The 57,671-nt window shown below is 50.4% G+C and carries 52 protein-coding genes (2 of these 52 cut by a window edge); 37 read left to right on the forward strand and 15 right to left on the reverse strand.

The window, feature by feature from the left end; all coding sequences use genetic code 11:
* The 9 genes from hemB to ACINK7_RS03110 all read left to right on the forward strand — a co-directional run.
* Positions 1-484: the 3' portion of a porphobilinogen synthase gene (gene hemB, locus ACINK7_RS03070; RefSeq protein WP_404359836.1), read on the forward strand. It extends 521 nt beyond the left edge of the window; the window shows 484 of its 1,005 coding nt (coding positions 522-1,005); the start codon falls outside the window, past its left edge; its stop codon occupies positions 482-484.
* Positions 485-729: 245 nt separating this feature from the next.
* Positions 730-1,260 carry a hypothetical protein gene (locus ACINK7_RS03075; protein ID WP_404359837.1) on the forward strand — a complete coding sequence of 177 codons (531 nt, stop codon included), beginning with the start codon at positions 730-732 and terminating at the stop codon, positions 1,258-1,260.
* The gene (gene aroE, locus ACINK7_RS03080) at positions 1,260-2,087 is read left to right on the forward strand and encodes a shikimate dehydrogenase (RefSeq protein ID WP_404359838.1); all 828 of its coding nucleotides are present in this window, start codon (positions 1,260-1,262) and stop codon (positions 2,085-2,087) included. Before ACINK7_RS03075 ends, aroE begins: the two co-directional genes overlap by 1 nt.
* Positions 2,088-2,420: 333 nt before the next feature.
* Positions 2,421-3,050, forward strand: a complete 630-nt coding sequence (gene lolA, locus ACINK7_RS03085; RefSeq protein ID WP_404359839.1) for an outer membrane lipoprotein chaperone LolA — start codon at positions 2,421-2,423, stop codon at positions 3,048-3,050.
* A 41-nt stretch (positions 3,051-3,091) separates the two neighbouring features.
* Positions 3,092-4,390, forward strand: coding sequence for a replication-associated recombination protein A (locus ACINK7_RS03090; protein ID WP_404361407.1), 1,299 nt, complete (start codon positions 3,092-3,094; stop codon positions 4,388-4,390).
* A 232-nt stretch (positions 4,391-4,622) separates the two neighbouring features.
* Positions 4,623-5,591 carry an acetyl-CoA carboxylase carboxyl transferase subunit alpha gene (accA, locus tag ACINK7_RS03095; RefSeq protein ID WP_404359840.1) on the forward strand — a complete coding sequence of 323 codons (969 nt, stop codon included), beginning with the start codon at positions 4,623-4,625 and terminating at the stop codon, positions 5,589-5,591.
* A 297-nt stretch (positions 5,592-5,888) separates the two neighbouring features.
* Entirely contained in the window at positions 5,889-7,199 is a 1,311-nt protein-coding gene (rimO, locus tag ACINK7_RS03100) for a 30S ribosomal protein S12 methylthiotransferase RimO (RefSeq protein WP_404359841.1), read from the forward strand.
* 337 nt (positions 7,200-7,536) lie between these two features.
* Positions 7,537-7,740 (forward strand): hypothetical protein, encoded by a 204-nt coding sequence (locus tag ACINK7_RS03105; protein WP_404359842.1) that lies wholly within the window; start codon positions 7,537-7,539, stop codon positions 7,738-7,740.
* 1,253 nt (positions 7,741-8,993) lie between these two features.
* Positions 8,994-11,336 carry a LuxR C-terminal-related transcriptional regulator gene (locus ACINK7_RS03110; RefSeq protein WP_404359843.1) on the forward strand — a complete coding sequence of 781 codons (2,343 nt, stop codon included), beginning with the start codon at positions 8,994-8,996 and terminating at the stop codon, positions 11,334-11,336.
* Positions 11,337-11,551: 215 nt separating this feature from the next.
* Here the strand turns inward: ACINK7_RS03110 and tnpC are convergent, their stop codons facing one another.
* The 3 genes from tnpC to tnpA form a co-directional block, all read right to left on the reverse strand.
* Complete coding sequence (gene tnpC / locus ACINK7_RS03115; RefSeq protein WP_404355494.1) at positions 11,552-13,165, reverse strand: IS66 family transposase; 1,614 nt, start codon at positions 13,163-13,165, stop codon at positions 11,552-11,554.
* A gap of 85 nt (positions 13,166-13,250) precedes the next feature.
* Complete coding sequence (gene tnpB, locus ACINK7_RS03120) at positions 13,251-13,601, reverse strand: IS66 family insertion sequence element accessory protein TnpB (RefSeq protein ID WP_404355496.1); 351 nt, start codon at positions 13,599-13,601, stop codon at positions 13,251-13,253.
* The gene (tnpA, locus tag ACINK7_RS03125; RefSeq protein ID WP_404355498.1) at positions 13,589-13,882 is read right to left on the reverse strand and encodes an IS66 family insertion sequence element accessory protein TnpA; all 294 of its coding nucleotides are present in this window, start codon (positions 13,880-13,882) and stop codon (positions 13,589-13,591) included. Before tnpA ends, tnpB begins: the two co-directional genes overlap by 13 nt.
* 229 nt (positions 13,883-14,111) lie before the next feature.
* On the opposite strand from tnpA, the gene ACINK7_RS03130 reads away from it, so the two are divergent.
* The 4 genes from ACINK7_RS03130 to ACINK7_RS03145 all read left to right on the forward strand — a co-directional run bounded on the left by ACINK7_RS03130 (position 14,112) and on the right by ACINK7_RS03145 (position 19,439).
* Positions 14,112-14,804 (forward strand): hypothetical protein, encoded by a 693-nt coding sequence (locus ACINK7_RS03130; protein WP_404359844.1) that lies wholly within the window; start codon positions 14,112-14,114, stop codon positions 14,802-14,804.
* A gap of 139 nt (positions 14,805-14,943) precedes the next feature.
* Positions 14,944-16,194: an ISL3 family transposase gene (locus ACINK7_RS03135; protein WP_404359845.1), complete on the forward strand. Its 1,251-nt coding sequence runs from the start codon at positions 14,944-14,946 to the stop codon at positions 16,192-16,194.
* Positions 16,195-17,479: 1,285 nt separating this feature from the next.
* Entirely contained in the window at positions 17,480-18,385 is a 906-nt protein-coding gene (gene rimK / locus ACINK7_RS03140) for a 30S ribosomal protein S6--L-glutamate ligase (protein WP_404359846.1), read from the forward strand.
* A gap of 1 nt (position 18,386) precedes the next feature.
* The gene (locus tag ACINK7_RS03145) at positions 18,387-19,439 is read left to right on the forward strand and encodes a succinylglutamate desuccinylase/aspartoacylase family protein (protein ID WP_404359847.1); all 1,053 of its coding nucleotides are present in this window, start codon (positions 18,387-18,389) and stop codon (positions 19,437-19,439) included.
* Positions 19,440-19,545: 106 nt separating this feature from the next.
* Here ACINK7_RS03145 and corA read toward each other — a convergent pair whose 3' ends face one another.
* From corA to ACINK7_RS03160, 3 genes are all read right to left on the reverse strand, one after another.
* On the reverse strand, positions 19,546-20,616 hold the full coding sequence (corA, locus tag ACINK7_RS03150) for a magnesium/cobalt transporter CorA (RefSeq protein WP_404359848.1): 1,071 nt from the start codon (positions 20,614-20,616) through the stop codon (positions 19,546-19,548).
* A 35-nt stretch (positions 20,617-20,651) separates the two neighbouring features.
* Positions 20,652-22,055, reverse strand: a complete 1,404-nt coding sequence (locus ACINK7_RS03155; RefSeq protein WP_404359849.1) for an MBL fold metallo-hydrolase RNA specificity domain-containing protein — start codon at positions 22,053-22,055, stop codon at positions 20,652-20,654.
* 88 nt (positions 22,056-22,143) lie between these two features.
* The gene (locus ACINK7_RS03160; RefSeq protein WP_404359850.1) at positions 22,144-22,410 is read right to left on the reverse strand and encodes a hypothetical protein; all 267 of its coding nucleotides are present in this window, start codon (positions 22,408-22,410) and stop codon (positions 22,144-22,146) included.
* A gap of 392 nt (positions 22,411-22,802) precedes the next feature.
* Here ACINK7_RS03160 and ACINK7_RS03165 point away from each other — a divergent pair, with 392 nt between their 5' ends.
* The gene (locus tag ACINK7_RS03165) at positions 22,803-23,333 is read left to right on the forward strand and encodes an SRPBCC family protein (protein WP_404359851.1); all 531 of its coding nucleotides are present in this window, start codon (positions 22,803-22,805) and stop codon (positions 23,331-23,333) included.
* Positions 23,334-23,744: 411 nt separating this feature from the next.
* Here the strand turns inward: ACINK7_RS03165 and ACINK7_RS03170 are convergent, their stop codons facing one another.
* Positions 23,745-25,133 carry a sigma-54-dependent transcriptional regulator gene (locus ACINK7_RS03170; protein WP_404359852.1) on the reverse strand — a complete coding sequence of 463 codons (1,389 nt, stop codon included), beginning with the start codon at positions 25,131-25,133 and terminating at the stop codon, positions 23,745-23,747.
* 3 nt (positions 25,134-25,136) lie between these two features.
* The gene (locus ACINK7_RS03175) at positions 25,137-26,558 is read right to left on the reverse strand and encodes a sensor histidine kinase (protein WP_404359853.1); all 1,422 of its coding nucleotides are present in this window, start codon (positions 26,556-26,558) and stop codon (positions 25,137-25,139) included.
* 493 nt (positions 26,559-27,051) lie between these two features.
* On the opposite strand from ACINK7_RS03175, the gene ACINK7_RS03180 reads away from it, so the two are divergent.
* The 11 genes from ACINK7_RS03180 (at position 27,052) to ACINK7_RS03230 (ending at position 39,452) form a co-directional block, all read left to right on the forward strand.
* On the forward strand, positions 27,052-28,695 hold the full coding sequence (locus ACINK7_RS03180) for a SulP family inorganic anion transporter (protein ID WP_404359854.1): 1,644 nt from the start codon (positions 27,052-27,054) through the stop codon (positions 28,693-28,695).
* Positions 28,696-28,997: 302 nt separating this feature from the next.
* Positions 28,998-31,115 carry a hydrogenase 4 subunit B gene (gene hyfB / locus ACINK7_RS03185; RefSeq protein ID WP_404359855.1) on the forward strand — a complete coding sequence of 706 codons (2,118 nt, stop codon included), beginning with the start codon at positions 28,998-29,000 and terminating at the stop codon, positions 31,113-31,115.
* Between the two features lies 1 nt (position 31,116).
* Positions 31,117-32,064 (forward strand): respiratory chain complex I subunit 1 family protein, encoded by a 948-nt coding sequence (locus ACINK7_RS03190; RefSeq protein WP_404359856.1) that lies wholly within the window; start codon positions 31,117-31,119, stop codon positions 32,062-32,064.
* Positions 32,057-32,731: a formate hydrogenlyase gene (locus ACINK7_RS03195; protein WP_404359857.1), complete on the forward strand. Its 675-nt coding sequence runs from the start codon at positions 32,057-32,059 to the stop codon at positions 32,729-32,731. Before ACINK7_RS03190 ends, ACINK7_RS03195 begins: the two co-directional genes overlap by 8 nt.
* Positions 32,728-34,197: a hydrogenase 4 subunit F gene (locus tag ACINK7_RS03200; protein WP_404359858.1), complete on the forward strand. Its 1,470-nt coding sequence runs from the start codon at positions 32,728-32,730 to the stop codon at positions 34,195-34,197. Before ACINK7_RS03195 ends, ACINK7_RS03200 begins: the two co-directional genes overlap by 4 nt.
* Positions 34,194-35,789, forward strand: a complete 1,596-nt coding sequence (locus tag ACINK7_RS03205; RefSeq protein WP_404359859.1) for an NADH-quinone oxidoreductase subunit C — start codon at positions 34,194-34,196, stop codon at positions 35,787-35,789. The genes ACINK7_RS03200 and ACINK7_RS03205 overlap by 4 nt, the downstream gene beginning before the upstream one ends.
* A gap of 9 nt (positions 35,790-35,798) precedes the next feature.
* Positions 35,799-36,314 (forward strand): NADH-quinone oxidoreductase subunit B family protein, encoded by a 516-nt coding sequence (locus ACINK7_RS03210; RefSeq protein WP_404359860.1) that lies wholly within the window; start codon positions 35,799-35,801, stop codon positions 36,312-36,314.
* Between the two features lie 79 nt (positions 36,315-36,393).
* Entirely contained in the window at positions 36,394-37,134 is a 741-nt protein-coding gene (locus ACINK7_RS03215; protein WP_404359861.1) for a glycosyltransferase family 2 protein, read from the forward strand.
* Entirely contained in the window at positions 37,124-37,396 is a 273-nt protein-coding gene (locus ACINK7_RS03220; RefSeq protein WP_404359862.1) for a lipid-A-disaccharide synthase N-terminal domain-containing protein, read from the forward strand. Before ACINK7_RS03215 ends, ACINK7_RS03220 begins: the two co-directional genes overlap by 11 nt.
* 14 nt (positions 37,397-37,410) lie before the next feature.
* Positions 37,411-37,722, forward strand: a complete 312-nt coding sequence (locus ACINK7_RS03225) for a hypothetical protein (protein WP_404359863.1) — start codon at positions 37,411-37,413, stop codon at positions 37,720-37,722.
* Between the two features lie 122 nt (positions 37,723-37,844).
* The gene (locus ACINK7_RS03230; RefSeq protein WP_404359864.1) at positions 37,845-39,452 is read left to right on the forward strand and encodes an ArnT family glycosyltransferase; all 1,608 of its coding nucleotides are present in this window, start codon (positions 37,845-37,847) and stop codon (positions 39,450-39,452) included.
* A 177-nt stretch (positions 39,453-39,629) separates the two neighbouring features.
* Here ACINK7_RS03230 and ACINK7_RS03235 read toward each other — a convergent pair whose 3' ends face one another.
* Together ACINK7_RS03235 and ACINK7_RS03240 are read right to left on the reverse strand one after the other, a co-directional pair.
* Positions 39,630-40,394 (reverse strand): CAP domain-containing protein, encoded by a 765-nt coding sequence (locus tag ACINK7_RS03235; protein WP_404359865.1) that lies wholly within the window; start codon positions 40,392-40,394, stop codon positions 39,630-39,632.
* 282 nt (positions 40,395-40,676) lie between these two features.
* A complete protein-coding gene (locus ACINK7_RS03240; RefSeq protein WP_404359866.1) occupies positions 40,677-41,333 on the reverse strand; it encodes a response regulator in 657 nt (218 codons plus the stop codon).
* A gap of 307 nt (positions 41,334-41,640) precedes the next feature.
* Here ACINK7_RS03240 and ACINK7_RS03245 point away from each other — a divergent pair, with 307 nt between their 5' ends.
* The 11 genes from ACINK7_RS03245 to ACINK7_RS03295 all read left to right on the forward strand — a co-directional run bounded on the left by ACINK7_RS03245 (position 41,641) and on the right by ACINK7_RS03295 (position 52,239).
* The gene (locus ACINK7_RS03245; RefSeq protein ID WP_404359867.1) at positions 41,641-43,449 is read left to right on the forward strand and encodes a methanol/ethanol family PQQ-dependent dehydrogenase; all 1,809 of its coding nucleotides are present in this window, start codon (positions 41,641-41,643) and stop codon (positions 43,447-43,449) included.
* An 81-nt stretch (positions 43,450-43,530) separates the two neighbouring features.
* Positions 43,531-44,376, forward strand: a complete 846-nt coding sequence (gene moxJ / locus ACINK7_RS03250) for a methanol oxidation system protein MoxJ (RefSeq protein ID WP_404359868.1) — start codon at positions 43,531-43,533, stop codon at positions 44,374-44,376.
* A 16-nt stretch (positions 44,377-44,392) separates the two neighbouring features.
* Positions 44,393-44,866, forward strand: coding sequence for a cytochrome c(L), periplasmic (gene moxG / locus ACINK7_RS03255; protein WP_404359869.1), 474 nt, complete (start codon positions 44,393-44,395; stop codon positions 44,864-44,866).
* 17 nt (positions 44,867-44,883) lie between these two features.
* Complete coding sequence (locus tag ACINK7_RS03260) at positions 44,884-45,168, forward strand: methanol dehydrogenase [cytochrome c] subunit (RefSeq protein ID WP_014149864.1); 285 nt, start codon at positions 44,884-44,886, stop codon at positions 45,166-45,168.
* A 189-nt stretch (positions 45,169-45,357) separates the two neighbouring features.
* Positions 45,358-46,374: an AAA family ATPase gene (locus tag ACINK7_RS03265; RefSeq protein WP_404359870.1), complete on the forward strand. Its 1,017-nt coding sequence runs from the start codon at positions 45,358-45,360 to the stop codon at positions 46,372-46,374.
* A gap of 602 nt (positions 46,375-46,976) precedes the next feature.
* Complete coding sequence (locus tag ACINK7_RS03270) at positions 46,977-47,603, forward strand: MxaP protein (RefSeq protein WP_404359871.1); 627 nt, start codon at positions 46,977-46,979, stop codon at positions 47,601-47,603.
* A gap of 1 nt (position 47,604) precedes the next feature.
* A complete protein-coding gene (locus tag ACINK7_RS03275; protein WP_404359872.1) occupies positions 47,605-48,459 on the forward strand; it encodes a DUF58 domain-containing protein in 855 nt (284 codons plus the stop codon).
* Positions 48,460-48,612: 153 nt separating this feature from the next.
* Complete coding sequence (locus ACINK7_RS03280; protein WP_404359873.1) at positions 48,613-49,536, forward strand: nonribosomal peptide synthetase MxaA; 924 nt, start codon at positions 48,613-48,615, stop codon at positions 49,534-49,536.
* Complete coding sequence (locus ACINK7_RS03285; RefSeq protein ID WP_404359874.1) at positions 49,533-50,516, forward strand: VWA domain-containing protein; 984 nt, start codon at positions 49,533-49,535, stop codon at positions 50,514-50,516. The genes ACINK7_RS03280 and ACINK7_RS03285 overlap by 4 nt, the downstream gene beginning before the upstream one ends.
* On the forward strand, positions 50,513-51,073 hold the full coding sequence (locus ACINK7_RS03290) for an MxaK protein (protein ID WP_404359875.1): 561 nt from the start codon (positions 50,513-50,515) through the stop codon (positions 51,071-51,073). Before ACINK7_RS03285 ends, ACINK7_RS03290 begins: the two co-directional genes overlap by 4 nt.
* Positions 51,074-51,309: 236 nt before the next feature.
* Positions 51,310-52,239: a vWA domain-containing protein gene (locus ACINK7_RS03295; RefSeq protein WP_404359876.1), complete on the forward strand. Its 930-nt coding sequence runs from the start codon at positions 51,310-51,312 to the stop codon at positions 52,237-52,239.
* A gap of 445 nt (positions 52,240-52,684) precedes the next feature.
* Here ACINK7_RS03295 and ACINK7_RS03300 read toward each other — a convergent pair whose 3' ends face one another.
* Both ACINK7_RS03300 and rpiA read right to left on the reverse strand, forming a co-directional pair.
* A complete protein-coding gene (locus ACINK7_RS03300) occupies positions 52,685-53,110 on the reverse strand; it encodes a hypothetical protein (protein ID WP_404359877.1) in 426 nt (141 codons plus the stop codon).
* A gap of 454 nt (positions 53,111-53,564) precedes the next feature.
* Positions 53,565-54,218 (reverse strand): ribose-5-phosphate isomerase RpiA, encoded by a 654-nt coding sequence (rpiA, locus tag ACINK7_RS03305; protein WP_404359878.1) that lies wholly within the window; start codon positions 54,216-54,218, stop codon positions 53,565-53,567.
* A gap of 82 nt (positions 54,219-54,300) precedes the next feature.
* Between rpiA and ilvA the strand changes: the two genes are divergently transcribed.
* The gene (gene ilvA, locus ACINK7_RS03310; RefSeq protein ID WP_404359879.1) at positions 54,301-55,839 is read left to right on the forward strand and encodes a threonine ammonia-lyase, biosynthetic; all 1,539 of its coding nucleotides are present in this window, start codon (positions 54,301-54,303) and stop codon (positions 55,837-55,839) included.
* Positions 55,840-56,092: 253 nt separating this feature from the next.
* On the opposite strand, the gene rpsI is transcribed toward ilvA, so the two are convergent.
* The 3 genes from rpsI to ACINK7_RS03325 all read right to left on the reverse strand — a co-directional run.
* On the reverse strand, positions 56,093-56,485 hold the full coding sequence (gene rpsI, locus ACINK7_RS03315) for a 30S ribosomal protein S9 (RefSeq protein WP_404359880.1): 393 nt from the start codon (positions 56,483-56,485) through the stop codon (positions 56,093-56,095).
* A gap of 11 nt (positions 56,486-56,496) precedes the next feature.
* Positions 56,497-56,925, reverse strand: coding sequence for a 50S ribosomal protein L13 (gene rplM, locus ACINK7_RS03320; RefSeq protein WP_404359881.1), 429 nt, complete (start codon positions 56,923-56,925; stop codon positions 56,497-56,499).
* A 119-nt stretch (positions 56,926-57,044) separates the two neighbouring features.
* Positions 57,045-57,671: the 3' portion of a sigma-54-dependent transcriptional regulator gene (locus ACINK7_RS03325; protein ID WP_404359882.1), read on the reverse strand. Its footprint extends 735 nt past the window's final position; only the last 627 of its 1,362 coding nucleotides appear in the window; its start codon lies beyond the right edge, outside the window — the gene reads right to left on this strand; it ends in the stop codon at positions 57,045-57,047.

The following is a 57,671-nucleotide window of genomic DNA, read 5'->3' on the forward strand; positions in this document are numbered from 1 at the left end:
TATGATGGACGGACGGATTGGTGCAATTAGGCAAGGCTTGGAACAACACGCTTACCGTAATACGCGTATTTTAGCGTATTCGGCGAAATATGCCTCGGCATTCTACGGCCCCTTTAGAGATGCCGTGGGCTCGGGCGCCAACCTCGGCAAAGGCAATAAATACAGTTATCAAATGGACCCGGCCAATACCGATGAGGCGTTGCGCGAAATCGAGTTGGACTTACAGGAAGGGGCGGACATGATTATGGTCAAGCCCGGCATGCCTTATCTGGATATTGTACGCCGCGCGAAAGACCGCTTTGGCGTGCCGACTTTCGCCTATCAGGTTAGCGGCGAATACGCGATGTTGAAGGCGGCGTCATTAAATGGCTGGTTGGATGAGCGTCAAGTCGTGCTCGAATCGTTATTGAGCTTCAAGCGCGCCGGTTGCGATGCGGTGCTGACTTATTTTGCCAAGCAAGCCGCTATTTGGCTGCAAGAATAAATCAGAGCAAAAACATTTTTTACCTTGACCATTCGCAATGAAGAGCGCAATAGCAGTATTTTCGTGATCTTCAGTTTTTCATGGTAGTCGCTTTTTTATACCCATCGTCGCAGATCAAAATTCGGCACCCCGGCGCCTCCTAAGGCACTGCCGAAATTGAAGTGCGAAAGTTATAAAATCCAATTGCCTGCGTGTTTCTTAACAGACGGGTCTGTATTCTTAACTAAGCCAAGCGGAGTGATCTCATGTCCGAAGATACGCTGTTTACAGAAAAACGAAAATTTCAGATCGAAGAAGGCATTCTGGTTTTGTTGCTGGCGCTTTCGATGATCGGTATTGGTATTACCGATTACTCGCCGGCCGACGGCTATGTCTATTGGTTGATCATGATCATCATTTTTGCGATCTCGGCAATGATTATCGCTTGGCTGCAATCGAAGCATAAAGCCAGCGACATCAAACATATCTTAAGAGAGCAAACGCTGCATTGGGGGGTGTCGATGCTGATTGTCGCGGCAGCGTTTTCCATTCAGCAAACCGATGTTTTCGATGAAAAAAGCGCCGGCATCGTCATTTTATTGATTTTGTCGCTGTCGACAATATTGGACGGTATCAGAATCGGTTGGCGCTTCAGTTTGGTCGGGATTTTTCTCGGCGTGTCCGCGGTCGTGACATCGTTTATGCAGCAAGCAATTTGGATAGAGCTGTTGATGGCAATCGGCATCGTGGCTATGACCATACTCTGGGAAGTTTGGCAATATAAAAGACAATTATAATGACACAAATCGATCAATACGCCGTATTCGGTAGTCCCATAAAGCACAGTAAATCACCAACTATTCATCGAATTTTCGCCGAGCAAACAGGTCAGGAATTGGTTTATACCGCCCAAGAAGTAACGGCCGATCGTTTCGAATCGGCCGTTACGGAGTTCTTCCGCTTGGGCGGTCTGGGGCTTAATTGTACCGTGCCGCTAAAGGAACTGGCATGGCGATTCGCCGATCGAAAAACCGAACGTGCGGAGTCGGCAAAAGCGGTCAATACACTGGCACTTCAGACGGATGGTTCGATATTAGGTGATAACACGGACGGTATTGGTTTGGTGACCGATTTGATCGTCAATCATGAGGTTACGCTGAATGGGAAAAAGCTATTGATTCTTGGTGCCGGAGGTGCATCGCGCGGAATTCTTTCTCCGCTATTCGAGCAACAGCCGGCATGCATCGTGATTGCCAATCGGACGGCTTCTAAGGCCGTTAACTTGGCCGCTGAATTTGCCAATCGAGGCGATATTAACGGTTGCGGTTTTGACGAATTAGCCGGTTTATCATTCGATGTGATCCTGAATGCGACCTCAGCCAGTTTGTCCAACGACCTTCCGCCGTTGCCGGAAGGTCTTTTGGCTCCGAATGGCATTTGTTACGATCTCGCTTACGGTAACGAGCCGACCGCGTTTGTTCGCTGGGGGGGCGGTCATCATGCCGCTAAAAGCTTGGATGGTCTGGGTATGCTGGTCGAACAGGCTGCCGAAGCGTTTTTCATTTGGCGAGGCGTCAGGCCGGAAACGGCTTCGGTTATTGAGTTGTTGAATTCGGAAAGGTGAAAGGTGAAAGGTGAAAGGTGAAGCCTTCGTTTGAAATAGCCTCAATGCATTAATTCAGCTCAAGTTTATCTTCCCTCCTCACAATGTTTACCAGCCTTCGGGAAAAACGATTATTTCGGTAGCTCCAGCTCCGGTCCCGATAACGAATTTTTGGCTACCCACTTAAGCCGGGACAGTTTGAGCCTTGTTCGCTGAGCGGAGTTGAAGCTAACAAGGTGATTGGCTTCGACTCCGCTCAGCCAGCAGCTCGATTAATCTGCTTAACGAAAAGTCAATCTGCCCCCGTTTAAAATGAGAAACCGAATTTTTCAACAAATTAATGAGATAAACGAAATGGAAAGAATCAAGTATGGATTCATGTCGTTGCTGATCGCTATTGCCGTGATGCAAGGTGCTCATGCCGACGATAAGCCAATTGAACAATTGCGAACTTTTTTAAAGACTTCGCATTCATTGACAGCAGATTTCAGGCAAGTTGCGATTGATGAGAGCGGGCGCGCCCGGAAAGCCAGTGAAGGCGCGTTTTATTTGCGCAGGCCCGGTAAGTTTCGTTGGAATTATCTGAAACCTTTCACGCAAGAGATTATTTCCAATGCCGGTAAAGTTTGGTTTTACGATGAAGACCTGGAACAAGTGACGATCAAAAAGATGGATCAATCGCTGGGTTCTACGCCGGCTTTATTGTTGAGCGGTGATATCGATTTAGAGGATAACTTTATTTTAGAAGGACAAGGCTCCGACGAGGACATGACCTGGATTAAATTGTTGCCTAAAAATGAGGACAGCGGTTTCAAATATATACTAATCGGACTGGATAAGGGTAAGCTTGGCGGTATGGAGCTCAGTGACAATTTTGGACAATTAACGCGCATTTATTTTTCGAATCTTAAAATCAATACGCCGATCGATGACGGCGTATTCGATTTTATTCCTCCCGCCGGAGCCGATGTCTTTGAGGAATAAGAAGCGTGTCGCAACAAGCCCTAAGACCTTTGGCTGAAAGAATGCGTCCAATGCGGTTGGACGACTATATCGGTCAGCAGCATATTATCAAGCCCGGTAAACCACTTTATGAAGCGGTTGCATCGGGCCGTTTGCATTCAATGATTTTCTGGGGGCCGCCCGGTACCGGAAAGACCACGTTGGCACGAATAATATCGGTGCATTCCGATGCGCATTTTATCTCGATATCGGCGGTGCTGGCCGGTGTCAAGGATATCCGTGACGCCGTTGCCGAAGCAAAAAAAATCCGTGAAAGCGAAAATCGCCGCACGATCTTGTTTGTCGACGAAGTGCATCGTTTCAACAAATCTCAGCAAGATGCTTTCTTGCCGCATGTCGAAGACGGCACGGTATATTTTATTGGCGCGACCACCGAAAACCCGTCTTTCGCATTGAATAATGCGTTATTATCGCGCGCACGCGTTTATGTTTTAAATGCCTTGCAAGAAGTTGACTTGGCGACGGTTTTGGAAAAAGCGTTGACCGATCAGGAGCGAGGTTTAGGAGAGCTAGCCATCGAAATGACCGACGATATCAAGCGACAGTTTGTTAATGCTGCCGACGGGGATGCGCGTAGGCTTTTGAATTTATTAGAAATCTCGGCTGAGTTGGCTTCGGCGCACGGTAGCAGGAAAATCGACGAGATTGTTGCCGGCGAAGTGCTGAGCGGCGGCGTGCGTCGTTTCGATAAGCAAGGTGAAGAATTTTACAATCAGATTTCGGCCTTGCATAAGTCGGTGCGAGGCAGTTCCCCCGATGCTTCGTTGTATTGGTTGTGCCGCATGATCGACGGCGGTTGCGACCTGGCTTATTTGGCTCGGCGCATCGTGAGGATTGCATCCGAAGATATCGGCAATGCCGACCCGAGAGCCTTGCCGGTTGCGATTAGTGCTTGGGAAGCGCAAGAAAGGCTCGGCAGTCCCGAAGGCGAATTGGCGTTGGCTCATGCAGTGGTCTATTTGGCCTGCGCGCCGAAAAGCAATGCCGTTTATATGGCATACAATGCAGCGATGCGCGATGCTCGAAATAGCGGAAGTCTCGGCGTGCCGGTGCATTTACGCAATGCGCCGACGGCATTGATGAAGTCGTTAGATTACGGAAAAGAGTATCGATATGCGCATGATGAGCCCGATGCTTATGCCGCCGGCGAAAATTATTTTCCGGACGAAATGATCGGAACTCGTTATTACGAGCCGGTTAATCGAGGGCTTGAAATTAAAATCGCAGAAAAATTAAAACATTTACGAAATTTAGATAAAATGGCCGTTTCAGGAAGGAATCAATCGGCTAGTCGCGGATGACGTTTTTATAATTTGAAAAATAAAACAGATACGACTGATAAACACGGAAAAACAGTTCGTTTTTAGCAAAGAAGCTTTGCTGGCGCGTACGAAATATTTTAGTCGCTATGGAGTTGCGATATGCAAATGCAAACAATAGAGCCCCGCGTCAATCCGTCTAATCGGCGTCATTCGTATTCCATTCATTAAGCTTGCTTTTGTAGAGCAGTAACAATAATTCATATATACCATCATGGATCTAAAATTTCTTGACTTCGAACAACCCATCGCCGAATTAGAAGCGAAGATTAGAGAGCTTCGTCGTGTCGAGTTTGATAACGATATTAATATTTCCGACGCGCTCGAGCAGCTCGAAAACAAAAGTAAATTATTGACCGAATCTATTTTTGCCGAATTGAGCGATTGGCAGATTTCGCAACTCTCGAGGCATCCCGGGCGTCCTTATACGCTCGATTATATCGATTTGATATTTACCGATTTTCATGAGCTGCACGGTGATCGGACTTATGCCGACGATCCTGCGATCGTGTGCGGTTTGGCTCGGCTGGAAGGGCAGCCGGTCATGATAATCGGTCATCAAAAAGGTCGTGACACGAAAGAAAAGATTTATCGTAATTTCGGTATGCCAAGGCCGGAAGGTTACCGCAAGGCGTTAAGAGTCATGAAGATGGCCGAGCGTTTTGGTTTGCCGATTATTTGTTTGATCGATACGCCGGGCGCTTATCCGGGAATTGGGGCTGAGGAACGTGGACAAAGCGAGGCGATTGCTCGAAATTTGTTTGAAATGGCGCGGTTAAATACCCCGATTATTTGCACTGTTATCGGTGAAGGCGGGTCCGGCGGAGCACTGGCGATCGGTGTCGGCGACCGTTTGTTGATGTTGGAGTACAGCACTTATTCTGTGATTTCGCCGGAAGGTTGTGCATCGATTCTGTGGAAAAGTGCGGACAAGTCGCAATTGGCGGCCGAAGCGATGGGTATTACTTCCGACCGTATCCGCGAACAAGGCTTTCTCGATGAAATGGTGCGAGAGCCCGTGGGCGGTGCGCATCGAGACTTTCAAACGACGGCAATGCATTTGCGAGAGGCGTTGTTACGCCATTTGGAGCAGTTACGGACTGAGCCGACCGAGCAATTACTTGCACAACGCTACCAACGCATTATGAATTTCGGTGCTTATATTGAAGAACCGGGTAAGTAACATTTTTGTTTTGCGAGCTCTGAGATATCGTTGGCAAATATACCTTTCGTACTTCAAATTTCGGTAGTGCCCGAGGAGGCGCCGAGGTGTCCGATCCCTCTCCTAGCGCTAGGTGAGGGACCAGCATGGAGCAGGCATAAGAGCCTACATGGACGTACTTACGGCGTCCTTTGATGCCCCTCCGGGCCGAATTTTTTTCTAAGATGGGTATATATCGCGATCATTTCCCCGGTTTGTTGAGTAAGGGAATCAGATTGCAGCAACGCGTTTCCGAATATAATTTTATTGAGATTGTTAATGAGTGCTCCGCATATAGGATTTATTAGTTTGGGTTGCCCTAAAGCCTTGGTCGACAGCGAACGGATATTAACCAAGCTTCGATCCGAAGGCTATGAAGTGTCCCCGAGCTACAAGGAAGCCGATTTGGTAGTCGTCAATACCTGCGGCTTTATCGACGCAGCCGTCGAAGAATCGTTGGATAGCATTGGTGAAGCATTGGCCGAAAATGGACGAGTCATTGTAACCGGTTGTCTTGGGGCCAGAGAGGACGAGATTAGAGCCAGGCACCCGCAGGTATTGAAAATTACCGGAGCGCATGCGTTGGAAGAAGTCGTTGCGGCAGTCCATGAGCATTTGCCGCCGATACATGATCCGTTTACCAGTCTTGTACCGCCGCAAGGGATTAAATTGACGCCCAAGCACTACGCCTATTTGAAAATTTCCGAAGGCTGCAATCACCGTTGTACCTTTTGCATCATTCCGTCGATGCGGGGCGATTTGGTCAGCCGTCCTATCAACGAAGTCATGTTCGAGGCCGAACGGCTGGCAAATGCCGGGGTTAAGGAATTACTCATCGTCTCACAGGATACCAGTGCTTACGGGCTCGATCTGAAATACCAGACAGGACAATGGCGAGGCAGGGAGATTCGGACTCGTTTTTATGAATTATCGGAAGCCTTGGGAGGCTTAGGTGTCTGGGTCAGAATGCATTATGTGTATCCCTATCCGCATGTCGACGAAGTTATCCCGTTGATGGCTGACGGTAAAATCCTGCCTTATCTAGATATTCCGTTTCAGCACGCCGATAGTCGCATACTGAAGTTAATGAAGCGACCGGCGGCTGCCGAAAACAATTTAGAACGTATTAATGCCTGGCGGAAAATTTGCCCGGAGATTACGATTCGCAGTACCTTCATAGTCGGTTTCCCCGGCGAAACCGAGCAAGAATTCGAGCAATTATTACAGTTTTTAACTGACGCGCAGTTAGATCGGGTGGGTTGTTTCGCGTATTCGCCGGTTAAAGGTGCGGTGGCCAACGACTTATCGGGTCAGCTTCCTGATGCGATTAAACAAGATAGATTAGCCCGGTTCATGGAGCATCAGGCGCAAATTAGTGCTGCGAAATTGCGTAGGCGGATAGGGCGCGTCGAGACCGTTATTATCGATGAAGTCGTCGAAGAAGGCGCGGTTGCGCGAAGCAAAGCGGATGCGCCGGAAATCGACGGGCAAGTTTTTATCGACGGCGCGGTCCATCTAAAAGTCGGTGATTTTGCAGCGGTGGAAATGGAGGAATCGGACGAGCATGATTTTTGGGCGCGCTTAATTTGATTGGGTGAGCCGACTTCGACTATTTATACCTATCGGAGATCAAAATTCGGCACCGGGGTGCCCGTCAAAGGACGCCGTGAATACGTCCATGTAGGCTCTATGCCAGCTCCATGCTGGCAAAGCCTTTGCCGAGCACCCCGGCGCCTCCTAAGACACTGCCGAAATTTGAAGTGCGAAAGGTATATACGGTGTTTTTATCGAAAAGTTGATTAGTGTCACATCGTTTTTTTTAACAGTATCAAATTATTGGCTTTTTAGTACTGATGTACAATGGTTTTTGTTTTCAAAACGCATACAATAGACCTCGGCTGAAATAACAATAATGGACGGAGGTGTTATGCAATATAAAACCAGCAGATGTAAAGTATTGTTAACTGCAATGGGTGTAATCCTGCTTTCTTTTGCAGGGTTGGGAGTTGCGTCGGCGAGTGAGGCGGTAATTATTACTCAAGCTAACGGACAGTGGTCCTTGGCGGGGTGGTATGGATTCAGTGTGATTTTGGCATTGATTGGCTTTATTGCCGCTAAATCGAAAAATTGATTTCCCCTTCGCAGGCGTTCTGTTGAGCGCCTGCACTTTCTATACTTATCGCACATCAAATTTCGGTGCTTCACTACCTTTTCTCTCCGGTAGAAGGCTAGAGTGAGGAGACAAAAAAACGAAATTTGATGTGCGAACACTATATGTATCACGATGAGTGCTCTGCATGGGAATGCCGCTTTAGACGCTCTGCGCTTGTTGCGGCGGGCAATCGGATTAAGAAACTGTAGAGAATGTATCGTTGCTCTTGTCCGGATTCTCGACGTCTGGTGATGCAGAGCGTCCCGGGATGCATTCCCACGCAAAGCGTCACTGCCATTAAGTTAAGGGAAGCCCGTCATTCCGCCATGGACTGGCGGAATCCAGTGCCATGGATGGCAAGCTTTTGAGGCACATTAGAGCCTGAAGCAAGCATTACTTATCTCTGTGACGGCCTAACTTAATGGCAGTGACGCAAAGCGTAGGAACGATAAAAAAATCAATATATCTATCAATTTTCAGGCATAGCAAGTTGTTTTATTTGACTATTTCGTGGGAATGCCCCAGCGCCTGACCTCAATTTTTGTCAACAAATAGCGGATTTTTTTGAGCTACGTTTTACAACCGTCGTTAAAATTACTACCTTTTGATCGAAAAACCGACTAAGAATAAAAAGGTAAGGGATATGTCTATCGAGGACCGCCGTGAACCCCTCCATGGGGGCTTGACGGCAGCGTTCGAGCGCCAGGGATGGCGTGAATGCAGATTTTGCAGGAGCAAAAATCTGCCCTGCTGCCGACATCCTCGCTAGCCACACCCCATACCTTAATAAAGTTAACCATTTTTTGAGTATAAAGGGAGTAGCAGGGCAGTTGAATTCGCGAAGCTATGAATGTTGACCTGCCCCTTATTTCGAAACCCAATGCTACAGACAGGGGGGAGGTATGTTAACATCTTTGAATTCCGCTGCCGTGACGAAATTTTGCGCCCCAAAATTACGATCGAACATCGCACCGCGTACTACCTTGTTAGGTAGGCTAAATTCACTTATCCAAAATCGCCGTATCACCCTTGTACAAGCACCTGCAGGCTTTGGAAAAAGCACATTATTAGCCCAATACTCCGCTCAAATAAGCACCCCTCCCACGGAAACGACTTGGTTATCATTAGACGAAGATGACAATGACCCTAACAGGCTGTTTGTTTCCCTAGTTTTGGCGATACGCAATATTCCGCTAGCTTGGTCGGAAGAACCTCACGTACTGGCTTCCCGCATGGATAATGCCCACGGAATTAGAATCGCTGTCAATGGGCTTGTGAATGCGGTATCTACCTACCAAGGACAACACTTGGTACTGATCATGGACGACTTACACCGTGTTAATGACAGGGGGGCCTTGACTCTACTGGACAACCTAATCAATCAATTACCGATTCATTGCGCATTCATTATTGGTTCAAGAACCCCGCCGAATTTATCTTTGCCCCGTTGGCGAGCAAATGGAGAACTGGGGGAAATACTGACAGCCGACCTGCAATTTAATGAACACGATGCGATGGCTTTCGGAGCTTCACTATTTGGAAAACCTATACCGGAAGGGTTGGTTCGTCAGGCATTAAAGCACACTAAAGGCTGGGCCGCCGGCCTTAATTTAGTGTTCTCTACAGCCAATAACCAAACCAAAGCGGATTTCTCGGTGAACAGGGCAGACCGACATCTGTTCGACTACTTTGCAGCGGAAGTACTGGCGGATTTACCGACAGAACTGCGAGAATTTTTACTACATTGCTCAATTCTGCCCGAACTCGACCCGCACCGATGTAAGGCAGTCACCGGCCTCAACGAAACTCACCTTATACTGGACGAATTGTATCGGCGTAATTTGTTTTTGACTGCCTTGGATGACAGGGCGCTCGTCCTGAAGCTTCACGATCTTTTTCGTGATTACCTCAAATGCGAACTGGAGTTACGTTACCCAGGGCTGAAGGAAGAGCTGCATGCCAAAGCCGCAGTAGCCGAGCCGGTTTTGCCCCTCGCCATCATGCACTGGCTTAAGGCAAAGCGATGGGATGAAGCCGTCACCTTGATTCAGAGCTGCTCTACATCGTTGATGGCTGAAGGCGGTTATGCGTTACTGGAACGCTGGCTCAATCAGCTACCCGAACACATACAGCATGACAGGCCGGAAGTGGCGCAATTAAAAGGAATATGCAAGTGGGCGCGCTATGACTTTTTAGGTATGCGCGTGCCCTTGGAGCTGGCCTGTGCGGGTTATCGCCGCCAAGGCGATACGGCCAGTTTAGCGTACACATTATTTATGCTAAGCCGCAGCCTGCATTCTATCGGTGATCTAAAAAGTTGTAGTAAGGTGTTGCAAGAGGCCAATAAGCTCAAAACCGAATTCGGCCTGCAAATGTCCGCCGCCTTCCATTCGGTAGGCGCCTTGCAGGCTTTGGCGATCGGTTGGCCGACGCACGTGGCGCCGCACCTCGAAGCCATGGTAGCCGCCGCCGAACAAGACCTTGCCAACTTGTTTCCGGCCATCAGCGATGCCTTCAATAGTTTTTATTATGGCATGCCCAACACGCTAAAGCCCTTACGCCATTTACGGATGTTATGCTCCGCCTGGTGCGAATGGCAAAACGTGCATTGGATGGTAGAAGCCATGGCCAATACCGCATGGCCGGAATTCTGGTACGGTGACCACGCGACAACGGTGCAGGCCATGGAAAGACAATCTCGCTTCCAGCAACGGATGGCGGCAGTTCCGGCCCTCTGGTTGGATTTCCATCAGCTCAACAGTCGGGTATTAGCCGCAAAAGGCGATTTCGAACAGGCGGTAGCGGCAGAACACAGCAACCTGCAGATCGTGGGCTCCGACGAATTTGGCGCGACGGCACGGGCATGGCGGAGACCCATCTTATTCAATTTGGCCTGTGTCTATTGGATGGCGCAAAACCAACAAGGGTTGGCCGAATTGATGCCGCATATGCAGCTTAAACGGCAACCGGAAGAATGGCCTTTCGTGGCCACCGGTCTGGCATTGGTAAAAGGCCGGCATGCCTTATTGTCAGGAAATTTAGCTGAAGCCGAAATAGAACTGGTGCGCGCACAAAAGCTTTACCGGCATTGGCGTTATCCGGTCTTCATCGGCAATCCGTCTATCACTCTGGCCTATTTGCGGATGGTCCAAGGTCAACTGGAAACCGCCTGGGCCGAATTCAAGCCAGTGCTTGAGGAAGCCATCAATGAAGATAGCATTGGCCCGTTGTTAATGGAGCCGCAATCATTATTAGCCGATCTGTTCGCGCTTATCCCGTCAGACGAACAGTATCGTTACCTTGATATACAGCATAGACTCAAGGGCTGGCAGCAGACATCGCCGTTATCCAGCACCAACCTGAACAAAAAAACACCGCACAACTTATCTGATCGGGAACTGGAAGTGCTCGGACGCATAGCCGCCGGCGACTGCAACAAGCAAATTGCCAAAATTTTCAATTTAAGCCCCCACACCGTGAAGCGCCACGTTTCCAATATCCTCAACAAACTAGACCTTTCAACCCGCGGGCAGGCTGCCGCCTGGTGGCGGCAGCATATCGGTCGCACTGAGTAATTCAGCACAACTTCTTCCCCGTCAACAGCACTAAATCGGGTCTAATGGCCCATTTTTTTTTGGGTGTATGGCTCTTTTGGGCCATGTCTTGGCTGAGTTTCAAGCTTAGACTCAACACAGCGTTGATTGTGATGTTCGAAAAACTAATTCACCACATCACGGTTTAATTGTAAGCGTCCAGCCGAGCCACCTATTCGTACTCAACTGAGCATGATTTAATCCAGATGGTCGAAAGGCAACAGCTCGTCGATCCGGCTATTGGGCCAGGTAGGGAGTTTTTCCAGGGTTTCATTTAACCAAGCGGCGGGATCGAGGCCATTGAGTTTGGCAGTGCCGAGCAGGGTTTGGATGACGGCGGCCCGTTGACCGGCACGCTCGGATCCGGCGAACAGCCAGTTTTTTTTGCCCAGGGCAATGGGCCGGATGGCGTTTTCTACCGGGTTGTTGTCTATGGGTAAATCGCCAGTTTCGGCATATCGTGTCAGGGCTGGCCAGCGTTTTAACGCGTGATCGATGGCTTTGGCGGTCGCGGTATTCGGTGCGGTGCGCAACCGGGTTTGGTGCAGCCAGTCGTGTAAGTCCGTGAGTGCCGGCAGGCTTTTTTCGGCCCGAAGGGTTTGGCGCTCTCGGGATGTCAGTTCCCGCGCGTCGGCTTCTACCACATATAAGACCGCGATACGATTTAACGCCTCCTGCGCGATCGGGCTCTGATTGGCCTGATACAGATCGAAGAATTTTCGGCGCACATGCGCCCAGCACGCCAATTCGACACACGGTTCGAGTAGGCAAGATGATTCGGGATGCGCACGCGCCGTCGCAAACAGGGCTTTGTAGCCACTGTAGTCATCGACCAGCAGGTGACCGTGCCAGCCTTGTAGAAATTGCTGCGCATGCCGGCCACTCCGGCCGGCTTGGTAGTCGAAGACGAGGATCTTGGGGCCGGGTTGCAAATCGTTGCTGCGATAAGCCCATAAATAGGCTTTCTTGGTTTTGCCGTTGCCGGGATCCAGTTGCGAAACCGGGGTTTCGTCGGCATGCAAGCTATCGCGATGCAATAAGTGCCAGGTTAAACGATCGGCCAAGGGCTCCAGGGCGACGCCGAGGCGTCCGACCCAATCGGCCAGTGTCGAGCGGGACAAGATCACACCGCTACGGGCGGCGATCTGTTCCAATCGGTACAACGGCAAGTGATCGAGGAATTTGCCGATCAGCACCCAGGTCAGCAAGCCGACTGCCGCCATACCGCCGTCGATCACGGCTGGAGGAATCGGCGCCGCCGTGACGGTTTCACAGGCTCGGCAGGCATATTGCGGGCGGATATGACGATGGACAAAGAATTTAGCCGGCTCGACGTCCAGTTGTTCGGTGACGTCTTCGCCGATCTTGACCAAGTCCTTGCCGCACTGACCGCAAGTGCAGGATTCGGGGTCGTGACGGTGCTCGATGCGGGGCAAATGATCCGGTAAGGGCTGGCGGCCGGCGCGCGGACGTTTGGGGCGAACCACAGTATCACACGCCGGGCCGTCTTGAAGCTGCTCGACCTCGGCTTCGATAGCGGCAATGTCGGCATCGAGAGTTTCCTCGAACACGTCGCGTTGCAGTGGTGCCAGCGCTTCGCTCTTGGTGCTGAAGCGGATACGCTTGTAGTAGGCCAATTCGTAGGTCAGGGCGCCGATTTTGAGGTCTTTAGCCTGGATGTCAGCTTCTTTAGCCTCAATGGTTTTGGCGTCCTGAGCAGCTTGATCAAGAAGCGCCTGCAGCAACGCCGCGACATGGTTTTTCGCGGCGGGCTCCAGGTTCAATTGATCGAGTTCGGCCAGTGGATTCATGGGGCTTATTATACCCTATCAAGCCCTCTGAAGCACTTGATTCAACTGGGTTTCTACGAATTTTTACGTGTTTTTTTCAGGCCTTTTAGACTTGCCAATCGGCTGACGATGACGCCGATAAGCGCTGCCAATCGACCCCGGCAATCAACCATTGCCACTGCGCCTGACTCAGGGCAAATACGGTTTCGGAGGCCTTGGGCCAGGTAAACGAGCCTCGATGCAGACGGCGTTGACACAACCAAACGCCATTGCCGTCCCACAGCAACACTTTCAAACGATTACCGGCGCGATTGCGAAAAATAAACGCTGCCCCGGCGCATGGCGCATGTCCTAAGCGCTGTTGGACAATCGCCGACAAGCCATCGATGCCCCGCCTCATATCGACCGGCTCGACCGCCAGCCAGATTTGCGCCGGACTCTCAATCAAACCAGACATTGCAGCAACTCCCCGAGCCAATGCGGCGATACACTGACCGGCAGCTCTAAAACGTGGCCTTGCGGCCAACGTAACGACAACGAACCCGAGACCGCCGGCTCCGGTTGCAGCCGGACCGGTATCAATGTCGGCGCATCGGCGTCAACCGCTTGCCGAGCCAATCGGCACCAGCGGCCAAAGGTTTTGACGTTCAAACCCGTCTGACGGCAATACGCTGATTTCGTCAATCCGCTGGCTTGCCAGGCTTCGATGTGATGTTTCTGTTTGTCCGATAATGCCATGTGCTCTCCTCGTGGAAAAATCCTGAGGATAACAGTGGCTGCGAGGGATTTTTAGATGGTGGCGTTGGACGCTTACGTTTAATTTGGTAAAGCGATGGGTTCGCAGATAGGCAAGGTCTTAAGGTTCACAATAAGCGAAGTCTTATCGCACGAAATAAGGGGTCAATAAAAGACCCATGATACGTGTTAACTGCAAGAACAGCAGAAATATTGTCAATGGGGGAGAAGGATGATGAAGAAAATAACACTGTTATTAGGCATGCCTTTCTTAATGACAACAGGTTGTGCAAGCACAATCGAATCATTCTATAACAGGCAAGTTGTAGAAGATCAGATGATAACTGATGATACGGGTGAACAAGAAATCGGCACTCTTGCTGTCACCGCACAGCGCAGATTGGTCGTTGGTAACCTAAAAACAGGAAATTTCTGTTCGGAGCCTCCACCGGAAGTAGCGGATTCAATAACCACTGCAATAGCTGCCGCATTAAAAGCAAATATTTCAGCGGATAAGACTGCTAGTGCAGAGCTTGCTAGTAACTTCGCAAGGCATGTAAATCAACTATACAAACGGGCACATACTGTTCAGCTGTTTAGAGATGCCTCCTATCATTTGTGCGTAAATTCTGTAAATAGTGCGAATGGAGTCAATGGCTCTTATGAGTCATACAGGGCCGATATAACAAGTATGGTAACGAGTATATTGCCATACTTGGAGAAAGAGGTAGAGGCATACTACAAAGTAGAAAAAGCAAGAGCTGAAAACCAACCTTCTGTTTCTCAGGAAATCATAATTTGTGATTCAAGCTCTAGCCTAGATAAGAAAAGCGATGGTAATGAAAATAAATTATCAACCACTATTAATTGCCATCCGCTCTCTCGGAAACAAGAGGATATTGATGCAGATAGTAATGATTTGTAATTTTAGCTAACAATGCATCCCCCTAAAAACCAGCTCTTCCGGATTTCCCGTGGTAGCCACAACATATAGTATGCCAGAAGACCGAAACCGGAGCCTCCTGTAAAATACCGGAACGACACCACTCTTTCTTTGAATACCGATGAATCAACCGCAGATACAAATACCCCTGGACTTACCCAATGTTCGAGTCGAAAACTACGAACAAACCGATAAAGGCTTGGTGATCACTGTCGTCAGCATCTGTACTACGGCGGCGTGTCGTCAATGCGGCCGAACTATCGACAAGTTTCACGGTTACGACAAAGCGATTACCTTACGGCATCTGCCTATTTTTGATCGTCCGGTCTGGATTCGCATCCGGCCGAAGCGCTTTCAATGCCGCTACTGTGACAAAGGACCGGTCACAACCCAGCGCTACGAGTGGTATGAACCCAAAAGCCCGCATACTAAAGCCTATGAGAATTGGATTTTACGCGAGTTAATCAATAGTACGCTCAGTGACGTCAGCCTGAAACGGGATTTGGGTGCCGAGTGTATTGAAGGCATCCTGGATCGTCATATTCAGCGAGAAGTGGAATGGTCAGCAGTACCCCACTTGGCGTTGCTCGGCATTGACGAAATCGCCTTGAAGAAAGGCCATAAGGATTTTGTCGTCATCGTGTCCGGACTGACCGCACAGCGTGAAAAATATATCTTAGCGGTGTTACCGGATCGCAAAAAAGAGACGGTCAAGGCCTTTTTAAAGACGCTGCCGCCTCGGCAATGCCAAAGCATTCGTCATGTCTGCATCGACATGAACGAGGGTTATTGCAATGCGGTTTTAGAAACCCTGCCGAAGGCTCAGGTGGTGGTCGATCGCTTCCACGTTGCCAAACACTATCGTGACTGCGCCGATAAAGCGCGTAAAGCCGAAATGAAGCGACTGAAGCAGACCCTACCGGAATCCGAGTACCGCGAACTGAAAGGCGCCATGTGGGCTTTTCGAAAGCCTTGGAATAACTTGGGTGAAGAACAGCAAGTCGTTTTATTATCGTTATTCCGGCAGGCACCGATACTGAAAGAGGTCTATGTACAACGGGAAGTCCTGACTGGTATTTTTGAAAAGGACCTGACCAAAGCACAGGCCGAACAGGCGTTAACGCAGTGGCTGGACAGGATTACGGAATTGGGACTGGATTGTTTCTCGCCCTTTGCGACTACCTTGAGCAACTGGCGTGATCACATCACCAATTATTTCATCCGGCGTGAAACCAGCGGCTTTGTTGAAGGGCTGAACAATAAGATCAAAGTGATCAAGCGCCGCTGCTACGGTATCTATAACCTGGGCCGATTGTTCCAGCATATTTGGCTGGATGTTCAGGGGCCCCGGACCTTCTTTCCGGAACACTAGATATTGGGGAGTACCACGGGAAATACGGAAGAGCCAAAAAGATGGTTTTGTATCGGCGCAATCGTGTTCCGGGCGGTACGTATTTTTTTACGGTAACCTTGCGGGATCGTACTTCGGATGTGTTGGTGCGGCATGTGGATCTGCTGCGGATGGCGTTTCGCTCGGTACGGGCAGAACGACTGGCAATAGGGTCAGGTCTATATTTTATGCTAAATTCTCAAGGTAGGGTTTCCAAGTAAATCAAAGGTAGGATCAAAATAACGAAACCGTTTCTAGCCTGAAAGATCAAGTCATTAAACACGAGCACATAAAGAACACCGGATCGGGGTCAGGTCTTTTATTTTGCAAAAGCGATCATTAACAAGACAGAGGTCACCCATTAGCCTGTCGTAGTTAATAAGCCAAAGTAATCCTTCAAGCATATTTTGGCTTGTTGAATTCACTGCCCTTGTGAGCTAAATGTCTTCAACCGATTACCGGTTTAGTCGTGGTTTCGACTGGCTAATGGGTGAATCGTATCGTTCGTTATTGGCTTAGGAACGCGCATAAAATAACTTCCTCAAGTGCGTGGATGAATTTCCGGTGTAGGTGCGGATTTATCCGCACAGTGCGAATGAATTCGCATCTACAATTCCCTGATTTATTCCATGCCCATTACTTAGCGGCTCATCTGAATCAGCTCAAAATCCTTTTTCAGCAATTCATTCACGAATGTCGAGAGATCGTCGTCTTTGGCGTTGGCTAACGCTGCGAGGGTGTTTTGCACGCTGGTCTCTAGGTGAATCGGCTGTTGCTGCTGCGCATTTTACGGTATAACTTTCCGAGTGTGCTGCCGGAAAAGTCGATTTCCTTCGGCTTGTCGTCGTGTATCTGCGTTGACATCGTTTTCTCCTCATCTGGGTTCGTTCTCATATTGTTGACGTTCCCGGCGAGTAGCTTCACATGCCGAGATCAGACGGATTTTTGCCGTAGGCGTCCATCATTTGATAGGGTATGGGCCCCGCCAATATTAATCCAAGCCTTTATGGTTAATCCGGGTAGGGTTTTGGACCTTAGGTACGCGTAGCGTACCCAATTTATGTATAACGATGAGCACAGAGCGTGGGAATGAGAATGGCCGGGGGCGGAATAGTTACTTGGCGCGTAACTGGCGCAGTTCAAAAACGCAGAATAGTTTTCTTATTTGTTGCTTACAGACTATCCTATGCAACGAAAAACTGTGTAATATGCCGGCCTGAATATAATTAATAAAGTTGACGATGAACATGAGGATAATTAGCGTTTCATGAAAATTGCATTGCTTTCCAGAAATCCCAAGTTGTATTCCACGCGGAGATTGATAGAAGCGGCGGAAGCAAGGGGCCATCAAATTGAAGTTATCGACGTGTTGCGCTGTTACATGGAAATTACGTCGACAAAACCGGGCATTCATTATAAAGGTACGGTATTGGAGGGGTTCGATGCTGTCATTCCCAGAATCGGCGCGTCGGTAACATTTTATGGTACAGCGGTGCTTCGTCAGTTTGAAATGATGGGGACTTATCCGCTCAATGAATCGGTTGCGATTTCAAGGTCTCGGGACAAACTGCGTTCATTACAGTTATTATCTCGCAAAGGTATCGGTTTGCCGGTGACCGGTTTTGCACATAAACCGGACGATATCGAAGATTTAATCAAAATGGTCGGCGGGGCTCCGGTCGTCATTAAGCTTCTCGAAGGGACTCAAGGCATTGGCGTCGTATTGGCCGAAACGAAAAAAGCGGCGGAAAGCGTTATTGAAGCTTTTATGGGCTTGAAAGCCGATATCTTGGTTCAGGAATTCATCAAGGAAGCCGCCGGTGCCGATATTCGTTGTTTCATAATCGGCGATAAAGTCGTGGCGACGATGAAACGACAAGGTGGCGAGGGCGAGTTTCGTTCGAATCTACATCGAGGCGGGACTTCATCGTTAGTTCGGATTACGCCGGAAGAGCGCTCGATCGCGGTTCGCGCGGCCAAGACGATGGGATTGAATGTCGCGGGCGTCGATATGTTGCGTTCGAATCATGGACCTGTCGTGATGGAAGTTAACTCCTCGCCGGGGTTGGAAGGCATCGAAACAGCAACAGGCAAAGACATTGCAGGCATGATTATCAGTTTTATCGAAAAGGATAGTCTCGGCAAATCCACTCGGACCAAAGGTAAGGGCTGACATGGCGGAATTGTTCATCGGCGGTCAGAAAATTAAAGCCGGCGAACGCAGAACGCTGGATATACCGCTGCCGAATCTTTATACCCATACCGTTGTTCCCATGACGGTACATGTGATTAACGGCCGGCAAAGCGGTCCAAAGATTTTTGTTTGCGCGGCGATACACGGCGACGAGATCAATGGCATCGAAATCATTCGTCGTTTGCTGCAGTCGCCGGCGTTGCGGAGTATCAAGGGGACTTTGATTGCGGTACCGATCGTCAATATCTATGGCTTTGTTCGGCACTCACGCTATTTACCCGACCGCCGCGACTTGAACCGAGTTTTTCCCGGATCCGATAAAGGCTCCTTGGCCGGTAGGTTGGCATCGCTTTTTTTTCATGAAATTGTCGAGCAATGCACGCATGGTATCGATTTGCATACCGGAGCGATTCATCGCGATAATTTACCGCAAATTCGTGCCGATTTGAATGAAGGCGAAGAGACCGAGACTTTAGCGAGGGCATTTGCCGCTCCGGTTATTTTAAATTCGGATGTGCGGGATGGTTCGTTACGGGCTATCGCCGCGGAACATAAAATTCCATTATTGGTATACGAAGCCGGCGAAGCCTTACGCTATGACGAACTGTCGATCAGAATCGGGCTGCGCGGCATCATCCGCGTAATGAGGCAATTAGGCATGATTCGCCAAGAAACAGCCAAGCGAAAAAGCAGACTTCCGGAACCTGTCATTGCGCGTTCGAGCTATTGGGCTAGATCTTCTAAAAGCGGTTTGTTAAGGGCGATGGTCTCGTTGGGTGCTAAAGTCAATAAAGGCGAAACGCTCGGTGCGGTTAGCGATCCGTTTTATCTTGAAGACGATAATATTACAGCTCAAAATTCCGGCATTATTATCGGCAAGACTAATCTGCCGATCGTTACCGAAGGCGAAGCGTTGTTTCATATAGCCAGATTCGGTAAAGCCGACAATGCCGCCGATGTCGTCGAGCAATATCAGCACGAATTCGATCCGATGAATGAAGCTTATGAGTGGTCTGAAACCCCGATTGTTTGAAGTTGGAAAATGCCATAATTAAGAAGATCGATTTTAGCGCTTTGATGAAGCAAGTTAAGTTGATCAACAAGGGGGCATTTCAAGTGAAACAAATACGTTGTTGTTTTTACAACCATTTCTTACGCCGGAAGAAAGCCAACAAGCCAACTGCTGTTGCGAGGCTGATTGACCAGAATACCGGATAAGACCATGCCCACTTTAGTTCCGGCATGTAGTCGAAATTCATGCCGTAAACGCCGGCCAGAAAGGTTAGCGGTATAAAAATCGTCGCAAAAACGGTCAATACCTTCATGACTTCATTCATTTTATTGCTGAGACTGGACAAATAAATTTCCAGTAGGCCGGCGATCAAATCCCGGTAAGTGTCCAGTCCCTCGGCGACGCGAATTGTATGGTCGTAAACGTCGCGCAGATATACCTTGGTCGTATCGCGTATTAGGTCGGATTCCGAACGAAGCAGACCGTTCAAAACCTCTCTAAGCGGTGAAACCGCTCGTCGAACGAAAATCATGCCTCGTTTCAACTTTTGAATCGTATTCAGCATGTCGGGCGAAGGCGAAAGAAGCAATTGATCTTCGAGGTCTTCGACAATTTCATCCAGGCTGTCTTCGATCAAAAAATAGTGATCCACGACCAAGTCGATGATGCTGTAACTCAAATAATCCGCACCCTGACTACGAAATCTTCCCCGGCTGTTTTGGATTCTGCGGATTATTGGATGTAGCAGATCCGACTCCGATTCTTCAAAGGTCAAGATAAAATTACTACCGAGTATTAAGCTGAACTGTTCGTTATCGAAAGTCAGAGATTCCGCGTCGAATCGTATGACCCGGAGCACGATGAAAATAATATTGTCGAACTCCTCTACTTTAGGCCGTTGATGGGTATTGGCGATGTCTTCCAATACCAGTTGATGAATAGTGAACTCTTTCCCCAGTTGTTCGATCAACTCGACGTCGTGCAGACCGGTGATGCTGAACCATGAAACGGTGGGTTTGTCTTTCGGCGGAATCAATTCCGAAACGGTCTTGATCTCTTGTTCGATCAAGATGTCTTTACTGAATTCGATCAGTTTGATTTTGCCGGCCGTTTCCAGTCTTTCGCCGACATGGATGACGCTGCCCGGCGCAAGACCGAATTTTTCGGAAGAACTGCTTAACGAGAGGGGTTGGGTCATCGGCGTTCGAAAGGATTCATCGTGCGTTGTCGAAATTAAAACTCAATGGTTTGTCCGACTTCGGGAAGCGAAGCGTCCCAGCCGCTACGGTGAAAACACGTGCGTAACGAATGCGAGGCGTTGAGTTCGCCGTGGATCAAATACAGTCGGGGCTTCGGGTCTTTGAACGCCGATGCCCAGCGGAGCAGTTGGCTTTGGTCGGCATGCGCGCTTAAGCCGCCGAGCGTATGAATCGTGGCTTGCACATGGATTTTACTGCCTAGGATCTTCAAGTCTTTCTGACCTTCGACTAAGGTTCTCCCCAGGGTACCTTGAGCCTGAAAGCCGACGAACACGACATGCGCATCGCGACGCCAGAGGTTGTATTTCAGATGATGGCGGATGCGTCCGCCGGTACACATGCCGCTGCCGGCTATGACGATGCTGCCGCCTGCGATGCGGTTGATCGCCATCGAGTCTTCAGTCGATTCGGAATAGACCAGATTCGGCAGCCAGGTTTGCCAGCCGTCTTTGCGCTTGGCGATGTGTTTGAATTCGGGGTCGTCATCGTTGAACAAATGGCTATGATCGTCGTAAATTTTGCTGGCTTCGATCGCCATTGGACTGTCCAGAAAGACCTGTTGTTGTGGCAACGCGCCTTCCCGATAAAGTTTACCGAGCCAATAAATCAAGTCTTGGGTACGTCCGACCGCGAATGATGGAATGATCACATTGCCGCCGTTTTCTTGAGCTGCGATGAGTATTTCGCGTAATTCGTCGAGCGTCGTATCTAATGGTTTGTGATCACGATCGCCATAAGTCGATTCCAATAACAGGATATCCGCCTTGGTGAGTTGGTCCGGGTCGTACAATAAAGGCGAATGCCGATTGCCGAGATCGCCGGAAAATACCAAGGTTTTTTGCTGTGGCCCTTTGTTTGACTTCAATTCTACAATCGCGGACCCGAGAATGTGTCCGGCATCATGAAAGGTGACCGACAAGCCAGGTACTATTTCAGTGGGTTCGCGATAGGCGGTAGGCTTGCGAAGTTGCAGCAGAGCTTCGACATCTTCGAGCGTATAGAGCGGTTCGAGCAATTTTTTTCCGGAACGTTGGCGCCGTTTGTTTTCCCACTCAGTATCGCGCAGTTGCAGTAATGCAGCGTCTTTGAGCAATAGGTCGAGCAGGTGAAAGCTGCCTTCGGTTAGGAAAAGATCGCCTCTGAAACCGTCTTTATAAAGTTGCGGCAGACGTCCTGAGTGATCCAGGTGGGCATGCGACAACACGACCGCGTCGATGTCCGACGGTTTAAACGTGAATCGGGATCGGTTTTGTTTGTCGGCTGCTTTGCCGCCCTGAAATATGCCGCAATCGATCAAAATGCGCTTATTGTTCGATTCCAAGAGATAACAGGAGCCAGTCACCTGGCCGGTGGCGCCGAGAAAAGTGAGTTTATTCATAGCCTGCTCTGTATGGGACGATTATAGTCGGGATGGTCTAGGCTGAATCGGTGGACAGTTTGAGCAGTCCACCGGCTGGTGTTTTCGATTATTTCTTTATACGATCAATGATACGTTGATAGGCTTCGGTCAGTTCATCGGCAATGACTTTGGTCGCCGATATTAATTCCTCGGTTGTTTCCTTGGTATCGTCTTTGATTTCCTCGGCTTTGTGTCTTAATTCGGTCCATTTTTTTTCGGCATGCTCCCATTCGTCTTTCGCTTCCTTACCGGCAAGATTTAATTGAACAGCGATTTCATCGCGTTGTTGTTTGATTTTGTCGGATAGGTTTTCCAAGTCTTTTAAAAGGTCCATAGTATTCTCTCCTCATTGTGTTGTAGTCGTTTTTTGCGCTGGAGAAGTGTGCTCGGAAAAAAACCGAGCAGTCGGTACGTGTATGTGGCTCGGGTTTTGTGAGCAATCTGAGTATAATCCAATTCGTCGACAGCTTGGGAAGGAATTTTGAAAGGGGAAAAGGGAAAAGAGGAAAGCTGCGTAGCCCCGATGGAGCGTAGTGCAATCCGGGAAGGTTCGAAGTCACGCCATTTCCGTACTTCGCTATGCTGTATTCGGGTTATATACGTTTACAGCGGGATGCGTATGGGGTGGAATCGGAAAAAGTCCTAATGACTAGCAGGAAGTTTGCTTAGTGCCAATACTTAGCATTGGCCGATAATAAGCGATTTAATTTTTGCTTATTACCGACTATGAAACAGTTACTGATTATTCTATTCAATTTCCTAATTTTTCCTGTGGCCGCCTTGGCGCACGGACCGACACCGCAAAAAGCCAAAGAGAGTATTGCCATCGAGGCGCCGGCGGACAAGGTTTGGGACGCGGTCAAGCAATTCGGTTCGATTGCCGATTGGCATGACGATGTACAAAAAAGCGAGGGCGACGGAAAGCATGAATCGGGCGGCAAACGCACGCTGACTTTTACCGATGGCGAACAACTCGTCGACGAGCTCGATTATTATAGCGACGAAAACCGGGAATACAGTTACCGCTTGAACAAGGAAAACGTCAAAGCGTTGCCGGTCAGTTCTTATTCGATTGAATTACAGGTGACGCCAGGAGAGAACGATAGCAGTAGCATCGTGACTTTGAAAAGCCGTTTTTATCGAGGTGACACCGGCAACACGCCGCCTGAACATCTAAGCGACGAAGCGGCGGTTAAGGCGATGACGCAGTATTTCAAAAACGGCCTGGCCGGCCTGAAAAAACACGTAGAGAACTGAGATTTAGAAGGCCGCTCACACGGCATTACGGAGCAGGAATACTATCGGATTTTTATTTCAGGGTATCAGCGTTTGTATACTCATCTCGTAGATCAAAATTCGGTGCCGGGGCCGGTCTCCGTCAAAGAACGCGGTGAACCCAGCACTTAAATTATCTAAGGGAACGAACCATAGCCAATGGCTTATGGAATTTAGGTGCTGGGTGAATACTTTCATGTAGTCTTGACGGCGGAATCTGATTGCCATGGATGGCGTGTATTAGGGCAATGCAGGAGCAATTGCCGAGGAGCAAAAATCTGCTCTGCCGCCGACACCTGTCAATCGAGTTACCGAACCTGCCTCCTTTGCATTTAAAATAGGGAAGTTATTTATGACCGAACCCTAAGGCGTATGTTCGCTCGAGTAGAGGTATTATTCGTTGATGTACTTCAGGTGATGTTTTTGAACCCGGTAACGCAAGGTTTCCCGGGTTGCGTTCAATAACCTTGCCGCCGCCGTTACGTTCATACCGGAGCGGTTAAGCGCTTCCTCGATGATTCGCTTTTCGATGTCTTGTAGAGACAGGCTGCCGTCCAGCGGAATGAATATGCCGTCTTCGCGTATGCTGGATTTCGTTGACGGTAAATTAGGCAATTGCAGCCAATGCTCGGGGAATACTTCGCTATCGGAAAGCAGTACGCAACGTTCGATGACGTTATGCAATTCCCGGATATTGCCGGGCCAATCATAGGCTTCAAGCTTTCGCAAGACGCTTTCAGGGACGATGGCAAGGTTTTTTCCGGTTCGGGCATTGCCTTCGGCGATGAATTGCCAAACCAGTTCGCGCAGGTCTTCCTTTCGTTCGCGCAAGGGCGGAATATGCAAGTTGACGACATTCAGACGATGATACAAGTCGCGTCTGAAATTGCCTTTTTCAACGCTTTCCAGCAAGTCCCGGTTGGTTGCGGCGACAATTTGTAAATCGACGCTGATTTCCCGCTCGCCGCCGACACGGCGAAATTTAAATTCTTCGACCGCTTTTAACAGTTTGCCTTGTAAATCGAGATCTAACTCTCCGATCTCGTCCAGAAACAAGGTGCCGCTGTTGGCTTGTTCTAGCAGGCCATGGCGGCGTTTTTTAGCGCCGGTAAAAGCACCGGCCTCATGGCCGAATAGTTCCGATTCCAGCAGATCCTTTGGGATGGCTGCGCAGTTCAACTCGATCAACGGACCTTGTGCGCGTAGCCCCGAATAATGCAGCAAGCGAGTCACTAATCCTTTTCCTGATCCGGTTTCTCCGGTGATGACCAAACTGGAAAACCGCACTTTAGCCAATTGGCCGATCATCTCCTTAAGCGTTTGAATTTGGGGGCTTGAGCCGATCAGTGCGTCGATCGAATAACGGTTGTGCTTGAGGTCGGTTTCCTGGAATAAACGTCGCTGGGCTCTGGCGCTTCGGGCGGCGCCTTCGACCAACATATTCAAACGGTCCAGGTCGCAAGGTTTTTCAAGAAAGTCGTAAGCGCCGAGGCGTAAGGCTTTGACCGAATCGGCTACGGTGCCGTATCCGGTTAGAAACAGCCACTCGGAATGAGCGATGTTCTGACGAACTTTTTCCAGAAAATCCAACGCATTGCCGTCGGGAAGATTCATATCCGATAACACGACCAGTGGTTCTAGGGCCAAGTCGATCAACTGATGCTCTGCTTTTGCAAGAGTGTCTGCAACCACCGCGTTCCAGGCTTGTTTGTTGAAAAATCGGGCCAGTTCTTTCCCGAGCAGTGCTTCGTCTTCGATAATCAGCAGATTGTTATTGTGCATGGTTCAGACCGGACAAGTTAATGAGGCGCAAGCGTGACCTTGCTCGTCGTTGCTTAAGGTCAAGTCCCCGCCCAACGATTTCGCAAACCGGCGCACCATCGACAATCCCAAACCGGTGCCTTGTTCATGCGTGCTGGCGAAAGGGCGTATTCCTTGCGTCAATAATTGTTCGGAAAATCCGGGGCCGGTATCTCGCACCTGGATGACCAGTTGACTGTCCTTGACGAATGCATTGACGGTAATCGTGCCGCCGGCATTGGATAATTCTTGACAGGCGTTGATCAACAAATTGAGCAAGGCCTGGCGAAGTTCCGTTTCCGGCAGCAAGGGCTTGATGCCGGTTTGTATGTTTAGGCGAAAGACTATGTTTTCAGCCGTTTGATATTTGATTAGCATCAATAATTCGTTGATGACGATTTCGAGGTCGACCCGTTTGGGCGTTTCCGGCGAATGTTTGGCTAAAGACAGTAGTTCGTTTAGTCGTTGAGTGATACGGTAGGCTTCATTAGCGACCAGTTGCAATCGCTCGGATAAGTCGGGATTCGTGCATTCGTTTTGAATGTTGCGCAATGCGGCTTGTATGCCGGCCAACGGATTTCGCAGTTCATGGGCGGTGCTGGCGGCTAGTTCGCCTACGACGGCTAATCGTTCGGATCGAGCGAGACTTCGGCTTTGTTCGAGCAAGGTATGAGTTGCATTGCGAATTTCTTGCTCTAGCAGTTGCCTGTGGTTTGCATGCTCGAGTTCTAATTCGGCAAGGCGAATGATCAAGCGGTTGTAGTTGCTGAACAGCGATTGCAATGCCGGCTCGATATTCCGATCGTCGATCGGCTGAGGTTCGCCGTCCGCTAATAGCGACAGCAACTCTTTCAAGGCCTCCAAAGGCGCCAGAATTTTTCTACGTAAAAACCGTAAGTCGAGAACCAGCAAAGTTAAAAAAACCACGGCGGGAAAGATGATTGCGAAATTCAATTCCCATTCGCTGTCGGAATAGACTTGACTCAGCAATTGTTTTTCTTCGCGGATTTGTTGATTGAAAAAGCCCCCGGCAAGCTTAAGCGTGTCCATCAAGTCCTGACGATATTGACCGGGATTTGCATTTGACAGTCTTTTGCTTATTTCGATCAGCTCCAGCGTTTCGGGCGCGCCTGGATATTGTTGTTCAAGGTCGGCGATGATGCTATTCAACAGTTTGGGATCATGACGAGCCGATAGTGAAGAGTGTGCAATATTGTCCAATTGATGCAGATACAGTTCGAAGATTTTTTGTTGTAGTTGATGCCCGTAGGAAATATCTTCTTTAATGATATTGATTCGGTGCAAGTTGCGCCAAGTGATGCCGCCGAGAGCGATCAACTCGATCATGATGAACAGTCCCAACGTCGCCCCGATGATCGCAATCGGGCGGTATAAAATTTTGTTCATTCGTTTTCCCGACAATCTTGTTTAAAGGAAGCATTATAAAGTTGATAGCGGCATTGTCCGAACCCTTGATGTATTGAGCCATGATAACTGACGTCCAATCCAATAAGCCATGGTTGATCGACTTAATGATTGTAATGAATGTCGTCGCGTTGACCCATAGCCGCTTTAAATCAGCCATGAAATTTGATTGTGATAGCAGTACCACATTTTATATGCCAAGTCTGAATTGGATGATTCGGGGCGAGGTTTTTGAGCTATAGATAATTTTTCCGAATAAAGCCGTGCTGGTTTCATGCCTGGATGTTTCCTAATTATTTGAGTGCCGGTTGAAATGCACCGTTTTGATCGGTTGAAATGAACCAAATTATAAGCATGGGTATCAACCGAGTGTTTTATGGTGTGTTAAGTTCTGAGCGATTCAACGGATTATCATAATTGGCATTTGTATTGCTTTATGTTGATTGTTGAAGATTAACACCGCAAAGGATTCATCATGAGTACATCCATTCGGGCTGCCACGCCTAAGACAGGTATTCCGGGGCTTATTGAAAATTGGCGCAGTGATTTACCGGCCGGTTTCCTGGTGTTTTTGATTGCATTGCCGCTTAGCCTCGGCATAGCGATGGCTTCGGGTTTTCCGCCGATGGCGGGCATCATTAGCGCGATTGTCGGCGGCGTCGTGGTTTCCAGATTGAACGGCTCCTTTGTGACAATTAACGGTCCTGCGGCCGGATTGATCGTCGTACTTGTCGACGCGGTACAATCGTTAGGACAGGGTGATGCGATGGCAGGCTATCGTTATACCTTGGCCGCAATCGTCATAGCAAGTGTGTTACAGGTATTCTTAGGGCTATTCAAGGCCGGCAAGCTCAGTGCTTTTTTTCCGATATCGGTCGTGCATGGCATGTTGGCTGCGATCGGCATCATTATCATGGGCAAACAAATACATACGCTGTTGGGTGTAAAGCCTCAGGCCGAATCGTTGTTGGGTGCCATTGCTGAAATCCCGCATTCTTTGGTCAATCTGAATCCGGAAGTGGCGTTCATTGGTTTTTCAGGACTGCTGTTACTCGTTGCCTGGACCTTTTTTAAAAAGCCCGCATTGAAAATGATTCCAGCCCCTCTTTTGGTCGTTTTGACCGGGCTGGGTTTGGGGCAATATTTCGATTTGGATCATGTACACCGCTACCTGTTTTTGCCTGAAACAGAGATTCTGCCGCATCATGTGTTTACGATCGGCCCCGCTTTTCTGGTCGCGGTTCCGGAAAATTTTTGGTCCGGATTTTATTTTCCCGATTTTTCGAAAATCGCAACGATTGAATTCTGGATCTCCGTCGTAGCCATCTGTCTGGTTGGGAGTTTGGAAAGCTTGCTGAGCGCCGCCGCGGTCGATAAGTTGGATGTTTATAAGCGAAATTCCAAATTGAATAAGGATTTAACAGCGGTCGGAATCGGCAACCTGATTTGCGGTTTGATCGGCGGTTTACCGATGATCGCCGAAATCGTGCGCAGTTCGGCCAATGTCAATAATGGCGCGAAAACCGGTTGGGCCAATTTTTTTCATGGCTTGTTTCTATTGATTTTCGTCGCACTGTTCCCGAAACTGATCCATGAAATTCCGTTGGCTTCGTTGGCGGCACTGTTGGTCTATACCGGCTTTCGTTTGGCTTCGCCGAAGGAGTTTGCCAAGACGATTTCGATCGGCTGGGACAATTTCGCCGTTTTCGCGGCGACTATTGTCGGCGTGTTGGCAACCGACTTGCTGATCGGCGTCGCGATCGGTATTACCGTGGAATTGCTTATTCATATCGCTCGCGGATTGAAAATACGTCAAATATTGTCGTCTGCTTATCATGTGCGGCGGACAAACGAAAATACCTATCATATCGAGGTCAGTGGTGCCGCGGTTTTTTCGAATATCATCGGATTGAAAAGCTTGGCAGTCAGTTTGCCGGAACGAAAAACCGTTTATTTCGATCTCTCCGAGTCGGAATTGATCGATCATACCGTGATGGAGTTCATTCATCATTTTGCCGAGGAGTACAATCAGGCCGACGGACAATGCAAAATCGTCGGTTTGGAATATCACCGGCCTTATTCGAATCATCGTTTGGCCGCGCGCCGAAAAGTGATTTAATGAAAGCGGGTTAGGATTTGGTCGTAAATAACTTCCCTATTTTATCGAGGGTTCGGTTGCTCGATTGGCAGGTGTCGGTGGCAGGGAAAGCCGCCGTCAAGCCTACACGGACGTATTCACGGCGTCCTGCCAAGCGAGCTACCGAACCTTCAGCAAAGCGCATAGTTCCATGACGTTATTTATCACGATATCCTTACCGTTTCGATGAGTTTTGTTGCTCTATTAATCGCACCCAAAAAAGGAGTGCTTACCATGCTTTTTGTCCCTATCCGTCCAAATCCTTGCGATGATCAAGGCGCTGCATGCCGATGACCTTATTCTTCGCATTACTATCGGTCTTAATGGCTCTTCTGTCTGCAGTCAGTTCATGGGCTTACAGCCGCCGAGCTCTTTTCGAATATTTACTGAACCGGATTTTTGCTTTCGATTCTTCACGGCTCGCCAAGGTGGCGTTATTTTTAGAACCCGACTACTATGCGCGCGCGATGCGGATTTTGCCGTTTTGTTTGCTGGGCGTTTCCGGCGCCTTGGCGGTTTTGACCGGATTATTGCAATTGTTGGGCGCCGATTCGGCAGCGATGATTTTACCGTTCGGTTTGCCCGGCTTGTCTTGGCATGTCAGGCTCGATGCCTTGTCGGGCTTTTTTTTCCTGGTATTGGGAATGCCGCTGATTGCTGTCTGTCTGTTTGGCCCGGGATATGTCCGGGAATTCGAACATAAAAAATCATTGGCAGTGTTAGGGTTTTTTACCGGTTTGTTTGTTGCCGGCATGGAAATGGTCCTGCTCGCCGACGATACCTTCTTTTTTATGATCGCCTGGGAGCTGATGTCGGTTGCCAGTTATTTTCTGGTTGCTTTTCAACACGAACAACCGGAGAGCCGCCGTGCGGCTTTTTTGTATTTGCTGATGGCCGAGATCGGCGCATTGTGCATTATCTTGGGCTTCGGCGTATTGGTGACTTTTGCCGAAGGCTTCAGCTTCGGGCATATCCGAGGCGTCGCTCTGACGCCGTTATGGGCGTCTGTTGCTTTTGCTCTGGGTCTGGCAGGTTTCGGGATGAAAGCCGGCTTGATGCCGCTGCACGCCTGGTTGCCCGAGGCGCACCCGGCGGCGCCGTCGCATATTTCGGCGCTGATGAGCGGCGTGATGTTGAAAATAGCGGTCTACGGCTTTATCCGTTACTGCTTCGATTTGTTGCCGCAAGTCTTTTGGCAATGGGGCGTGGCGGTCATCGCGGCAGGCGCCGTTTCGGCGGTGTTGGGGATTCTTTACGCGTTGCAGCAGCAACAATTGAAACGCCTGTTGGCTTATTCGTCGGTGGAAAATATCGGCATTATTTTTTTGAGCATAGGACTTGCGCTGGTCTTTTTCAGTACCGGCCAATCGCAATCCGGTGCGTTGGCATTGCTCGCAGCGCTGCTGCACAGCTTCAATCATGCGCAGTTTAAAACCTTGTTGTTTTTGGGTGCCGGCGCGATTTTGCATCAAACGCACGAAACCAGCCTGGAAAAGATGGGCGGACTGATCCGGCGCATGCCCAAAACGGCCGCGTTGTTTTTAGCCGGAACGTTGAGTATCGCCTCGCTGCCGCCCCTCAACGGTTTCGTTTCCGAATGGCTGACCTTCCAAGCCGCACTGCAAGCCAATCAGTTGCAAAGCGGCGTGCTGCGCAGTTTCGTTCCGACCGCGGCGGCGATGCTGGCGTTGACCGGCGCGCTGAGCGCAGCCTGTTTCGTCAAGGTCTACGGCATCGCCTTCTTGGGTTTGCCGCGCTCGCCGCATATCGCGCATGCTCGCGAATTGACCGATCGCGGCATGCTGGCCGGTCTTGCCCTGCCGGCGGCGCTTTGCATCGTCGTTGGTATTTTCCCGGTTCCGTTGATCGATGGACTGCGCGGCGTGATAGAAAATCTGACCGGTGCAGTGCTGGTGAATATCACCGCTGGCGGTTGGTTATGGCTGACGCCGGCCGGCGCCGAAACAGCCTCGTATTCGCCGGGTTTGGTGCTTGCGGCATTTCTTGCGGCCGGCGCATTGGGCTATGTTCTGCTCTATCGAATTCGGGCTGTCGAATCGCGCCGCGTGGAACCGTGGGATTGCGGCTACGGCGGACTGAATGCCGGCATGCAATACACCTCCGGCGCGTTTAGCATGCCGATCCGGCGCATCTTCGACCCGGTTTACGATTTAAGGGAAACGCTGAACCGGGAAACCGGCGATTCGGCGGGTTGGCAAGTGACCGCCATTCGTTATCAGTTTCAAGCGGACGACAAGTTCGTCCGCTTTCTTTATACGCCGATCGGGCGCTCGGTCACGCAGTCGGCGCACCGTCTCGGCAGAATTCAGACCGGCAGCATCCGAACGTATTTGGCTTATTCGTTCGCGACCTTGTTGTTTTTACTTTGGGTGGTGAGTTGATATGGCTTGGTTATTGGCAATCGGGCAGCCCCTGCTTTTTATCTTGATCGCGCCGCTTTTGACCGGCTGGATCAAGTTCGTCAAATGCCGGCTGCAAAACCGCAAGGCTCCGTCCCTGCTGCAGCCTTACCGCGATTTGCGCAAGCTCTGGGTCAAGGAGGCGATCCTGCCCGAGACGGCGTCGTGGATTTTCAGTGCGGCGCCGGTGATCGTGTTCGCGGCGATGCTACTGGCTGCGGCTATCGTACCGCTGGTCGCCGTGAACCTGCCGACCGCCCGGATTGCCGATGTCTTCGTGATGGTCGGATTTTTCGCATTGGCCCGTACCTTTCTGGTGTTGGCCGGCATGGACATCGGCACTGCGTTCGGAGGCATGGGCGCTTCGCGCGAAATGACGATTTCGTCGATGGCGGAGCCTGCGATGCTGATGGTGGTATTCACGCTTGCGATGAGCGCGCAAACCACCAATTTGTCGTTGGCGATGCAATACGTGCTGGACAGCGGCTTGGTGCTGCGGCCTTCGTTCGTCTTCGCCTTGGCCGCATTGATGCTGGTCGCGATCGCCGAAACCGGACGGATTCCGGTCGATAACCCGGCCACCCATCTCGAGTTGACGATGATTCATGAAGCGATGATTCTCGAATACAGCGGGCGATCCTTGGCGCTGATGGAATGGGCGAGTCAAATCAAGCTGATGTTGTACGGCGTGTTGATCGCCAATATGTTCTTCCCTTGGCATATCGCTTCCGTTTTCAGTCTTGAAGCCTTAGGCGAAGGTCTGCTGGCGATCGTTCTGAAGCTGGCCGCGTTGTCGGTGCTGTTGGCGTTTTCGGAAACGCTGCTCGCGAAAATGCGCATCTTCAGGGTTCAGGAGTTTTTGAGCTTCGCCTATCTGCTCAGCGTGCTAGGCATGCTCAGCCATATCATTCTCGAGGTGTATTATGGTTAATTCGCTCAGCGTTTATCAGCAAGCCGTGATGCTGATGGCGGCGCTCATTACGCTGACGTCTTTTTTGATGCTGGGTCAATCGCGCCTGCTCAGGCTGGTCGGCGTGTTCGCGGTGCAGGGCTTGCTGTTGTCGGCGAGTACCGCGCTGGTCGCGTATTCGATGGCGTTGCCGCATCTTTATATCTCCGCGGCGCTGAGCTTAGTGATCAAGGGCCTGCTGATTCCGGCCATGCTGTTTAGGCTGATCATGCGCATGAATCTGCACCGGGAAATGGACACCGTCGAACATCCTGCGCGGGTCATGATCGGTGGCGCATCGCTGGTCGTGTTCAGTTATTACGTATGCCTTCCGATCGTTCAATTGTCCACGCTGATCACGCTCAATACGATTTCGGTCAGTCTCGCGGTCGTGTTGTTGGGCATGCTGCTGATGATCACGCGCCGCCATGCGGTCGCGCAGGTCGTCGGTTTCATGTCGATAGAAAACGGCTTGTTCTTTGCCGCGGTCGTATCGACACTGGGCATGCCGATGGTCGTCGAACTGGGCATTGCCTTCGACGTGCTGGTCGCGGCGGTCATTTTCGGCGTGTTCTTTTTTCAAATCCGCTCCAGCATCGATTCGCTGGATGTTGACCGGCTCAGCCAGTTGAGTGAGGTGGAGGAATGATTGCAGTCTATTTGATTCTGCTGACTCCTTTTTCAGGTTCGGTGATTCTGGCCCTGCAAAACGACCCCGACCGCAGCCGCCTTTATAACATGGGCTTCAATGCCTTGAGCCTGTTCTGCTCTATTTGGTTGGCGGTCGAAGTATTGCTCAAGGGACCGCTGTTGTCCTCGGGCAAACAGTTCTATATCGACTCGTTCAATGTGTATCTGGTGGTGCTGACTGCGTTCGTCGGTCTGACGACGGCGCTGTTTTCCGGGGCGTACATGAAACATGAATGGGAAGCCGGAAAAATCACTCCTAGGCGTCTGCGTTTTTATTATTCCGCCTATCAAGCTTTCATGTTTACGATGTTTCTGGTCTTGACGACCAATAACATGGGACTCTTGTGGGTCGCGATGGAGGGCGCGACGCTGGCGACGGTGCTATTGGTCAGTTTGTACCGGACGCCTGAAGCGGTCGAAGCGGCCTGGAAGTATTTCATCCTATGCGGGGTCGGTATCGCGCAGGCCTTATTCGGAACGATCTTGCTGTATTTCGCGGCGGAACAGGTCGAAGGCATCCGTCCCGACGAGGCCTTGTTATGGACGACTTTGCATGAGAATGCGACCCTGCTGAATCCGGGTGTGATGAGTATCGCGTTCGTGTTTCTGTTGATCGGCTACGGCACCAAAATGGGCTTGGTGCCGTTGCACAATTGGTTGCCGGACGCGCATTCCGAAGGCCCTACGCCGATGTCGGCCATTTTGTCCGGGCTTTTGTTAAACGACGCCTTGTATGCAGTGGTTCGAAGCAAGATGCTGGCCGATCAGTCGTTGGCTTCGCACTTGCCCGGTTATCTGATGATGGGTTTCGGTCTGCTGTCGTTTCTGGTGGCCGCGTTGTTGCTGCATCACCAAAAAGACATCAAGCGGCTGTTCAGTTATTCCTCGATCGAGCACATGGGGCTGATGACTTTCGCGTTCGGCATCGGAACGCCGTGGGCCGTGTTTGCCGGGTTGTTTCACATGACCACGCATTCCTTGACCAAGTCGGCGATTTTCGTGACAGTCGGTCATGCGTCGCAGCTCGCCGGCACGCAACGCATCGACAAGATCCGAGGCTTGATCAATACCCAGCCTTCGATCGGATGGGGATTACTGATCGGTACGCTCGCGATAGCCGGCTTTCCGCCGTTCGGAGTGTTCGCGAGCGAATTTTTGGTATTGATCGCGACGATGCGGGATTATCCGTGGCTGACGCCCTTGTTGTTGATCGGTATCGGCATCGCTTTCGCCGGCTTGTTCCGGCATCTGCAGCCTATGGTGTTCGGTCCTTTGCCGGAAGGCCGCCAGGCCATTCAAGCCAACATGACGCCGGTCGTGCTGCATTTGATACTGGTATTGTGGTTGGGGATCAGTATGCCGTTCTTCTTGGGCAACTGGTTCAATCAGGCGACGCAATTGATCGCCGGGAGTCTGCCGTTATGACCGAAACGACACAGCCAAACGGCGCTTGGGACGTTTTCATGAGTGAACTGAATGCGCTAGCCCAAGTTAATGCCGATCGCCGAACCTTATCCGGGGCCGACATGCTGATACTGACTCCGGAAAACTGGGGGAAGGCCGCGCAAATAGCCCGGAGTCACGATGCTCGCTGGACCGGTGTCTGGGCCGACGATCTGTCCGGGCGTTTCAGAGTCGATTGTTGTCTCGAATACCAAGGCCGCTACCTAATACTGCGGACCGCCGTTGCCGCGGAGCATCCGGAATTGCCTTCGCATGCGTCTTTCTATCCTGCCGCCGACCGCGCGGAACGTCATGTCCGGGATATGTTCGGGATACGTTTCATCGGCCATCCTTTGCAGGAACAGCGTTGGACCCGGCATTTAGCCTGGGCCGATGACGAATTTCCGCTGCGCAAGGATTTTCCTGCGCAAGGTTTTCCGCAAGCCTCGACGCCGCCGGACAAGGATTATCCGTTTCTCAAGGCGGAAGGTTCCAGCGTCTATGAAATACCTGTTGGTCCGATTCATGCCGGCATCATCGAGCCCGGCCATTTCCGGTTTCAGGCCGTCGGCGAAACCGTGCTGCATTTGGAAGAGCGCTTGGGTTATGTTCATAAAGGCATCGAAAAAATCGCCGAAGGTCGCGATCCGGTTTCGTTGGCCAAACTGGCCGGCCGAATATCCGGAGACACCACGGTCGCGCATGCCTGGGCCGCCTGCCGCGCGATGGAAGCGGCCGCTGGCGTGACATGCCCGAAACGCGCCGATTTCATTCGCGGCATTTTGGCCGAACGCGAAAGGGCGATCAATCATCTGGGAGACATGGCCGCGATGTGCAACGATGTCGGCTTTGCGTTCGGTTATTACCAGTTCGGACGCCTGCGGGAACTGTGGCTAAGGGACAACCGGACGCTGTTCGCTCACCGACTGATGATGGATTGCATCGTGCCGGGCGGCGTCGCAGTGGACCTCAAGTTCGACGACTGCGCCGCGATGAAAGAGACGATTGCAACGCTCCGAGCCGAACTAAGCGAACTGATCAAAATCATCGACGCGAACTCCTCGCTCGAAGACCGCTTTTTGGCGGCGGGCGTGCTTTCGTCGGCCCAGGCTCAGGCCTTGGGCGCGCTGGGTTTTGTCGGCAGAGCCAGCGGGCAGATCTTCGATGTGCGTAAAGCGCCGGGCTATCCGCCTTACGACCGTTTGGATTTGACCGTGCCGGTCGAAACGGACGGCGATGTCGCGGCGCGGTTTTGGCTGCGGTACAAAGAATTGCGTGCCGCTTGCCGTTTGTTGGAACAAATGCTCGAACAAATGCCGGAAGGCGACGTTCTCGCGGATTGGCGGACTCCCGAAGCGGGTGCCGAAGGCTTTGCAGCCGTGGAAGGTTGGCGCGGCGAGATTTTGTGTTATGTCCGATTTGACGAGGGGAACCGGATCGCCCGCTTTTATCCGCGCGACCCGAGCCAAATCAATTGGCCGGCGTTGGAAAAAATTCAGATCGGCAACATCGTTCCGGACTTTCCGGTCTGCAATAAATCGGTGAACGGTTCCTATTCCGGACAGGATTTATAAGGGGTATTTATGTTACGGCTCTATCTTAAAGCATTGAGTACCGGTGTGTTGACCGAACCGGTTCCGCACGTGGACAAAGACCGGTTCCTGGAAACCGTCGGCTTGGAATTGAAAACCGCGATAGAGCGCAAATTCAGTCGAAGCCTGGCGATAAGACAAATCGATGCGGGTTCTTGCAACGGCTGCGAATTGGAAATTCATGCATTGAATAACGTTTATTACGATATCGAGCGTTTCGGCATTCATTTCGTCGCGTCCCCGCGCCATGCCGATGTGCTATTGGTGACAGGGCCCGTTTCCCGGCACATGCAAGCCGCGCTGCTTCGGGCTTATGATGCGACGCCGGCGCCTAAATGGGTGATCGCGTCGGGCGATTGCGCCACTTGCGGCGGTGAGTTCGGCGTCTCCTACGCCAGTTGCGGCGCCGTAAAAAACGTCCTGCCGGTCGATGCGACGATCGCCGGATGCCCGCCGTCTCCGCTGCAATTGATGCAAGGATTGTTAAACATTCTTAAAATATTATAATTATTGTGGAAATAGAAATTAAGCATATTATTAACTTGCTATTTTTCGTGGTTTGTCAAAATCATTTTAAATTATTCATATGAAATTATCGGTAGTCGTACCCGTATTTAACGAAGCGGAAAATATATTGCCGCTCCTGCAAGAGATCGAAGCCGCGATGATCCAAGTCGCCGCGGAAAATTATGAAATTATCTTCGTCGACGACGGCAGTCGGGACGAAACGCCGATAGTGCTCGAAAAAGCGCTATCGGCGTTCAAAGCGCTACGCGTGATACGTCACCACCGAAGCTGCGGACAAAGCACCGCGCTTTATACCGGCATTCGCGCGGCCGTTTATCCGTGGGTCGCGACCTTGGACGGAGACGGACAGAACGATCCGGCCGATATTCTGCATTTGCACCAAGTGTTCAAACACCAATTGCAAAATTTACCCGAGTTATGGATGGTGGCCGGATGGCGCAACCGTCGCAGGGATTCCGGCTGGCGGAAATTTACGTCGAAACTGGCTAACGGCGTCAGATCGGCCTTGCTCGGCGACAAGACTCCGGATACCGGCTGCGGCTTGAAACTGTTTTTACGAGATAAATATTTGTTGTTGCCCTATTTCGACCACATGCACCGTTTTTTACCGGCATTGATTCTAAGGTCCGGCGGACAAGTGGTGTCCGAGCCGGTCAACCACCGGCCGAGGCTGAAGGGGCGTTCCAAGTACGGGACTTTGGACCGTTTATGGGTGGGAATCGTCGATTTGTTCGGCGTTATCTGGCTGCAGCATCGCGCCAAGTTACCTGAAGTAATGGAGATTTACCGTGGATCATGAAACACTATGGCTGTCTATCGGCCTGTTGGGGCAAGCGTTATTTTCGGCGCGTTTTTTCGTGCAATGGCTGCAAAGCGAGCGCCAGAAAAAAAGCGTGTTTCCGGTGGCGTTTTGGTATTTCAGCATCGGCGGCGGAATCACGCTGTTGGCTTATGCGATACACAAGGAAGATCCGGTTTTCATCATCGGCCAGGCAAGCGGGCTATTCATTTATTTGCGCAATTTATATTTTGTCGTGTACGAAAAAAAATTAGTGGTCTAGTTGCTAAGGATTTCGTGAAAAATAACTTTCCTGGTGCTATGAGTTTTGTAGCGGGTTCGGTAACTCGCTCGACAGGACGCCGTGAATACTTCCGTGTAGGCTTGACGGCGGCGACTGATTGCCAAGGATGGCATGAATGCAGATTTTGCATTACGCCATGGATGGTGTGTATTAGGGCACCAACAGTAGGCGCTTTAGGCGATGCAGGAGCAATTGCCGAGGAGCAAAAATCTGCCCTGCCGCCGACACCTGTCAATCGAGCAACCGAACCTGCTTACCTTGCATTAAAAATAAGGAAGTTATTTATGACCGAATCCTTAGATTAGGATGAGTCGGCTGAGCGGCATTGAGGGTCATTCGGCTGAGTTTTCGTAATCGACCAATCCGGTCCACAAAAATAAGCTTTTTTCTTAATCCCGGCGTCGTCCCCAACCTTCACAATTGACCGATGTATTCTCTACTTACAACACGCCAGTGGCTTGTTTTGCTTTGGCTGATTTTAACGAGCGCCAGTTTGATCGATCGCCCGTTGTTTCCTATCGACGAAACCCGCTATGTCGGCGTCGCTTGGGAAATGTGGTCGCGCAACGATTTTCTGGTGCCTTATCTGAACGGCGAGCCTTACAGTCACAAGCCGCCTTTGCTGTTTTGGCTAATGCAGCTGACTTGGGTCTTGTTCGGTGTCAACGAATGGTCGGCGCGCTTGGTGGCGCCGTTGTTTTCGTTGGCTTCGGTTTTTCTACTTCGATCATTGGCCGGAGCGTTGTGGCCGGAGCGCTCGAATATTGCCGGAAGCGCCCCGTTTATCATGCTGGGTTTTGCTTTTTGGATGATCTACTGCACACTGACGATGTTCGATGTGCTGTTGGTGTTTTTTGTCCTGCTCGCCCTTCGGAGTCTTTGGCATAATGCGAATCAGGGACCTAGCATCGGTCGCTGGGTTCTTTTCGGCTTGGCGATTGGCGGAGGCATACTGAGCAAGGGGCCGGTAATTTTATTGCATACACTGCCCCCGGCATTATTGGCTCCTTGGTGGGTCGGGCGCGATACGCGAACGATTAATTGGTTCCACTGGTATCTTGGCGTTTTGTCGGGCATTTTGATTGGCGCCTTGCTTGCGTTGTCTTGGGCGATTCCTGCAGGCTCCGCCGGTGGCGAGATTTATCGCGAAGCGATTTTGTTCGGGCAGACATCGGGTCGACTGGTTAAATCCTTCGCTCATCGGCACGCATGGTGGTGGTATCTGGCATTTTCTCCAGCCTTGCTCGTTCCTTGGTGTTTTTGGCCGCCGCTTTGGCGAAATCTGAACACGCTCTCCTTTCGGGATCGCGGTATCCGTTTCTGTCTGAGCTGGTTGCTGCCCGTTTTCATCGCCCTGTCATTAGTCAGTGGCAAACAGTTGCATTATTTGCTGCCGCTGGTTCCGGTTGTAGCTTTGTTGATCTCCAGGGTTGCGGACAATGCCGGATTCGATGAATGGCGAGGATCGCAGCAGGTATTCGTCGTGGCGATCGCGCTCGTTGCCGTGGTCTTGATTGCTCTACCGATAGTCAACGACTATTTCAGTTGGAAAAAACAATGGGCGGATTATTCCACGGTTTGGGGCATGCTCTTGTTGCTAGCGGCTATCGGTTTATGGTTTTGTAGGATCGATTCCATAGCGGAGTCCGCATTCTATTTGAACGTGGGGACTTTAGTGACGATCGTGATACTGTCGTTGAGCGTGCTCGATATTCGTTCAGAACGCTTCGATGTTAGGGAGGCCGCGCAACAAACCTCGGATCTTTTCAAGCAAAATAGCGAAGTCGCTTACTTGGGTACTTACCACGGCCAATATAATTTTTATGGCCGTTTGGAGGCCGGATTGATCAGTACGATCGATCCGATGCATTGGGCAAAGATGCATCCTGATGGCTATTTAGTGATAACTTTCAAGACCAAACAAGCATTGCCCGATTCTCTGTTTATCTATCATCATCCGTTCCGAGGTCGGATAATGGCGATTGTATCGAATAAAATGTTAACGGAATTCCCACACAGAGCATGGGAACGATAAGCTTGTGTAGGATGTGCGCAAAGCGTGAGAGCCATTTAGGAAAGTTAGTTTGTATCGTATCTAAAACGTCTTCGTTGTCTTCAATGCATCAAACCGGCCTGGTCGGTTTGAAGAGCAAAGTTAAAGAACAAGCCATTCGCCCGGAGTTAAGTGTCCGGGCGATTTAAAGATAAGCAACTAGAAAGTCTTGGTTTTTCTCGATAAATTCAACAACGCAATGCCGCTGAGGAATAACCACAGTGCGGACGGCAAAGGTACGGTATCTCCTGAAGCAAAATTTTGTGTCCAATAGGCATAATAGGGTGCCCCTTGAGTGGAATCGAAAACCAAGCCTACGCCAAGATCGGTAAACCAATCCACCAAAATATTTTCACGATGTCCCGAACTGCCCATCCAGCCGCCGCCGTCTTCTCCTTTGAAGACGTCCCAAGCGTCCCAAGTCGAATTGTTCCAGCCGTTACCTACGTCAGTCCATGAATTGAAAGCTTGTAAACCGTTATTGGTAGAGAAAAGACTCAATTCATTTAAATCGGCCGAGCCGTACATGACCAGTCGCGCCGATTCTTGTGCCGGTAGCATGGTTAATTGGCCCTCGGAAAAGGTTACTCCGTATCCTGCTGCAATGTTTTCTCCCCAGCCGCCGCCCGGTTGATTCCAGTTATAACCGGTCGATAGCATTCTTTGGCCGGCATCGCTGTTATCGGAGCCGGTATGGCTGAAGAAATTATTGGCGGACATGTCGTTCGAGTGAGTTAACGCGGCGTCATGCAGTCTGCTGTCCGCAGTCAAATCATCCAAACCGTTTAAATTACGCTGCAAATTGACAAGAAAAAATACTTCCTGTTCGGGGGCAGACCAGAAATTAAAATTTGCCGCATGAATCGTCGGTACTGTTAAGAATCCCAAAAAAAGGGTTACGAGCTTAAATTTCAGGTTTTTCATAAGGTGTCTGGATTTGAGTTGTGATGATTGGATGAAAATGTTGGTAATTGAAAATTTAGCGCTATTCATGAGGGGACAAGCGCTCTTCAATGTGAATTAATGTTTTAGTCTTTGACAGTGCTAGATAAAATAGAGTGTGGTTTGGACTATAACTTAAAAATGATTAATTTAATATTACAGGACCGAATCAAACCAAAGCTTCCTGAATAAGGTTAAGTGTTAGAGCAAGTGTAATTGTTGACTTAGAATCCTGTCAAATTAAGTTTTCTTCGGCGTTTTGGATTAATGCGCCAGATTGTCTATGATGCCGTGCCGGCTAGCGAGTAGGGTCATCTCGGCGACCGATTTGACGCCGAGTTTGTCCTTGATCGCCGTACCATGGTTGCACACCGTCTTGTAGCTCAAACAGAGTTTCTCAGCCGCTTTGCGGGTTGTATAGCCTTTGGCCAATAAGCAAAACACGTCGAATTCGCGTGGCGACAGTTGCCTGATTTGTTCCGATTCGTCTTTTTCGGAGGCGATGTTAAAGGCTAATTGTTGGGCCAGTTCGGGTTCGACATAACTGCCGCCGCCGGCGATTTGGCAGACTGCCGCGACTAGTGTCTCGGGAACGCTGTTTTTAGTGATGTAGCCTTTTGCGCCTGCCTTGATAGCGCGGGTCACATAGACCAATTCATTGTGGATGCTAAACACTAAGATTTTACAATTCGGATCGCGTGCTATTAGACGTCTTATGCTTTCGAAACCGCCGATGCCGGGCATAGACAAGTCCATCACGACAATATTCGGTTGATACTGAGTGTAGAGTTGGCAAGCGGTTTCGCCCTTGTCGGCTTCGTAAATATCGCCGATTCTACTCGACAGTGAAAGGTAGGTTTTGTAACCGGTCCTAACCACGGCATGGTCGTCCACCAGCAGTACATCAATCTTATCCGACACGTTGTTACTTCTCCATACAATTAAATCGGGAATAATGTCGGATATTTAACGGTAAAGCCATGGGAGCTTTTCCCGAAATAAAGATGCGGGACAATTTCCCGGTTCTTTCTTAGCGCTTTTCCCGAGTTCTAGGTGCCGTATTCCGTAACGTTGTATATCGCTCCTTCCGTATGATTACCGTCCGTGCGCTGCCCTCTATGAATGATTCGTTATGCGCCTTGATCACGCTAAGCCGGTTGTAATAACAAACACCGCGATTATTAGAGGGCCGCGCCGACATTATGCGAAAAATCAATCTGGAGGAATTATGCAACACCATAAAAAACGCGAACTCTGGGGCGCGGCGGCATTAGTGTCGAGTGTCTTGCTGGCCGCGTCACAGCCGGCGCAGGCCAATCAAGCGTTAGATAAGTTGTCTAAACAAAATACCAATTGGGTCATGCAGACCAAGGATTACAGCTCGACTCACTATAGCGAGTTGTACGATATTAATATTACGAATGTACAAAACCTGAAGCCGGCCTGGTCATTTTCAACCGGCGTTCTAAACGGTCATGAAGGCGGGCCTCTGGTCGTCGACGGCATTATGTACGTGCACTCACCCTATCCAAACAATGTATTCGCAATCGATCTGAATAATCCCGATAAAATTCTGTGGCAATTCAAACCGAAGCAAAACCCGGCCGCACGCGCGGTGGCTTGTTGCGACGTTGTCAACCGCGGTTTGGCTTATGCGCCGCAAGGCAAGGATTATCCGGCTACGATCTTTTTAAATCAATTGGACGGCCATGTCGTCGCATTGAACGCGAAGACCGGCGATCTGTTATGGAAGATGGAAAACTCCGATATTGCGATGGGCTCGACTTTGACCGTGGCGCCGTTCGTTGCCGAAGATAAAGTCATCGTCGGTACCTCCGGCGCTGAATTGGGCGTCAGAGGTTATGCGACCGCCTACAACATCAAGGACGGCAAACAAGCCTGGCGCGTCTATGCGACCGGTCCCGACGAAGACATCAAGTTGTCGAAAGGCTTCAATAAAGCCAATCCGCATTACGGACAGTTCGGTCTGGGCTTGAAAACCTGGGAAGGCGATGCCTGGAAAATCGGCGGCGGTACGAACTGGGGTTGGTATGCCTACGATCCTGACTTGAGAATGCTGTACTACGGATCGGGTAACCCGGCGCCGTGGAACGAAACGATGCGTCCCGGCGACAACAAATGGACCATGACGATCTGGGGCCGCGACATCAATACCGGCGAAGCCAAATTCGGCTATCAAAAAACGCCTCACGACGAATGGGATTATGCCGGCGTCAATTACATGGGGCTGTCCGAACAGAAGGTCAACGGTAAGATGACCAAGTTGCTGACCCATCCCGACCGCAACGGCATCGTCTATACGCTGAACCGCGAGAACGGCGATCTGGTCAACGCGTTCAAGATCGACAATACCGTCAACTGGGTCAAGCATGTCGATCTGAAAACCGGTTTGCCGGTGCGCGATCCTGAATATTCGACACGCATGGATCACGAAGCGAAAGGCATCTGTCCTTCGGCAATGGGTTATCACAACCAAGGCATCGAGTCCTACGATCCGAACAAGCAATTGTTCTTCATGGGTGTGAATCATATCTGCATGGACTGGGAACCGTTCATGCTGCCTTATCGGGCCGGCCAATTCTTCGTCGGAGCGACGTTGAACATGTATCCGGGACCGAAAGGCACGCTGGGTCAAGTCAAGGCGATGAATGGAGTGACCGGCGAATTCGAGTGGGAAGTCCAGGAGAAATTCGCGGTTTGGGGCGGTACGACCGCAACGGCCGGCGATCTGGTTTTCTATGGAACCTTGGACGGCTACATCAAGGCCTTGAACTCGAAAACCGGCGAAGAACTATGGAAATTCAAACTGCCTTCCGGCGTGATCGGTCATCCGATTACTTATAAACACGAAGGCAAGCAATATGTCGCGATTTACTATGGAGTCGGCGGTTGGCCCGGTGTCGGTTTGGTCTTCGATCTGAAAGACCCGTCGGCCGGTTTAGGCGCGGTCGGTGCGTTCAAGGAATTGGCGCATCACACCCAAATGGGCGGCGGCGTGATGGTATTCTCGTTGTAATAAATGAGGCATGAATGTCGGGTTACGTCTCTCACCTAACGCTAGGCGAGGGGTTAACCCGGCCTACATAAAGAGGGCTAAATGAAACAATTGAATGACATTTTGACTGCGTTGGCTATTGGCTTGGCTGTGTCGGCTTCGGCTCATGCAAGCGAAGAGCCTCTGAAAGTGTGTAATGCCGAAAACGAAATGCCTTATGCGAACAAAAAAGGCGAAGGCTTCGAAAACAAAATAGCACAAGTCGTAGGCGAGGCGCTCGGACGGCCGATCGAATATGTCAATTGGACCGATGCGCGCTATTTCGTGCGCGATTATTTGGATAAAGGTTTGTGCGATGTTGTGATAGGTATGGATACCGGCGACCCGCGCGTGCTGACGACCAAGCCGTATTATCGGTCTGGTTATGTATTTATCAGTCGCGTTAAGGACGGACTGGATCTTCACGGTTGGGACAGCGATGAATTGATGAATGCCGAGCGCATCGCCTTCATTCCGGGTACTCCGGCTGAAGTGATGATGCGCAAGATTGGACGCTACAACGACCAATTCAACTATATGCATGAACTGGTCGGCTTCAAGTCGCGCCGGAACCAATATGTAAAATACGATCCGGCGAAGCTGGTCGGCGAAGTCGCCTCCGGTAATGCCGAAGTCGCGGTGTTGTGGGGTCCTTCCGCTGCTCGCTATGTCAAGGAATCCGCGACGCCTCTGACGATGGCGGTCATTCCGGACAATAACGTCCGCGCCGACGGCGAGAAAGTCGGCTTTCACTACAGCACTTCAATGGGAGTGCGCAAGGAAGATACTAAATTGCTCGAACAGTTGAATCAGGCGCTGGCCGAGCGCCGTCAAGACATCGATCAAATATTGAGCGCCGAGAGCATACCACTTGTTTCGGAACCCGCACAGGCGTTGGCATCAAAATAAACAGGAAAAGATAACAATGAAATTAACACGACTATTGGCCGGTATTTTGGCCGGAACGGCTTTGATAAGCACTGCGGCCCATGCCGAAATTACTTTGCGTAATGCGATTACCGGCGAACAGCTGGATATGAGCTTCGCTAAAAAAGGCGGCGATACCGAAGCGTTCAAGCAGTTTATGCAAGACGGAAAAAATCCTTATAACGGTAACGAAGAAGTGATTGCTGAAGGGAAAAGTCTTTATATGACCGGTTGTTCAGGTTGTCACGGCCATGAAGCGGAAGGCAAGCTAGGCCCGGCTTTGGCCGACGACTACTGGACTTATCCTAGCGGTGAGACCGATAAGGGCTTGTTCGAAATTTTATTCGGCGGCGCGCAAGGCATGATGGGGCCGCAATATGTCAACTTCAACACCGATGAAATGCTGAAAATCATGGCGTTCATTCGCAGCATCTACACCGGCGATACTAGTAAAGCCAAATGGCTTAAATAAACAGCGAGGTTAACACGATGAAAAAAACATTATTGCTCAGTGCCGCAGGTTTCGCGGTTTCTTTGTCGTCTTCCGTCATGGCTTACGACGGAACTAACTGCAAGGAACCCGGCGTTTGTTGGGAGCCGAAGCCGGGTTTTCCCGAAAAGGTAGCGGGTAGTAAATATGACCCGAAACACGATCCGAACGAACTGAATAAGCAAGCGCAGTCGATCAAAGAAATGGAAGCCCGCAATCAGAAACGAACGGAGCATCTTTCAAAAACCGGCAGGTTTGTTTATGACGTAGAAGAAATCAATTAATGACTTAATACATCTTGATTTATGCGCATGCATAAAAGCAAGAACACATATCGGATTCGATAACCGATATGATTCCTCTCTAGGAGTCGACGGCATCTCGATGCCGCCGACTCCATCGTGTGATTTGAAGACTAATATGACTTTGCCCCTGAAAGCTGCAGGCTAATAGGGGCCTTTTTTATTTCTGCCATGACAGACAAATTACTTAGCGATTGGCGCGATAACGCGCTGCAATTCGAGCAACAAATCAACCGGGTCGTGATCGGTCAGCAAGATGCCGTCCGAAATATCGTGATCGCGGTATTCGCGCGCGGGCACGTCTTGCTCGAAGGCAATGTCGGCGTCGGCAAGACCACCTTGCTGCGCGCGGTCGCGCAAGGGCTCGGCGGACAGTATCAGCGCATCGAAGGCACGATCGATTTGATGCCGGCCGATCTGATTTATTACACTTATCTAAACAGCGACGGCAAGCCTTGCGTCGATCCGGGGCCGTTGTTGAAACAAGGCGAGCAACTCTCGACCTTCTTTTTTAACGAAATCAACCGCGCCCGGCCGCAGGTGCACTCGCTGCTGCTGCGCGTAATGGCCGAACGTAGCGTCGGCGCATTCAATCGGGAATATCTTTTTCCGCATATTCAAGTATTCGCCGACCGCAATCGGGTCGAAAAAGAAGAAACCTTCGAATTGCCGGCCGCCGCGCGCGACCGCTTTTTAATGGAAATCAGCATCGAGACGCCGAATGACGATACCGTCTTGGATGACCTGATGTTCAATACTCGCTTTCACGATGTCGATGTCTTGGTCGACGAAATCGATAGCGGTTTGATCCCTTATTATCAACTCAACGAATGGGCCGTTCGGATTCAACAAGCGATCGAACCGAGTCCGGCCTTGCGCCGATACGCGCTCGAACTATGGAAGGCCGCTGCCGAACCCGGCCGCTACGGAATCAGTCTGAGCGATGTCGATATGTCTCAATTGATACAGGCGGGCGCCAGTCCTCGGGGCATGAGTTATTTGATCCGCGCCGCGAAAGTCCGCGCCTGGCTCGAGAGTCGCACGGTATTGCTGCCCGAGGATGTGCAAGCGGTTTACCGGGTGACGATGGCGCATCGCATTTTTCTGAATCCGATCATGGCCTATCGCAAAGACGAGCTGATGCCCGAGTTGATCGACGGAATTTTGGAGGCGATTGCCGCGCCTTGAGGGTTCCTGATTAGCAAGATGCTTCAGCTTGCCGAAGCCAAGTGTCCGAGCAGGGGCTAGTCGTAGTCGCAAAAACTAAAATATGCTGTTACCCAAGCTCCAGCTTGGGAAAGAGCGTGATGTGGGGTGGCCGTTTTAGCTTGACGCGCATGGCTTGCGAACCCCGTCCTGCTAAGGATATGCTGATCTTTGGGCTTTAGCTGAAGAAACTTGCTAATCAGGTGAGGGTTTGGGGAAGGGTAAGCAGTAAGCGGTGAAAGGTGAAAGGTGAAAGGTGAAAGGTGAAAGGTGAAAGGTGAAAGGTGAAAGGTGAAAGGTGAAAGGTGAAAGGTGAAAGGTGAAAGGTGAAAGGTGAAAGGTGAAAGGTGAAAGGTGAAATTGGCGCTTGACAAGCGATTTAAATGCTGCGTCATTTTACCGCTTACCGCTCACTACCTTCTTTTCCTCGTTCCCACGCTCCAGCGTGGGAATGCATACCGATCTTGCCAAGGCAGCCAAGGTATGGATTCCCACGGAGGACCGTGGGAACCAGAAAAGGTATGGGTTCCTACGGAGGACCGTAGGAACCAGAAAAACAATAAACAAGTTAACTAAGTAATCCGATGAATTATAAAAAATGGATCGAATCGGCTGTGCCGAAGGCCGGCGTCAGTCATTTAGTGGAAATGTATTTGACTTGGTCCGGCGTGGGCTTTGCTGGAGCGCTGATCGCCAGCGCGCTCGATCATTATTCGGCGGTGCCTTATGCCGCGTATTTCACCGGCGCCGTGAACGATGCGGTCGGCTACCGTTTTTGGGTGCTCTTGGCCGATATCGGCTTGTTGTTTTTTTGTTTCAGTCTGCCGTTTCTCTTCATGACGCGCTATTTCGGCTCCGTCGAAAAAGTTGCCGGACCTTTACAGCGTCTTACCTACACGTTTTTCGTCGTGGCATTTGACGAGGGCGCATTGATGATCGGCATCTTATTCGCGAACTTGCTGCATGCTTCCGATAAAACCGCCTTGCTGGCAAGCAAATCGTTTTTATTCAGTGATGTCGGTATTTTTACGATTCTAGTGCTGATCGTTCTGAATTCGACACTCTGGATGTTGGGCGAGTCCATTTTTAATCGCGACGATAAAAGTTTTTCAGGCGTCGTACAACTGCTGATGACTGCGCCGATCAAATACACTGCCCCGGGCTACTGTTGTTTTACCGGTATCGCGGTTTATCTGATCGTGAGTCAATGAGATGGCATTAGCGATAGAGACTTTCCATTACCGTTTGGCACATCCGGGTTATTGCGCGATTCCCGGCGTTCATCCCGGTCAAATGGTCGGTAGCGGACAACTCTTCAAGCGGCACGAGTCGTTGTTGGCAAGCCCCGATCCGAGACGCTTGGATTTAAGGGCCAGTCTGCTCGATCCGTTTAGTCATTACCGGGTCAAGGTCTTTCAACAGCACAGTAAAATCGACGTGTTCGTGATCGCCGACCTGTCTGCGTCGATGTCCGTGCCAGGGGAGCCGTCGAAATTACAGGTCGCGGCCGATTTTTTACTGTCCTCCGCACAATCGGCTTTTGAATCCGGTGACAATTTCGGTTTCATCGGCTGCGGACATGGTATCGAAAAAAAATGGCTGTTTCCCAAAGGCTTACGCATGGGCCGCGTGCAGGAATTGGCTAGGGATTTGTCTCGCATTCAAAGCAGGCAAGGCGGCAACGGCTTGTTTCAGGTGGAGCCTTATTTGCCGCTGCGGCGGTCCTTGATCTTTCTGCTATCGGATTTTCATTTTGATCTGAATCGATTGTCACGTCTTGCCGGTCTCTTAGGCAGGCATGCCGTCGTTCCGCTCGTGTTGTGGGATCCGGCCGAATATGCCGACTTGCCGGAGTGGGGCATCGTCAAGTTTCAGGACAGTGAAAACAAGCGCACCCGGACCTTGCTCATGCGTCCCGGATTGAAGCGGAAAATCATCGAAGCTTTCGAGCAGCGCAGAGGCAGATTACAGCATTGGTTCAGATCCAAGGGTGCGGAGCCATTGTTCATCGAGGGTCGTTACGAGGCTTCGACATTGACGAATTATTTTCTGCAGAGAGGGGTGTGAGAGGGGCAAGGTGAAAGGGGAATGGTGAATGGTGAGTGGGGGATCTTTGTGGGAGCGATCCCCTGATCGCGATGTCGAAGCCGAGAACTTTAGGTGACAATTAATGGTATCGAGGTCACATTGGCTAAGTTTACAAGAGGGTATCTACAACAAATGAATAACGATGAGTGCTCCGCGTGGGAATGCATACTGAGGTTGACGTTGTTACTAGGGGTTTTGATCAGTGGTTGTTCCGGATCGCTGCAACAATCGGTCAGTCGCTTCGAGTTTTTAACGCCGAAGCCGTTCGGTTATGTCATCGGCGATGAAATCGCTCATCGTATCGTCATCGATACACGCGCCGGCATCGAATTGAACAACAATACATTGCCGAAGCCAGGAGAATTGAACCGGTGGTTAACGGTCAACCAGGTCGAGCATTCGCAAAGTCAGATCGGGCAGGGTATGCGTCATGTCATCGATATCCGTTATCAGGTTTTTTATGCGCCGCTCGAAGTCAAAATGCTGGCGATTCCGGGGTTTTCCGTGTACTTCAAACAAGGGGCGCAAACGATAGATCAAGACGTGCCGGATTGGCATTTCACGATTTCGCCGTTACGCGAACTGGCGGTTCGAAAAGACGAAGGCGGTGAATACATGCGTCCGGATGTTCCGCCTGGCGGCCTGTCGAATGACGATACGGTATGGCGACTGTTTGCGAGTCTATTTATTGTCGCGCTGAGCGCGCTTTATCTGAGCTATCTTTACGGATGTCTTCCGGGCTTGCCGAGACGCGGTATTTTCAAGCGGGCCCAGCGGAAATTGGCGCGCTTGCCTGAACGGGATCTCGCAACGGCCTTGAGTGTGGTTCATCATGCACTTAACACATTGAACCGCAAACCTTTGTTTCAACACAAGCTTAATGAGTTTTATCGAAACCAACCCGATTATCGTAAATTAGCCGGTCAGTTGAATGATTTTTTTGAAGTGTCCAATCGCTATTTTTTCGCCGGTTACGGCGACATCGGGCGGGATGACTTCGACAAGATAGAACGTCTATGCCGCTTATGCCGTGAAGTCGAGCGAGGCGGACGGTGAGCGATATCGCTTTTGAAGCGCCCTGGGCCTTGGTCGGGTTGTTGTTGATGGTGTTGTCGCTACTCAAGACCGGCGCGGCGCCGTCGGCCTATTCATGGCTCGCGATCGTACCTGCCGACTGGCTGTCCGGTTTGTTGGCTTTGCTCTTACGTGTCATCGGAATGTCGACCATCGCCGCACTATCGCTCGGGCTGTCAGGCGTGTATTTGAAGGAACAAAAAGTCGAGCGCATCGGGCGAGGTGCGCATATCGTGTTGTTGCTCGACCGAAGCCGCAGCATGGACGATACGTTTGCCGGCAGGGCGCCGGACGGTTCGAACGAATCGAAATCGGCAACGGCCCGGCGCTTGTTGACCGAGTTCGTCGAAAAACGCAAGCATGACCGCATCGGCGTTACGGCTTTCAGTACCTCGCCGTTGTTCGTGATGCCGCTGACCGAAAACAAACAGGCCGTGCAGGCGGCGATTGCAGCGACGTCTGCGCCGGCTTTGGCTTATACCAACATCAGCAAAGGATTGAGTCTGGCCGCGTCATTTTTCGAACAACAGCCGTTGACCGGCTCCCGTATTTTATTGTTGATTTCGGATGGTGCGGCGGCGATCGACCCCGACAGCGAGCAGGCCTTGAGACAGTTGATCAAGCAGCAGCAAATCAGCTTGTATTGGGTGTTTTTGCGTACCGAAAACAGCCCCGGCATATTCGATGTGCCCGAAGATTCTCGAAACGATAACAGCGATGCGATGCCGGAGCGTTATCTACATTTGTTTTTTAAAAGTCTCAATGTGCCGTATCAGGCTTACGAAGCCGAAAACCCCGATGCGGTGCAAAAGGCGATAGCCGATATCAATACCCTGGAAAACCGGCCGCTGCATTATTTCGAACGGATTCCGAAGCAGGATTTATCCGGGTTATGTTATCGCTGGGCCTTCATTTTATTGTTGTTGCTATTGGCTTTGAAAAGTTGCGAGGTACGAAGATGAAGGTGTCGTTACGGCAAGGTGTGGGTTGGACGCTGTTTGCCGCCGGTTGTCTGTCGGTCATTGTCCAGCTCTGGACTTTAAATCAAATCGAACGCGAAAACGAATGGATAGCAAAATTGCTGTCGGGGCATGATATCGCCATCGACAAGGTGATCGGCGCGCAGCCGCAAGTTCGCCTGGCCCGCGCGATTTATCTACGGCAAATGCACCGTTACGACGAGGCATTGGCGACCTTGAATTTGATTATCGACCTGGGCGGGCCGGAACTGCAAATGAAAACCCGTTACAACCTCGGTAATTTGTATCTGGCGCAAGCGGTCGAGCAAACTGAAGCGTTAAATTTCAATGAAGCTTTACCGCTGGCCGGGCTTGCCAAGCAAACCTATCGTCAGGCCCTGGTCTTGAATAGCGGCTTTTGGGATGCGAAATACAATCTCGAAGTCGCCATGCGGTTATTGCCCGAAATGAACCGCGTCAACATTGGCGATGACGAGCCCGAAAACAAAAAGTCGAAGTTATGGACGACGGTACCGGGATTTCCACGCGGTTTGCCTTGAGTTGGTTAGCAGTTAGCGGCGATTGGGTGGTTGAGAAAGAGGAAAGAGGAAAGAGGAAAGAGGAATAGCCAGTATTCGCTCGTTCCCAAGCTCTTTGCTTGGGAATGCGGTACGAGAAGCTCCAGCTTCTCGAGACCTAAGCCAAGAACTTACGTGAAAGCTTTCCCAAATCGGAGTATGGGAAACAGCGAAGGGTGTCTGAAGACTTACAACCAAAAAGAATCAATAAAGAGCTTATGTATTCACGACAAATCTTCAAGGATTACCGTTTTTGGTATCTGGCCGCGGCCGTCATTGCGCTTGCCGTGTTGTTTATTCATCCTAGCGAACAACGCAAAAGCCCGGTTTATGATTTGACATTCATTATCGATATCACGCGTAGTATGAATGTTGAGGATTACAAGGCAGACGGCCAAGCGGTGAGCCGTTTAGAGTTCGTTAAACAAAGCTTGCGCGACTTGTTGCTGAAGTTGCCGTGCGAATCGAAAGTCGGATTGGGCGTTTTCACCGAGCGGCGCTCGACGGTTTTGTTTGAGCCGGTCGAGGTGTGTTCGGGGTTTGCCGAGATCGATGCCGCGATTGCAGCGTTGGATTGGCGCATGGCCTGGGCCGCCGACAGCCGTATCGCCAAGGGATTGTTGAATACCTTGGAAATGCGCCGAGATAGCGGCAGCCGTTTGGTGTTCATGACCGACGGCCAGGAAGCGCCGCCGGTCAATCCGCGTTATCGGGCCGATTTTTCGGGCATTAAGAGTGCAATAAACGGTTTGCTGGTCGGTGTCGGCGGCATGGAGCCGGCGCCGATACCGAAATACAACAGTCGGGGCGAGCGGGAGGGGTTTTATAAGGCCGATGATGTGCCGCATCGTTCGACTTTCGGTCTGTCCAACTTGAATCCTGAAGAAATCGAGGGCTACAACGCCCGCAATGCTCCCTTCGGTAGCGAAGCTGTGGCTGGTAACGAGCACCTGAGTTATTTGCATGAGGCCTATTTACAACAGCTAAGCGCCGAAGCCGGTTTGCACTACCATCGGTTGACCGGTAGCGAGCTACTTTTCGAAGCCTTGCGAGGCGGCGATTTGGCCGAACAAAAACAAGTCGAGAACGATGTGCGCTGGCGCGCGGCGCTTGCCGCATTGGTTTTGTTGTTGGCGGTGTTTGTTTGAAGGCGGTTGGCTGCTGCCATTAAGTCATGCTGACTTTAGGCTTTAATGTGCCTTAAAAGCCTGCCATTGATAATGTGTGGCCATGACGGATAAAGGTTTTCCGTTATACTCATCGTAGATGAAAATTCGGCCTAGGGGGTGCCCGTCAAAGGACGCCGTGAACCCAGCACCTAAATTCCATAGGTCATTGGCAATAATTTAATATGATGGCTAATTTAGGTGCTGGGTGAATACGTCCATGTAGGCTCTATGCCAGATCCATGCTGGCAAAGCCTTTACCGAGCACCCCGAGGCCTCCTCCGGCACTGCCGAAATTTGAAGTGCGAAAGGTATAACTTAATGGTGGTGAGGCGGTAGGTTGGTGAGAAATTGAGAAACAGTTGGGTGCGTTTCGATGACCGGTATCGGCACATCCTTGTGCGCAGATGTTTGTCGATAGCGAGGCTTACTCGGCCTTATCGCCGTCATCCGGTTTGATTTCTTCGATTACCTTCGATGTGGATTCCTTCAGGCTATCAAGGGCGGGTTGGGCTGTTTTCTTGGCTTTTTCGGCGGCATCTTCCATGGCTTCTTTGGTCGCATCGACCGCCTCAGAAGCGCTTTCGGCAGCTGATTCAGCCGATTCTTTTACTTCCTCGACGGCTTGAGACCTTGTCTCGTCGGCTTTTTCCAATGCTTCTTTCGTTTTCTCTTGCGCCGCTTCTGCGGCTTCTTTGGTGATTTCCTTTACGGATTCGGCGGCATCGGAAACGGATTTTTTGATCGGTTTGGTTGAGGTGTCGGGTTTTTCGACTTTTGCCGTATCGTCGGAATTACCACAACCAGTTATAGCGATAAGGGTCGTTAAAATAAGTAAGGGTTTGGTTTTCATAATGCGCTCCTATCGTGTGTTAGAGGGCAGCCGCATACAGCAGAGTTCTGTTGAATGCGAGTGAAGTTTGATTCTAACGTAATCAATGGCGCAATGCATGGATTAGAATTTATTAATTTTTTGGGTTACTCCCTTTTGATTGAAAAACCGTCTAAGAATAAAAGGTATGGGATGTGTCTATCGAGGACCGCCGTAAACCCAGCACCTAAATTATCCCAGAGAGTTAACATAGCCAATGGGCTATGGAATTTAGGTGCTGGGTAAACCCATCCATGGGGGCTTGACGGCAGCTTTCCCTGCTGCCGACATCCTCGTTAGCCACACCCCATACCTTCATAAAGTTAACTAATTTTTGAGTATAAAGGGAGTAGTTGATTGTTGTCGTCTATCCAAAGCATTGGAGAATTTCGGGCAGCGAACGATATAAAATTTGATTCGCAGCCCGAAAAATCGCTTAGAAAGTAATGATTTCTTCGCCTTCGCTGACCAGCACGATGTCGGCCGGGCGTAGCGAGAAAAGACCGACCGTGATGACGCCTGGAATGTTGTTTATAGTTTTTTCTAATTCGCTTGGGTCGATGATGTTTAGGTTATGCACATCGAGAATATGGCCGCTGTTGTCGGTCACGCAGTTTTCACGCCAGACCGGTTGGCCGCCCAGTTTGACTATTTCTCTAGCGACGTAACTTCTTGCCATTGGAATGACTTCCACCGGTAGCGGGAATTTGCCGAGCACGTCGACGCGTTTGGAGCCGTCCGCTATGCAAACGAATTGCTTACTGGCGCCGGCGATGATTTTTTCGCGGGTCAGTGCGGCGCCGCCGCCTTTGATCAATTTCTTATTCGGATCGATTTCATCCGCGCCGTCCACATAGACCTCGAGCGTGCCGACATCATTCAAATCCAGTACCGGAATGCCCATTTTTTTTAGGTGAGCCGTGGTAGCTTCGGAGCTGGATACTGCGCCTTCGATGCCCGATTTCATTTCGGCCAGGCCATTAATGAAGTGAAATACGGTCGACCCGGTTCCGACGCCGACAATCGAAACGCCTTTAACGTAATCCAGGGCCGCGTAGGCTACTTTTTGTTTGAGTTCGTCTTGTGTCATAGTTTTTTATTTTCAGGTTAGTGGTTATTGTTAATGTGTGATAATAACGCATCTAATTCGAGAGCTCATCCGTTTTTTAAGTATGTTAAGCCAGTATATCGAAAAAATATTAAGGGCCTGCGTCTACGATGTCGCGGAAGAAACGCCGTTGGATTATGCGCCGAACTTGTCTAAGCGCCTCAGAAACGATGTTTATTTGAAACGTGAGGATTTGCAGCCGGTCTTTTCGTTTAAATTGCGCGGCGCTTACAACAAGATTGCGACGTTAAACGAGAAAGCTAAGGCTAATGGCGTGATCGCGGCATCGGCCGGCAATCATGCGCAAGGCGTGGCTCTGTCGGCGCAGATGCTTGGTATCGATGCGTTGATCGTGATGCCGCAAACGACGCCCGAAATTAAGGTTAACTCGGTGCGCACACGAGGCGCCCAGATCGTCTTGTTCGGCGATTCCTATGACGAAGCTTATGGGCGGGCACGAGAAATCGCCGCCGAGAAAAATATGGCCTTCATTCATCCGTATGACGATATCGATGTTATTGCCGGGCAGGGTACGATCGGAATGGAGATTTTACGGCAGAAAACTGGTGCGCTCAATGCGGTGTTCGTACCGGTCGGCGGTGGCGGTTTGTTTGCGGGCATTGCGGCCTATATCAAATTCGTACGCCCCGAGGTCAAGCTTATCGGTGTCGAGCCGGACGATGCCGATTGTTTGAATCAGGCTTTGAAGGCGAACGAGCGGGTTGTGCTTAAGCAGGTCGGTCTGTTTACCGATGGTGTCGCGGTCAAGCAGATCGGCGAAGAGCCGTTTCGGGTCTTGCGGCATACGGTCGATGAGGTTGTTACGGTCAATACCGATGAAATTTGCGCGGCGATCAAGGATATTTTCGACGATACTCGTTCGGTTGCCGAGCCTGCCGGTGCGCTGGCCTTGGCCGGCTTGAAAAAATATGTCGAAATCCGAAAAATCGTCGATCAAACGCTGATCGCGATTGAAAGCGGCGCGAATATTAATTTCGATCGTTTGCGCTATGTTGCCGAGCGAGCTCAGGTCGGCGAGCATCGAGAGATTTTGTTGGCTGTCGAAATTCCTGAAGTGCCTGGTAGTTTTTTGCGTTTTTGTAAAATGCTCGGCAGTCGTAATGTCACAGAATTTAATTACCGTTATTTTGATGCAAAGAAAGCCAATGTATTCGTCGGTCTTTCGACGAGCGGCGACGATTTCGATAAAACGGATTTAATTAGATGTCTCGAAGCTGAAGGGTTTTTCGTCGTCGACATGACAGCGAACGATTTGGCCAAGGAGCATATCCGCTATATGGTCGGCGGACATGCGCCGCGTGCGCTGAATGAAGTGGTCTACAGTTTACAATTCCCTGAGCGTCCGGGTGCCTTGTTGAAGTTTTTAACGGCTTTGGGCGGTCGCTGGAATATCAGTTTGTTTCATTACCGTAATCATGGTGCGGCATTCGGACGGGTGTTGATCGGGTTGCAAATGCCCAATACCGAGCGCTACGAGTTTGAGGCATGCTTGGATCGTTTAGGGTTCGAGTTTGCGGAACAAACCGCTAATCCGGCTTACGATTTGTTTGCCGGCGGGGGAGAGGGTGAAAGGGGAAAATAGGACTTGACAAGCGCATGAAGTGTCGCATCATTTCACTATTCACTATTCACTATTCACTATTCACTATTCACTATTCACTATTCACTATTCACTATTCACTATTCACTATTCACTATTCACTATTCACTATTCACTATTCACTATTCACTATTCACTATTCACCGCTCACTGCTCGACGTCTAGGTGCTGGACATAAAAAAAGGCCGTATTCGGTGGAATACGGCCTTTTTGGGTTCGGTAATCGGGTGAGCGATTAACGTTTGGAGTATTGAGGACGTTTTCTGGCTTTATGCAAGCCAACTTTTTTACGTTCTACTACGCGTGCGTCGCGAGTGACGTATCCTGCTTTTCTAAGGGAAGGGCGCAGCGCTTCGTCGTATTCCATCAATGCCCGGGCAAGTCCGTGACGTATTGCACCGGCTTGACCGGAAGGTCCGCCGCCTTTGACGATGATATTGACATCGAATTTGTCGGTCATATCAACGCATTCTAGCGGTTGCCGAGAAATCATTTGGTCGGTTTTCCGACCGAAATATTGCTCGATGCTTTGACTGTTGATAGTGATTTTACCGGTTCCGGAGGTTGCGTAAACGCGTGCGATAGCGCTTTTACGACGGCCTGTTCCATAATACTGAGCTGCTGCCATGATCTACCCGCTTAAATTTCTAAAACTTTCGGCTGTTGAGCCTGATGATCGTGTTCAGGACCCGCATAAACTTTCAATTTCTTGAACATTGCGCGGCCCAATGGATTTTTTGGTAACATGCCTTGCACGGCTGTATTGATAATACGGTCCGGGAAGGTTTGTCTGAGTTTGCCTAAGTTAACGGCTTTCATATTACCGATATAGCCTGTGTGGCGGTAATACATCTTGTCTTTTTCTTTATTGCCGGTCACTGCGATTTTTTCAGCGTTAACGACAATGATATAGTCGCCGGTATCGACGTGCGGTGTGTATTCGGGTTTGTGTTTTCCGCGCAGACGGCTTGCAATTTCAGTGGCAAGGCGACCTAGCGTCTTCCCTTCTGCATCAACTACGTACCAATCGCGCTTAACTTCTGCTGGCTTTGCACTAAAAGTTTTCATCGTTACTGTTTATTCTGTTAGGACCCAATAAAAGACTGGGAATGTTACTAGAGTTGCAAGGCTTTTTCAAGTTTATTTATTGTTTCCTATGCGTGGTCATGCTTTAGGCTTTTGTTTTTCTATAGCTTGATATTTAATGCGTGTAATTTACGGTATAAATGCGTCCGTTCCATGCCGATGATCGAAGCGAGTTTGGCGACACTGCCGCCGGATTTTTCGAAATGGTATTCGAGATAAGCTTTTTCGAAGTGTTCCCGCGCCTCTTTCAATGGTAAGTTATAAAACTCCGGTACCGACGAGCTGCCGCTGGTTTGTTCGACTACTGCGCCCAATGCGCCTTTGACTTCGTCGAGTTCCATATCGTCGCCGACGCCGAGTATCATCAAGCGCTGAACCAGGTTTTTCAGTTCGCGCACATTGCCGGGCCAACTGTAATTCCTTAAATAATTTTGGGCCGCCATCGAGAATTTTCGAAACGGTAGCTTTTCCTGATTCATGAAATGATCGACATAGAACCCGAGCAGAGCCGGTACGTCCTCGCTATGTTCGCGTAGCGGCGGAATTTCCATCGTGACTTCGTTGAGCAAATAATACAAATCCCGTCGAAACCTGCCTGCCTTGACTTCTTCTTCGAGCGAGACTCGGGTCGAGGTGACGATCCTGACGTCGACGCTGACCGATTGGATGCCTCCGCTACGCAAAAAGGATCGAGATTCCAATGCGCTGAGTAGTCTTAATTGCGATTC

Source organism: Methylotuvimicrobium sp. KM1, from assembly GCF_044788715.1.
Lineage (GTDB): Bacteria > Pseudomonadota > Gammaproteobacteria > Methylococcales > Methylomonadaceae > Methylotuvimicrobium.

Excerpts from the sequence above, each read along its gene's own strand:
- ACINK7_RS03195 (WP_404359857.1), top strand. The coding sequence starts at position 32,057 with ATGGTTAATTCGCTCAGCGTTTATCAGCAAGCCGTGATGCTGATGGCG.
- ACINK7_RS03260 (WP_014149864.1), top strand. The coding sequence starts at position 44,884 with ATGAAAAAAACATTATTGCTCAGTGCCGCAGGTTTCGCGGTTTCTTTG.
- ACINK7_RS03275 (WP_404359872.1), top strand. The coding sequence starts at position 47,605 with ATGGCATTAGCGATAGAGACTTTCCATTACCGTTTGGCACATCCGGGT.
- ACINK7_RS03130 (WP_404359844.1), top strand. The coding sequence starts at position 14,112 with ATGATGAAGAAAATAACACTGTTATTAGGCATGCCTTTCTTAATGACA.
- aroE (WP_404359838.1), top strand. The coding sequence starts at position 1,260 with ATGACACAAATCGATCAATACGCCGTATTCGGTAGTCCCATAAAGCAC.
- tnpA (WP_404355498.1), bottom strand. The coding sequence starts at position 13,882 with ATGGCATTATCGGACAAACAGAAACATCACATCGAAGCCTGGCAAGCC.
- moxG (WP_404359869.1), top strand. The coding sequence starts at position 44,393 with ATGAAATTAACACGACTATTGGCCGGTATTTTGGCCGGAACGGCTTTG.
- ACINK7_RS03190 (WP_404359856.1), top strand. The coding sequence starts at position 31,117 with ATGGCTTGGTTATTGGCAATCGGGCAGCCCCTGCTTTTTATCTTGATC.
- ACINK7_RS03090 (WP_404361407.1), top strand. The coding sequence starts at position 3,092 with ATGCGTCCAATGCGGTTGGACGACTATATCGGTCAGCAGCATATTATC.
- ACINK7_RS03205 (WP_404359859.1), top strand. The coding sequence starts at position 34,194 with ATGACCGAAACGACACAGCCAAACGGCGCTTGGGACGTTTTCATGAGT.
- ACINK7_RS03235 (WP_404359865.1), bottom strand. The coding sequence starts at position 40,394 with ATGAAAAACCTGAAATTTAAGCTCGTAACCCTTTTTTTGGGATTCTTA.
- ACINK7_RS03265 (WP_404359870.1), top strand. The coding sequence starts at position 45,358 with ATGACAGACAAATTACTTAGCGATTGGCGCGATAACGCGCTGCAATTC.
- ACINK7_RS03295 (WP_404359876.1), top strand. The coding sequence starts at position 51,310 with ATGTATTCACGACAAATCTTCAAGGATTACCGTTTTTGGTATCTGGCC.
- ACINK7_RS03290 (WP_404359875.1), top strand. The coding sequence starts at position 50,513 with ATGAAGGTGTCGTTACGGCAAGGTGTGGGTTGGACGCTGTTTGCCGCC.
- ACINK7_RS03215 (WP_404359861.1), top strand. The coding sequence starts at position 36,394 with ATGAAATTATCGGTAGTCGTACCCGTATTTAACGAAGCGGAAAATATA.
- ACINK7_RS03145 (WP_404359847.1), top strand. The coding sequence starts at position 18,387 with ATGGCGGAATTGTTCATCGGCGGTCAGAAAATTAAAGCCGGCGAACGC.
- ACINK7_RS03180 (WP_404359854.1), top strand. The coding sequence starts at position 27,052 with ATGAGTACATCCATTCGGGCTGCCACGCCTAAGACAGGTATTCCGGGG.
- ACINK7_RS03210 (WP_404359860.1), top strand. The coding sequence starts at position 35,799 with ATGTTACGGCTCTATCTTAAAGCATTGAGTACCGGTGTGTTGACCGAA.
- ACINK7_RS03170 (WP_404359852.1), bottom strand. The coding sequence starts at position 25,133 with ATGCACAATAACAATCTGCTGATTATCGAAGACGAAGCACTGCTCGGG.
- ACINK7_RS03110 (WP_404359843.1), top strand. The coding sequence starts at position 8,994 with ATGGATAATGCCCACGGAATTAGAATCGCTGTCAATGGGCTTGTGAAT.
- tnpB (WP_404355496.1), bottom strand. The coding sequence starts at position 13,601 with ATGTCTGGTTTGATTGAGAGTCCGGCGCAAATCTGGCTGGCGGTCGAG.
- corA (WP_404359848.1), bottom strand. The coding sequence starts at position 20,616 with ATGACCCAACCCCTCTCGTTAAGCAGTTCTTCCGAAAAATTCGGTCTT.
- ACINK7_RS03105 (WP_404359842.1), top strand. The coding sequence starts at position 7,537 with ATGCAATATAAAACCAGCAGATGTAAAGTATTGTTAACTGCAATGGGT.
- ACINK7_RS03200 (WP_404359858.1), top strand. The coding sequence starts at position 32,728 with ATGATTGCAGTCTATTTGATTCTGCTGACTCCTTTTTCAGGTTCGGTG.
- tnpC (WP_404355494.1), bottom strand. The coding sequence starts at position 13,165 with ATGAATCCACTGGCCGAACTCGATCAATTGAACCTGGAGCCCGCCGCG.
- rpiA (WP_404359878.1), bottom strand. The coding sequence starts at position 54,218 with ATGACACAAGACGAACTCAAACAAAAAGTAGCCTACGCGGCCCTGGAT.
- rimK (WP_404359846.1), top strand. The coding sequence starts at position 17,480 with ATGAAAATTGCATTGCTTTCCAGAAATCCCAAGTTGTATTCCACGCGG.
- ACINK7_RS03155 (WP_404359849.1), bottom strand. The coding sequence starts at position 22,055 with ATGAATAAACTCACTTTTCTCGGCGCCACCGGCCAGGTGACTGGCTCC.
- rimO (WP_404359841.1), top strand. The coding sequence starts at position 5,889 with ATGAGTGCTCCGCATATAGGATTTATTAGTTTGGGTTGCCCTAAAGCC.
- lolA (WP_404359839.1), top strand. The coding sequence starts at position 2,421 with ATGGAAAGAATCAAGTATGGATTCATGTCGTTGCTGATCGCTATTGCC.
- ACINK7_RS03280 (WP_404359873.1), top strand. The coding sequence starts at position 48,613 with ATGAATAACGATGAGTGCTCCGCGTGGGAATGCATACTGAGGTTGACG.
- ACINK7_RS03270 (WP_404359871.1), top strand. The coding sequence starts at position 46,977 with ATGAATTATAAAAAATGGATCGAATCGGCTGTGCCGAAGGCCGGCGTC.
- ACINK7_RS03160 (WP_404359850.1), bottom strand. The coding sequence starts at position 22,410 with ATGGACCTTTTAAAAGACTTGGAAAACCTATCCGACAAAATCAAACAA.
- ACINK7_RS03300 (WP_404359877.1), bottom strand. The coding sequence starts at position 53,110 with ATGAAAACCAAACCCTTACTTATTTTAACGACCCTTATCGCTATAACT.
- ACINK7_RS03175 (WP_404359853.1), bottom strand. The coding sequence starts at position 26,558 with ATGAACAAAATTTTATACCGCCCGATTGCGATCATCGGGGCGACGTTG.
- rplM (WP_404359881.1), bottom strand. The coding sequence starts at position 56,925 with ATGAAAACTTTTAGTGCAAAGCCAGCAGAAGTTAAGCGCGATTGGTAC.
- accA (WP_404359840.1), top strand. The coding sequence starts at position 4,623 with ATGGATCTAAAATTTCTTGACTTCGAACAACCCATCGCCGAATTAGAA.
- moxJ (WP_404359868.1), top strand. The coding sequence starts at position 43,531 with ATGAAACAATTGAATGACATTTTGACTGCGTTGGCTATTGGCTTGGCT.
- ACINK7_RS03245 (WP_404359867.1), top strand. The coding sequence starts at position 41,641 with ATGCAACACCATAAAAAACGCGAACTCTGGGGCGCGGCGGCATTAGTG.
- ACINK7_RS03075 (WP_404359837.1), top strand. The coding sequence starts at position 730 with ATGTCCGAAGATACGCTGTTTACAGAAAAACGAAAATTTCAGATCGAA.
- ilvA (WP_404359879.1), top strand. The coding sequence starts at position 54,301 with ATGTTAAGCCAGTATATCGAAAAAATATTAAGGGCCTGCGTCTACGAT.
- ACINK7_RS03230 (WP_404359864.1), top strand. The coding sequence starts at position 37,845 with ATGTATTCTCTACTTACAACACGCCAGTGGCTTGTTTTGCTTTGGCTG.
- rpsI (WP_404359880.1), bottom strand. The coding sequence starts at position 56,485 with ATGGCAGCAGCTCAGTATTATGGAACAGGCCGTCGTAAAAGCGCTATC.
- hyfB (WP_404359855.1), top strand. The coding sequence starts at position 28,998 with ATGCCGATGACCTTATTCTTCGCATTACTATCGGTCTTAATGGCTCTT.
- ACINK7_RS03165 (WP_404359851.1), top strand. The coding sequence starts at position 22,803 with ATGAAACAGTTACTGATTATTCTATTCAATTTCCTAATTTTTCCTGTG.
- ACINK7_RS03135 (WP_404359845.1), top strand. The coding sequence starts at position 14,944 with ATGAATCAACCGCAGATACAAATACCCCTGGACTTACCCAATGTTCGA.